At 43.6% G+C, this 55,356-nt stretch carries 44 protein-coding genes and 1 pseudogene (1 of these 45 cut by a window edge); 39 read left to right on the forward strand and 6 right to left on the reverse strand.

Features of this window, described 5'->3' with window-relative positions:
- From NSB25_RS05570 to NSB25_RS05595, 6 genes are all read left to right on the forward strand, one after another.
- On the forward strand, positions 1–1,648 hold the 3' portion of the coding sequence (locus NSB25_RS05570; protein WP_103238431.1) for an ABC transporter ATP-binding protein. 128 nt of this gene lie to the left of the window's left edge; 1,648 of the gene's 1,776 nt are visible here — the last part of the coding sequence; its start codon lies beyond the left edge, outside the window; it ends in the stop codon at positions 1,646–1,648.
- 201 nt (positions 1,649–1,849) lie between these two features.
- A complete protein-coding gene (locus NSB25_RS05575) occupies positions 1,850–2,167 on the forward strand; it encodes a hypothetical protein (RefSeq protein ID WP_103238432.1) in 318 nt (105 codons plus the stop codon).
- 21 nt (positions 2,168–2,188) lie between these two features.
- On the forward strand, positions 2,189–3,367 hold the full coding sequence (locus tag NSB25_RS05580) for an ATP-binding cassette domain-containing protein (protein WP_103238433.1): 1,179 nt from the start codon (positions 2,189–2,191) through the stop codon (positions 3,365–3,367).
- Between the two features lie 393 nt (positions 3,368–3,760).
- Positions 3,761–5,014 carry an ATP-binding cassette domain-containing protein gene (locus NSB25_RS05585; RefSeq protein WP_172454962.1) on the forward strand — a complete coding sequence of 418 codons (1,254 nt, stop codon included), beginning with the start codon at positions 3,761–3,763 and terminating at the stop codon, positions 5,012–5,014.
- Between the two features lie 21 nt (positions 5,015–5,035).
- Entirely contained in the window at positions 5,036–6,625 is a 1,590-nt protein-coding gene (locus NSB25_RS05590; protein ID WP_103238435.1) for an ATP-binding cassette domain-containing protein, read from the forward strand.
- Positions 6,626–7,102: 477 nt separating this feature from the next.
- Complete coding sequence (locus NSB25_RS05595; protein WP_207656135.1) at positions 7,103–7,420, forward strand: serine hydrolase domain-containing protein; 318 nt, start codon at positions 7,103–7,105, stop codon at positions 7,418–7,420.
- A 101-nt stretch (positions 7,421–7,521) separates the two neighbouring features.
- Here the strand turns inward: NSB25_RS05595 and NSB25_RS05600 are convergent, their stop codons facing one another.
- From NSB25_RS05600 to NSB25_RS05610, 3 genes are all read right to left on the reverse strand, one after another.
- A complete protein-coding gene (locus NSB25_RS05600; protein ID WP_103238496.1) occupies positions 7,522–9,516 on the reverse strand; it encodes a class I tRNA ligase family protein in 1,995 nt (664 codons plus the stop codon).
- 509 nt (positions 9,517–10,025) lie between these two features.
- On the reverse strand, positions 10,026–10,325 hold the full coding sequence (locus NSB25_RS05605) for a YciI family protein (RefSeq protein WP_103238436.1): 300 nt from the start codon (positions 10,323–10,325) through the stop codon (positions 10,026–10,028).
- Positions 10,326–10,394: 69 nt separating this feature from the next.
- Positions 10,395–11,078, reverse strand: coding sequence for a hypothetical protein (locus NSB25_RS05610; protein WP_103238437.1), 684 nt, complete (start codon positions 11,076–11,078; stop codon positions 10,395–10,397).
- 208 nt (positions 11,079–11,286) lie between these two features.
- Between NSB25_RS05610 and NSB25_RS29165 the strand changes: the two genes are divergently transcribed.
- From NSB25_RS29165 to NSB25_RS05730, 24 genes are all read left to right on the forward strand, one after another.
- Complete coding sequence (locus NSB25_RS29165; RefSeq protein ID WP_146039982.1) at positions 11,287–12,114, forward strand: collagen-like protein; 828 nt, start codon at positions 11,287–11,289, stop codon at positions 12,112–12,114.
- Between the two features lie 26 nt (positions 12,115–12,140).
- Positions 12,141–13,208 (forward strand): tetratricopeptide repeat-containing glycosyltransferase family 2 protein, encoded by a 1,068-nt coding sequence (locus tag NSB25_RS05620; RefSeq protein WP_103238497.1) that lies wholly within the window; start codon positions 12,141–12,143, stop codon positions 13,206–13,208.
- Between the two features lie 185 nt (positions 13,209–13,393).
- The gene (locus NSB25_RS05625; protein WP_103238439.1) at positions 13,394–15,049 is read left to right on the forward strand and encodes an exosporium glycoprotein BclB-related protein; all 1,656 of its coding nucleotides are present in this window, start codon (positions 13,394–13,396) and stop codon (positions 15,047–15,049) included.
- A 463-nt stretch (positions 15,050–15,512) separates the two neighbouring features.
- Positions 15,513–16,694: a tyrosine-type recombinase/integrase gene (locus tag NSB25_RS05630; protein ID WP_103238440.1), complete on the forward strand. Its 1,182-nt coding sequence runs from the start codon at positions 15,513–15,515 to the stop codon at positions 16,692–16,694.
- Positions 16,695–16,925: 231 nt separating this feature from the next.
- Entirely contained in the window at positions 16,926–17,714 is a 789-nt protein-coding gene (locus NSB25_RS05635) for a transcription termination/antitermination NusG family protein (RefSeq protein WP_103238441.1), read from the forward strand.
- Positions 17,715–18,023: 309 nt separating this feature from the next.
- The gene (locus NSB25_RS05640; protein ID WP_103238442.1) at positions 18,024–19,436 is read left to right on the forward strand and encodes a DegT/DnrJ/EryC1/StrS family aminotransferase; all 1,413 of its coding nucleotides are present in this window, start codon (positions 18,024–18,026) and stop codon (positions 19,434–19,436) included.
- Positions 19,437–19,467: 31 nt separating this feature from the next.
- Positions 19,468–20,325 carry an aldolase/citrate lyase family protein gene (locus tag NSB25_RS05645; RefSeq protein ID WP_103238443.1) on the forward strand — a complete coding sequence of 286 codons (858 nt, stop codon included), beginning with the start codon at positions 19,468–19,470 and terminating at the stop codon, positions 20,323–20,325.
- Between the two features lie 4 nt (positions 20,326–20,329).
- Positions 20,330–20,914 carry a sugar transferase gene (locus NSB25_RS05650; RefSeq protein WP_103238444.1) on the forward strand — a complete coding sequence of 195 codons (585 nt, stop codon included), beginning with the start codon at positions 20,330–20,332 and terminating at the stop codon, positions 20,912–20,914.
- Positions 20,915–20,985: 71 nt separating this feature from the next.
- On the forward strand, positions 20,986–21,942 hold the full coding sequence (locus NSB25_RS05655; RefSeq protein WP_103238445.1) for an ATP-grasp domain-containing protein: 957 nt from the start codon (positions 20,986–20,988) through the stop codon (positions 21,940–21,942).
- A 10-nt stretch (positions 21,943–21,952) separates the two neighbouring features.
- Positions 21,953–23,173, forward strand: a complete 1,221-nt coding sequence (locus NSB25_RS05660) for a CDP-glycerol glycerophosphotransferase family protein (RefSeq protein ID WP_103238446.1) — start codon at positions 21,953–21,955, stop codon at positions 23,171–23,173.
- Positions 23,174–23,212: 39 nt separating this feature from the next.
- Positions 23,213–24,238, forward strand: coding sequence for a glycosyltransferase family 2 protein (locus tag NSB25_RS05665; protein ID WP_172454963.1), 1,026 nt, complete (start codon positions 23,213–23,215; stop codon positions 24,236–24,238).
- Between the two features lie 2 nt (positions 24,239–24,240).
- On the forward strand, positions 24,241–25,287 hold the full coding sequence (locus NSB25_RS05670) for an EpsG family protein (RefSeq protein WP_103238448.1): 1,047 nt from the start codon (positions 24,241–24,243) through the stop codon (positions 25,285–25,287).
- A 67-nt stretch (positions 25,288–25,354) separates the two neighbouring features.
- Positions 25,355–26,524 carry a polysaccharide pyruvyl transferase family protein gene (locus tag NSB25_RS05675; RefSeq protein ID WP_103238449.1) on the forward strand — a complete coding sequence of 390 codons (1,170 nt, stop codon included), beginning with the start codon at positions 25,355–25,357 and terminating at the stop codon, positions 26,522–26,524.
- Positions 26,505–28,040 carry a lipopolysaccharide biosynthesis protein gene (locus tag NSB25_RS05680; RefSeq protein WP_103238450.1) on the forward strand — a complete coding sequence of 512 codons (1,536 nt, stop codon included), beginning with the start codon at positions 26,505–26,507 and terminating at the stop codon, positions 28,038–28,040. Before NSB25_RS05675 ends, NSB25_RS05680 begins: the two co-directional genes overlap by 20 nt.
- 131 nt (positions 28,041–28,171) lie before the next feature.
- The gene (locus NSB25_RS05685; protein WP_172454964.1) at positions 28,172–29,365 is read left to right on the forward strand and encodes a Coenzyme F420 hydrogenase/dehydrogenase, beta subunit C-terminal domain; all 1,194 of its coding nucleotides are present in this window, start codon (positions 28,172–28,174) and stop codon (positions 29,363–29,365) included.
- Between the two features lie 82 nt (positions 29,366–29,447).
- On the forward strand, positions 29,448–30,566 hold the full coding sequence (locus NSB25_RS05690; protein ID WP_242982307.1) for an N-acetyl sugar amidotransferase: 1,119 nt from the start codon (positions 29,448–29,450) through the stop codon (positions 30,564–30,566).
- Between the two features lie 23 nt (positions 30,567–30,589).
- On the forward strand, positions 30,590–31,633 hold the full coding sequence (locus tag NSB25_RS05695) for a sugar phosphate nucleotidyltransferase (RefSeq protein ID WP_103238453.1): 1,044 nt from the start codon (positions 30,590–30,592) through the stop codon (positions 31,631–31,633).
- Between the two features lie 3 nt (positions 31,634–31,636).
- Complete coding sequence (locus NSB25_RS05700) at positions 31,637–32,254, forward strand: acetyltransferase (RefSeq protein ID WP_103238454.1); 618 nt, start codon at positions 31,637–31,639, stop codon at positions 32,252–32,254.
- A gap of 51 nt (positions 32,255–32,305) precedes the next feature.
- The gene (locus tag NSB25_RS05705; RefSeq protein ID WP_242982308.1) at positions 32,306–32,602 is read left to right on the forward strand and encodes a PglD-related sugar-binding protein; all 297 of its coding nucleotides are present in this window, start codon (positions 32,306–32,308) and stop codon (positions 32,600–32,602) included.
- A 250-nt stretch (positions 32,603–32,852) separates the two neighbouring features.
- Positions 32,853–33,848 (forward strand): N-acetylneuraminate synthase, encoded by a 996-nt coding sequence (gene neuB / locus NSB25_RS05710; protein WP_103238455.1) that lies wholly within the window; start codon positions 32,853–32,855, stop codon positions 33,846–33,848.
- Positions 33,845–35,014: a UDP-N-acetylglucosamine 2-epimerase gene (gene neuC / locus NSB25_RS05715; protein ID WP_103238456.1), complete on the forward strand. Its 1,170-nt coding sequence runs from the start codon at positions 33,845–33,847 to the stop codon at positions 35,012–35,014. The genes neuB and neuC overlap by 4 nt, the downstream gene beginning before the upstream one ends.
- A 10-nt stretch (positions 35,015–35,024) precedes the next feature.
- Complete coding sequence (locus NSB25_RS05720) at positions 35,025–35,708, forward strand: acylneuraminate cytidylyltransferase family protein (RefSeq protein ID WP_103238498.1); 684 nt, start codon at positions 35,025–35,027, stop codon at positions 35,706–35,708.
- 78 nt (positions 35,709–35,786) lie between these two features.
- Positions 35,787–36,935: a polysaccharide biosynthesis protein gene (locus tag NSB25_RS05725; RefSeq protein WP_242982313.1), complete on the forward strand. Its 1,149-nt coding sequence runs from the start codon at positions 35,787–35,789 to the stop codon at positions 36,933–36,935.
- 38 nt (positions 36,936–36,973) lie between these two features.
- Positions 36,974–38,128, forward strand: a complete 1,155-nt coding sequence (locus NSB25_RS05730; RefSeq protein ID WP_103238458.1) for an aminotransferase class I/II-fold pyridoxal phosphate-dependent enzyme — start codon at positions 36,974–36,976, stop codon at positions 38,126–38,128.
- Positions 38,129–38,207: 79 nt separating this feature from the next.
- Here the strand turns inward: NSB25_RS05730 and NSB25_RS05735 are convergent, their stop codons facing one another.
- From NSB25_RS05735 to NSB25_RS05745, 3 genes are all read right to left on the reverse strand, one after another.
- Positions 38,208–38,420 (reverse strand): hypothetical protein, encoded by a 213-nt coding sequence (locus NSB25_RS05735; RefSeq protein ID WP_207656136.1) that lies wholly within the window; start codon positions 38,418–38,420, stop codon positions 38,208–38,210.
- 128 nt (positions 38,421–38,548) lie between these two features.
- A complete protein-coding gene (locus NSB25_RS05740) occupies positions 38,549–38,674 on the reverse strand; it encodes a hypothetical protein (protein ID WP_257479233.1) in 126 nt (41 codons plus the stop codon).
- Between the two features lie 192 nt (positions 38,675–38,866).
- Positions 38,867–41,185: an ABC transporter substrate-binding protein gene (locus NSB25_RS05745; protein WP_103238459.1), complete on the reverse strand. Its 2,319-nt coding sequence runs from the start codon at positions 41,183–41,185 to the stop codon at positions 38,867–38,869.
- A 528-nt stretch (positions 41,186–41,713) separates the two neighbouring features.
- Here NSB25_RS05745 and NSB25_RS05750 point away from each other — a divergent pair.
- From NSB25_RS05750 to NSB25_RS05790, 9 genes and pseudogenes are all read left to right on the forward strand, one after another.
- The gene (locus NSB25_RS05750) at positions 41,714–43,372 is read left to right on the forward strand and encodes a GNAT family N-acetyltransferase (protein ID WP_103238460.1); all 1,659 of its coding nucleotides are present in this window, start codon (positions 41,714–41,716) and stop codon (positions 43,370–43,372) included.
- Positions 43,373–43,545: 173 nt separating this feature from the next.
- Positions 43,546–45,855 (forward strand): ABC transporter ATP-binding protein, encoded by a 2,310-nt coding sequence (locus tag NSB25_RS05755; protein WP_103238461.1) that lies wholly within the window; start codon positions 43,546–43,548, stop codon positions 45,853–45,855.
- 110 nt (positions 45,856–45,965) lie between these two features.
- On the forward strand, positions 45,966–47,960 hold the full coding sequence (locus NSB25_RS05760; RefSeq protein WP_242982314.1) for an ABC transporter ATP-binding protein: 1,995 nt from the start codon (positions 45,966–45,968) through the stop codon (positions 47,958–47,960).
- A gap of 211 nt (positions 47,961–48,171) precedes the next feature.
- Positions 48,172–48,699 (forward strand): ribosome hibernation-promoting factor, HPF/YfiA family, encoded by a 528-nt coding sequence (gene hpf / locus NSB25_RS05765; RefSeq protein ID WP_103238499.1) that lies wholly within the window; start codon positions 48,172–48,174, stop codon positions 48,697–48,699.
- 281 nt (positions 48,700–48,980) lie between these two features.
- Positions 48,981–49,805 carry a hypothetical protein gene (locus tag NSB25_RS05770; RefSeq protein WP_103238462.1) on the forward strand — a complete coding sequence of 275 codons (825 nt, stop codon included), beginning with the start codon at positions 48,981–48,983 and terminating at the stop codon, positions 49,803–49,805.
- 163 nt (positions 49,806–49,968) lie between these two features.
- Positions 49,969–51,123: a M23 family metallopeptidase gene (locus NSB25_RS05775; protein WP_242982309.1), complete on the forward strand. Its 1,155-nt coding sequence runs from the start codon at positions 49,969–49,971 to the stop codon at positions 51,121–51,123.
- Positions 51,124–51,570: 447 nt separating this feature from the next.
- Positions 51,571–52,848, forward strand: coding sequence for an AAA family ATPase (locus NSB25_RS05780; protein WP_103238463.1), 1,278 nt, complete (start codon positions 51,571–51,573; stop codon positions 52,846–52,848).
- Between the two features lie 352 nt (positions 52,849–53,200).
- A pseudogene (locus NSB25_RS30015) lies at positions 53,201–54,154 on the forward strand (HD domain-containing protein); the annotation flags it as partial.
- A 57-nt stretch (positions 54,155–54,211) separates the two neighbouring features.
- Positions 54,212–55,246, forward strand: coding sequence for an ATP-binding protein (locus NSB25_RS05790; RefSeq protein ID WP_465220367.1), 1,035 nt, complete (start codon positions 54,212–54,214; stop codon positions 55,244–55,246).
- Positions 55,247–55,356 lie beyond the last annotated feature (110 nt).

Consider the following 55,356-nt stretch of genomic DNA (forward strand, 5'->3'; position numbering starts at 1 on the left):
TAAACTGATACTGGACTGTATCATTCGATACCAATCATTTTCGCTTCTGGCATTGTTTGTCCTTGCGGAAAGAATTATTTCAACTATATTGAGTTATTGCGAGTGCTTGCTGCAATGGGAAAAATGTCCTGTATGCGACAGTATTATTAAAGAGTACATGTTAAAAAGAATATATACAAAATCCTTAAAAATTCAAGTATCGGCTTTGGATTATCCAGAGTTCTACGATAAGTTTACCAGGGCAATTGATGAAGCCGAACGAAGAGCACCTGCGATAATTGCTACAATTGAAAACTTTATGACATCAGTACTCACAATATTTTCAATTTCAACTATAATAATACTTTTAGACTGGAAACTAATATTTTTATCTCTTATTTCGGCTATAATCAGTGTTTTGATCAATATTTTTACAATAAAACTTGATTATAAGAAAAGTAACGCTCTGACCAGACCTAAACGTAAAATTGAGTATGTACGGAGATTATTTTATTTGCCTCAATATATTGAAGAAATGAAAACGAACAATTATAATAAACTACTATTCACAAAGATTGAAAACGGTGCCGAAGAATATAATACCCAGATCAAAAGATATCAGCCTGAGATTGCTTTCTTTGATATTATCAGAAGTTGGCAGACTTTTGTAATAAATTTTGGGATAGCATCTGTGCTGGTTGGTGAAAAAATAGTCAGAGGGGTTATTGATGCGGCTTCCTTCACCAGCCTGATTTATGCGTCTGCTACATTAAGTGGTTCACTGTCAGATTTATTCTCTGTTATACCACAAATGGCGGAGCATTCTCTGTTTGTCAACAATTTAAGAGAGATATTAGAGTATAAATCTTCAATGGAATCGACAGAAGATTTAAAAATCGTACAAAAAGAAAAGAACCATTCCATTTTACTGGATAATGTGTCATTCAGATATAACAGCAGTGCGGACAACATTTTAAAGAATATATCGTTAAGAATAGACAAAGGTGAAAAAATTGCATTAGTGGGAGAAAACGGTGCAGGAAAGTCAACTTTGATAAAGCTGATTTTAAGGCTGTATGACCCACAGAGCGGCAGCATGTATTTAGACGAAGAGAATTATAAGGACCTGGATGTAAGTTCCTTAAGACAGGAAATCGCAGTTGTTTATCAGGACTTTCAGGCCTTTGCATTTTCCATTGGAGAGAATGTGCTCACAAAGGAACTGGGGGGAAGGGAAGATGAGGACAAGGTATGGGAAGCCTTGAAGAAAAGCGGACTTTCTACTAAAATTGAAAATCTTCCAGATAAATTAAATACACCATTGACAGATGAGTTTGAAGAAAATGGAATTAGTTTTTCGGGGGGTGAGAACCAGAAACTGGCTATTGCAAGAGCAATGTGCAAGGACGCAGGTGTGATTATAATGGATGAACCATCCAGCAGTTTAGACCCTTTGTCGGAGTATGATATGTATTTACAAATGCTTAATATGTGCAGAGACAAGACATTGATTTTGATTTCGCATCGATTATATTCCACGAAAATGGTGGATAAAATTTATTATATGGAAAGCGGTTCCATATTGGAATGTGGAAGTCATGAGGAATTGATGAAACAAAATGGAAAGTATGCGAGAATGTATCATATTCAGGCTGAACAATATGGATGAGGTTGGTTTATTTCTTCAGGAGGGAGAACACCATGATTAATAATCGTGAGTATATAAAATCAATGAAAACGAATTCCAAACTGCCGTTTCCCTATTTGGTTCAGCTGGAGATAACAAATGACTGCCCTTTTAATTGTCCACAATGTTATAAAGAAGTGACGCCATTTTAATTCCTCAGGAAGAGAGAGGACTCAATAACCAATGAAAAGTGTCATAAAATCTTTTTGTATTCTTATGAATAAGTGCCTGCTGAACAGAAAAATGCTGCTGACAGGCCTGTGCGTTGCCAACATTGCCAGCATTGCGCAATCGTACACTCTTGTGCTGCTGCCAAAAGTAATAGCAGGTAATCTGGAAGAGCTGGACAGACTGGTTCAGTGGCTGCTGATATTTTCAGGCCTGCTGATCTGCTTTTATGTTGTGCGCAGTATTTGTACTAATATTGTGGACTTTCAGTTTTCCCGGCTGCGCTTTGCCATGTTCAGGGAAGTGAATAATAAGAAAATGGAAATCCCATAACAGGCAGCTGCAGTATTTTTTATGGAGTTATTGGGGGATGAAAAGTATGCCAAAGAAATCCATCTGTATGATATAAAAGGGCTAATCAGCAGCAAGGAAGAGAGGTGTCATCAGCAGGTAATTGAATTTTTGAAAAAAATCGCACAGAATACTGCAAAATTTTCCATGATAAGTGAAATACTGCAGGGTGTACTCAATGGAGCAATCTATTTATGTGTTACCATAAAGTGTGTAATGGATCATCTGGGAATCGGCAGCATTTTAAAATATATTGGGATTGTATACCAGTTTTCTGATTCTCTGTCTCTTCTGTTGAACTGTAAATTAGATTTGAAATTTAAAGCAGGTTTTCTGGAAAATTTTTTGAACTTTACGAATCAGTTTGCAGACGGAATGTATCAGGAACCGCTGTTAAAGGGATGTCAGGATAAAAATGCTTCCATTTGTCTGGAAAATGTGTCCTATTACTTTCCGGCTTCCGACGGAAATGGATTCTCATTAAAGAATATAAGCTTCGAAGTAGAGGCAGGGGCAAAAGTTGCAATTGTGGGAGAAAATGGAAGCGGTAAGACTACTTTAATAAAAGTACTGACAGGTCTGTATCCTGCTTCCGCAGGCAAAATCTACAGGAATGGGGAGGAAGTTCATGCGACAGATTCCGCTGGAAACAGCCGGACATTTTCCGCTATTTTCCAGGATTACAATGTATTTCCAATTTCTTTACTGCATAATATTACTTTTGCGTGGGAGGCGGAGAAGGAGTCCCTTGCGAAAGCAAATTCCTGTATCAGGCAGATTGGCCTTGAAGGAAAAGTGGCCTGTATGGAAAATGGCATAAACACGATACTGAAATGGAACTTTGAAAACGATAACACCATACAGAAGATGTCAGGTGGAGAAGAGCAGAAACTGGCTTTGGCGCGAGTTTTATATTGGGATGCTCCTGTTATTATATTGGATGAACCGAGTGCATCCATGGATCCCCGGTCCGAGGAAAAGCTGTTTCGTGAGTTCTGTCAGCTTACCGGAGAAAAGACCACAATCTTTATCTCACACCGTCTTGCCAGCTGCCGCATTTGTGACAAAGTGATTGTTATTGACAATGGAGAGCTTATCCAAATGGGGCGTCATCATGAACTGTGCCGGGTGCCGGGCAAATATAAGGAAATGTGGGATGCGCAGACGGGACAGTATCAATAGTGGAGATTGGAAATATTGTAAACTTTACGCAGGACAGTGTGGACGCAGACGATGTAGGCATAAATTCTGGAGTATTTGCTTAGACATCATTTATATAGGGGGAGCACAATGAAAAAATGGGTGGTGAAAAAAGGTATTTTTTTACGCATAGGATTTGGCAGTATCTTTTTACTGACCAATTTCATGTTCCTGTTTTGGGCTGATTTGGCTGGTAAGGTTATGGGAGCCCTGGAGACAGTAAGGGAAATAAAGGGGTCAGTCTTGCAGTTGGTATATTTTCTGATTCTGTCAGTCGGTGTCCATTTCTTTTTGATTTTGGCAAACAGAAAGATAATTGCTGTTTTTGAAAGGGAGATGATACCCGTACAGGAAAGGTATATTCAGCAGGACTTAATGAAATCAGGTAAAAGTAAAAAATACAGCGAGCTTGAATTGATCAACCGCGCTTCTGATGATCTGCGGACAGTTATCACATGGTCTTATCAGACAAAAACAGAATTCATATTGTCAATTGCTTTACTTTTGGGTATTTTTGTATACTTAAGTATATTTTCTGTGTTATTGTCAGTTGTTGTCTATGCGATCATGTTCGTGAATCTGCTGATTCCTGTGCTGTATAATAAACATATGGTGGCGGATTACAGTCAGGTCATGCAGGCCAACGACAACTGGGCGAAGCGGCTACAGGAGGGCATTGAAAACTATTCCGGTATCAAAAGCCTGAACGCAGAAGATGAGTATAAAAAAATATATGAAAAGGAAATCCTGACTTTTGTGGACGCGGTGAAAATTGCAAACAGGACTGCTCATACGGAGATGGGACTGAAAAGCGGTATGAATCAGTTCTCAAATTATGCCGGATACATAGCTGCCGGACTTTTTGCAGTGTCAGGACAGATAGGCCTGGCTACGGTAGCCAGAACCATATTGTTAATCCCTCTCATACAAAAAATTCTGTCTCTGGTTCTGGAGAAGTATGGGCATCGGAGAAATGTCATTGTTTCAAGACAAAGATTAATGGAATTCACAGGAAAAGGGGTGTATGGTGAAAAAGAGCCGGATTCCTGTGATATTCAAATCAGACATCTGAATTTTGAGTATGAGGATCAAAAGTTATTTCATGATTTAAATTATGAAATGAAGACAGGACAGAAAGTGCTTATAAAAGGGGAAAATGGAGCCGGAAAAAGCACTTTGATCAAGCTGCTTACCGGATTTTATGAAATGCAGGAAGGGGAAATCAGGATTGGCGGCATCTGTAATCAGGATATTCGGGAAGAATGGATTGTTTCCAATATTTTTTACCTTCCGCAGAATAACCTGTTCCTTCCGGGAACGGTAGAAGAAAATCTGAGGCTCAGAGGAATCCAAACTGCTTTGGGTGGAGATGCATATCTGCGAAAAAATATTATGGAATTATCGGAGGGCCAGAGGAAAAGAGTTATATTGGAGGAATTATATAGAACAGATAAAAAAATACTGCTTTTAGATGAACCGGAGAATCACCTGGACGGGGATGTGATGAATGAATTGATAACTTTTTTGAAAAATGACAAAAGGACCATTATTATTGTCAGCCATGTGGGAGTATTTGATTCCATTGCAGATAAAATCTGGAGATTGGAAAAGTGTAATGACGCTATCTGAACCGAAAGAGAGGGAGGCCCTATGATAAATAAGTGGAAATGGATTGGCAGGCTGAAGAAAGCTATCATATTCCGGGTTACAAATTACATTTTAGTTGGTCTAATGGGCATGTTTATAGCCTTTTTCTTTTCAGATCTGACTGATAAATTTTTAAATGGGAATTATCAGCATATTGAACTGATATTTTTTCAAATTGTTGCTGTCCTGCTGATTACCTGTTTTGTGATTCCTGTTTTGCAGTATAAGGAAGCAAACCTGATGGAAAAGCAGGGCGGTGAGGCAGATGTAGCCTTTTTTAGAGAATTTCTGGACCAGAAGAACTATTCCATATCAGAAAAGGATTATGGAATGTATATGAACATATTATGGGGAGATTTTCCAACCTATAGAATGAACCTCATTTTTATTGTGTCCTATTTTACGGCAGGGACCATAACTGTTCTGGCTTCTGTCGGAATCATTGCCTGTTACCATATCGGATTTGCTCTCATGGCCATCGTAATCAGTATTACAGTCCTGCTTTTACCCCTGCTATTTCAGAAGAAACTGGAAAGAAGGAACGACGAAAAGTTAAGTCAGAAGGATGTCGTTGTAGAAAATATGAAGAATATTTTTGCCAATGTGGAGTATATCCGTTTGGAGAAGCAAAAATCTATGGTGAGAAGTATACTAAGGCCGGTACAGGACAGATATGCCGGTGCCATCATTTCTTATGAAAAACTGAAATCCGTATTAACTTATCTGGTAAATGCAGTGTTATTATGTATTGAGATATTGGTCTATGGGGCCGGATGTTATATGATTTCTCTGGGAAACATTAACATTGCGGTATTTGTAAAGGTTGTGCTGATGATATCAGTAACCAAAAACGGTGTGAGCTGGCTCATGGAAGGGGTCCAGTCTATTCATGACATTAAAAACAGCCAAAAGAGAATTGAAACTGTTTTATTGAAAAATGAGGAAGCAAAGGGAGAAGCATTAAGCAGCCTGCATAAGATTATCTTGAAAAATGTATGTTTTGAGTATGAGGGAAGCAATACCCGAATTGAATACCCTGATCTCGTACTGGAAGAAAAAAATGTTTATCATCTTGTGGGAATAAACGGTGCGGGCAAATCAACCCTGTTGAAAATCCTTGCGAAATATTATTACAACTATGAGGGCAGTATTTTGGTTAACGGGGAGCAGAAGCTTAAGGATATCGATGAAAGAAGCTGGTATGGTTTCCTTGCCTTTATCCCTCAGAAACCATTGCTGTTTCATATGAGCGTCAGGGATAATATCCTGTTGGGAAACAGAGAGGCGGACCGGGATTTATATGAAAAATTATTGGATGATTTCAGGATAAAGGAGCTCGAGGATAAAACAGTTGGTTTTGGAGGAGAGGGAATATCCGGAGGAGAGGCGCAAAGTATTTCACTTGTAAGAGCATTATTAAGAAAGCCTCAAATGATTCTGGCGGATGAACCCTATAATACATTAGATGTCAGTCGTAAAGAGATGCTGAATAAATACATAGATATGATGGATTCCACTACATTTATCATTGTTTCGCATCAGGTGTTTCTGACGGAAAGGGAGATTCATACTGTGGAGGTTTGTGTGGAATGATGAGAAAGGATGCAGATCTGAATACTACAATAACTAATGTAAAAGATGTCTTAATAAGGTTGGAATAGAAACTTATATTGCGTCAGTTAATGCTTATAATAGTTTACGGTTTTCAGTTAGATTAGAAATAAAAGATATGTTTGGCTGGTTTGTAATACATCTCTGAACGATCGAGCCAATTATTAATACTGTAATACTTTCCAATCGACTCCTGGTCATCAGGTAATCCATCGGTTTAGTGTGGATTATGGTTTTTGTGTACTTACAGAAAGTATTGACGACCTTCATCAACAAGTTGGAACTTATGTAATCCTCCACAGTCGGTTCAACCATTATCATCATAAATTGTTGGGGAGAAAACTATATGTGATACAGAGGAAAGAAGTGGCAAAAGGGCTGTACGGACAGACGCGTCATGTGGTATGATGGATCTACGAAGTGTCTCTGCGGTGAAGCCAAAAAGGAGGATAATACTATATGTTAAGTCCCAAAGAAGTAGTAAATAAATGGGTAGATGCTTTTAATGCCGGTGAAATCTCAAGAGAGTCTGTTGCAGAAATGCTCAGCAGACAGAGCGGAGACGGAACTGACGCAGAAGAAGGGTATTATGGCTATGGAATGTGGATTATGGATAATCCACATGGCAGGGATTTTGCGTATTTTCAGGGCTGTGATCCGGGAGTAAGCTTCATTTCCGAATACAATCCGAATAATGGGATCATTTCTGTTCTGGTGAGCAACTATGGAGATAATGTCTGGAGGGAGATGAGAAAAATAAGGGAAGTCCTTTACTGAATCTGAAACCCAGACAATCCAGTAACTGCCGGCCTTTCGAGGGCCGGCAGTTTTGAAGGAAGCTGTACATTAATTGCCTGGTGCTGCACCCCCTTTATTGCTTACAGTTCCATCAGCTGACTGTCGTGCTTTTTAAAGAAATCCACTCTCGGTTCCAGATACTTCAATTGATGATTTTCCAGGTCTGCAATATAAAAAGAAACCGGTTCCAATATAGCATTCCAATCCCACAGTTCTTCTCCCAAATTCAGATATTCCCTGAACATTTCGCATCCTTCCGGCGCAATGGGATGAATCAGTATTGCCATAACCTTACAGGCGTAAAGACAATCAATAATGAGCTGTTTTCTGAATTCCCCATCATTTGTGGCATCCGCAATCTTTACATTGTTTACCCAATGCCTGTTTACTCCCCGGATAAAGTCATCCAGGACATAGGAGATCCGATGAAACTCATGGTTATACATATAACGCTCATAGTCAAGAACAGCTTTCTCTGTCATAAGCCTTATCTGTTCACTTACATCTCCTCTGGGAATTCTTCCCTCACAATTATTCTGAATCCCATAGAAGCAGGTCCGAATCAGCCGATTAAACACATTGGTGATCAAATTACCGTCTTTCAGAACCATATCCACGCCGTTTTTCTCTTCCTCATTCATAAATACCTGAGGTTTAAAACCTGCGCTTTTGGATGACAGACCCAGACTCATAAAATGCATTCGCAGCTGGTCTTTTGTGTAATAATCAAGCAGTTCATCTGCCATGGGAGGCTTACATTCGGAGCTGCTGCTGGCTTTTGTATCCATATACAGTAAATGTCTGTTGGCTATGATATGGGACAAGTGCACTGTCTCCATATCCGGCACTTCCCCTTTGGGAACCTGCAATCCTGTAAATAAGCCTGTCTGAGCGATGGCATAGAAATAAATGTTATCTTCTCCGATAAACTGGTACACTTTTGCTTCCTCATCATACCACCACCGGGATAGGTCCGCTTCTTTTCCCTGCGCTTTCAAACAGGCTAAAGTAAAGGAAATGGGCGCCCACAGCGATTCCGGCCATACCCAGAAGGTGAGGTCCTTCAATCCTTCACACTCCGGGAACGGCACACCCCATTCCACATTGCCGGACAGCCGGAAGGGAACCAGTGTCTTTCCGGAAGTATAATGAATGCCTTCTGCGTCCAATACATTTTTAGCCTGGTCACGGTCATCCAGATTTTCGAATGCAAAAACGACAGAGGGTTTCTTTTCCTCATCGGTCAATTTATGCGGAGGTAGCTTTGCGGCCAGTTCCGCCAGGTCCACTATATACTTTCTCGGTACATATAGGAAAGGCTTTTTCAAAAATTCTTCTACGGTTTCCAACTGATACTTACGTGTATTCGTATTTTTCCGCAGGAAATCATTATATTTCTTTACCGTGTCAATACAATATTCCAGATCAAAATACCAGTTTTCCACGTCTTTCAGGACAGGTTTTTTACCGGATAAGCTGCTGACGGGACCTATCAGTTCCGAGGGCAGAAACTGATGTCCTGCCGAACACTCGTCGGCATACGCCTTTTCCGAGGTGCATCCCGGTATGGGACATTTCCCCGTTACCTGCCTTCCGTTTAAAAACACCTTTTTCTCTTCATCATAAAACTGAGGCATGGTCATTTTTCTGATATATCCGTTTTTGTATAAAGTGCGAAACACTTCCGCCGATACCTGCCTGTGAATAGAACCGGCTTCTCCCAGAGCCGATGCTCCAAAGAAATCCAAACTGATGCCATAGTTTTCCAGGGTTTTCTTCTGATCCTCATGGTTGCCGCGCACATAATCTTCCAAAGTACCTTCATACCCGGCTTCCTGCAGCCTGCGGTAGCTTTCCATGATCGGAGAGCCATAACAATCCGTTCCCGAAAGAAAGATCACATTGTCTTTCCCGATTCGGTCTCTTAAAAACCGCGCAAAAATATCCGCATGGATGAACATGCCGCCTACATGTCCGAAATGCAGATTTTTATTTCCATAAGGCATACCTGCCGTAATCACTGCCCTTCTGGGAAATGTGGGGCGTTCTTTTGATGTTAACTTCTTACATATCATATTATTCTGTTCCTTTCCGTTTTTTGTTTTCGATTGCCTGCTTCCCACTTTGCCGGGGAAGCTCTGACTGTTCCGGCATAGCATATCTCCTTTCCGAATCTCTGAACAAATGAACCTGTAAAGCGAGTAGGGGAACGGTCTTCTTCCCTGCTCGCCGCGCGGCCCCTGCGCCGCCTGGACGGCATATTTTCCCTGCATGGCCTGCGCATATAAAAAACGGCCGAAAACTCGTTTCGAGCTTTCGACCGTTCGGTTCAGATTAACCAGGATAAGACACTTGTCATGAACACAGCCCAAAAAGCCCGTTGTCAGTTTTGACAATAAGCTGCTGTTGCTGGTTTCTTTTGTTCATGGTTGAAATAATTGAAAATTTTATCATGGGCTTATCCTTCCCTTATTTTGTGTAATTTTAACAGTATACATTTTACCTGTCAATAAGAATATTGCGCATTTTCAGGGCTGTGACCCGGGAGTAAGCTTCATTTCCGCATATAATCCGAATAATGGGGTTACAGCAGGTAGTTGTTCTCTCTGTCTGCAATCTGCAGGGTGACTAATTTATAGGTTGCATATCCTCCAACAACCAAAGGCTCCATCCTGCAGATTTCTTCTGCTTCTTCACGGCTGTCTGTCTTCAGGATATACATGCCGGCCATTCCCGGATAGCCTTTAAACACGCCGCAGATTTCCAGCTTTCCCGCATCATCCAGCTTTCGGATGTTCTCAACATGCTCTGTAACTGCCTTTTTCGTCAGTTTATTATAGGTCTTGCTCTTTTCAATCATCATCATGTACATCAGTTTATCCATATGATATACTCCTTTGGCTTTTGGTTTCAGTGTATATTGTAAACTGAAATAATCAGCATTTCCCCCGAATCAGGGCGTTTCCGGCAGTTGGCGGAGTGTGTCGGAAATTCCGAATGTTTTTAACAGATTCTGCAGGGTTTCCAGAGATCCCTGGTCTATATCCTCCCACAGAAGAAAGGTTCCCTGGGCTGTCACTGCGTGATCTTCTCCCACTGTGAAAACCACTGCTATGGGATAACCGTTTTGGAAAGTGTATAAATAGATGGTATTTTCGGTCAATTCATTGCTGACAAAGACTTTCCCGGCAGTATAGAGAGAAGTGCCTGCCAGTGCGGAGACACCTTTCATGGAATTAAGCTGGTTGACCAGGACCGAAGCGCTTTTATTGTCAAGCTGTGTGTTCAGGGCTTCTGAAAAATTATAGGACTCCTCTGATTCGCCCACAAGGGTCAGAATGCTTTGAAAAGATGGGAGGGACATTTCATAGACTGCCGCAGGGGCGGCATAGTCTCCGGTTGCCAGCTGGACGCGGATTTCTTCCAGCGTGCTGTTGTCACCGCCGGTAAGCTTTCCATAATCGGCGTTTTTGACCATTTCTTCCATAATCTTAACGATATCCATGCCGTGCTCCCGCAGGGATTTTCCGTCGATTTTCTGTGTCCCGCATCCACTGAGTGTGAGCAGTAGTATCAGGGTCGTTGCTATGGCTGAAATACACTTTCTTTTTCTCTTGATAAAATAGTTTACAGACATATGATATCCCTTTCCACAGTTTTTTCTTAAAGAGAGCAGGATATGCTTCCCGGCGCCTGTGCAGGCAGCTCCCATCTGGAAATAATTTTATCATTCCAGCTGTATTTTTTCCAGCTTTTTTTAAAAAACAAATTTATTCTCCATGCATATAATGTAGCATATCACATGCATTATGGTTTCATATCAAATATAAATGAGGTGCTTTCAAGTGTATGACTATGATAAGAATTGGAAGTTCAATCCGCCGAATCTGTTTGGGAAGAGAGTCCCTGACCGAAATCAGGGCACAGGTCAGTTGACCCCGGATGCCGGCTGTGGGATAGAAGGCGACATGTCAGATGGCTTTCGGCATTCAGGGGCTGCGGAAACGGAAGGGTACGATCCTTCCTGCTGCTGCGGATCTGGTACTATGGAATCAGGGAAAATGCCGGGGATGCCCGGCATTTGTTATGAACGGGGGGAGACGGGGCCCATGGGCCCCAGGGGAGAGCCGGGCCCACCGGGCTGTCCCGGTGAACGGGGGGAAATCGGCCCTCAGGGAGTCACCGGTCCCCAGGGTCCTCAGGGAGCTACTGGCCCTCAGGGGCCCAGAGGAGAGCCGGGCGCCCGGGGTCCGGCAGGACCTCCCGGCTATCCCCAGAGCAGCATATTCGCCACGTTCACGGGCCGGGAGATGATTCTGCCGGAGTGCGCCAGCCTTCCGCTTAAGACGGAGATACCCGATACGACAGGAAACATCTCTCTCTGCAATGGCTGTTCCCTGGAGCTGGCGGCCGGTTACTATGTCATTAATTATTATATATCTGTCATGATGAAAAGGCATGGCACCGTCAGGCTTACGCCCGTATGCAACGAATGCAGGCAGCCCCTGTATGCCGCATGGACGAAAGCGGCAAGACAGAAGGAGGCGGTCATGCTGTCAAGATATTTTATAATCGAGATACCAATAGTATCAAGACTGTTCTTCGAATGGCGCTCATCCGCAGGCGCATCGAAAATCAACATGTATCTGAGCATAGAGAAGCTGTGCAGATGACAGGCTCGGAAAGAGAGGAGGAGAGTATGCCTACCATAAGCCTTTGTATGATTGTCAAAAATGAAGAGAAGCATATCGCGCGCTGTCTGGACAGCGTGGCGGGACTGGTGGATGAGATTGTCATCGTAGACACCGGTTCCTCTGACCGGACGGTGGAGATAGCGTCCCGGTATACGCCCAGGGTCTATTCGTACCCATGGAAGGATGACTTTTCGGATGCCAGGAACCATGCCTTTTCCAAAGCCACCATGGACTACTGTATGTGGATGGATGCCGATGACGTCCTGGAGGAGGCGGAGCGGGCCGGATTCCTGGAGCTGAAGCAGACCCTGCCGCCGGATACGGATATGGTGATGATGAAATACAACACTGCCTTTGACGAGGCCGACCAGCCGTCCTTTTCCTATTTCCGGGAGAGATGGATCAGGAACCGGGCCGGATTTCGCTGGGTGGGCGCTGTCCATGAAGTGATCCCGCCAAAGGGCAGGACCATATATTCCGACATCGCCATCAGCCACAGGAAAGAGGGGGCCGGGGATCCGGACCGGAACCTGCGGATATACCGCGGGATGATCGCGGAGGGAAAGTCCCTGGAACCGCGGCAGCAGTATTATTATGGAAGGGAGCTGTACTACCACGGGGAATGCGAAGAGGCTGCCGCTGTGTTCGAGAGGTTCCTTCTGGAAGAGGACGGGTGGATTGAAAACAAGATTGAGGCATGTTCCGTCTGCGCCGGCTGCTATTACCGACTGGGACAGGAGCAGGCCGCGCTTTCGATGCTCCTGCGCAGCATGAGCTACGACCTGCCGAGGGCTGAGCTGTGCTGTGAGATTGGGAAGCACTTCCTGGAACGGGGAAACTGCCGCATCGCCGTCTACTGGTATGAGGCGGCGCTGAATACGCCCAAAAGAGAGCGCTCCGACGGGTTCGTCCAGCCGGATTGCCATGATTATGTCCCTCTTCTGCAGTTGTGCGTATGCTATGACAGATTGGGAGACAGGCAGAAGGCAATGGAATACAACGAGCGGGCGGGCGCCTGTAAGCCTTATTCCCAGGCGTATCTTTACAATAAACAGTATTTTGGGAGCCTGTGATTCCCGCGGGCAATGAGCCAAGCGGATGCGTCAGCATCCATTTGGCGAATGCCGCGAGGGTCTCATGGGAGGATTTTTCAGGCGGATTTCGACATAGTGTGGCAGATTTCCCGGCAGTGCATAAATTATTTGTAGAAAAAGACATGATAAGTGCCTTTTTCGAAAAAAGAAAGGAAGTGTTTTAGATGAATCAAAATAATTCATGTAACTGCCATCAGAATCAGTGTCATTCCCCCTGCTGTGAACGCGGTCCTGCGGGCCCGAAGGGTGACCAGGGTCCTGCGGGCCCGCAGGGAATCAAGGGTGATACCGGCTGTCCCGGTCCCAAGGGCGACAGAGGGGAACCTGGTCCTATGGGCCCCCAGGGACTTCCCGGTGCTCCCGGCGCAAGAGGTCCCAGAGGAAATACAGGCCCGGTAGGACCTACCGGAAACACAGGTCCGAGAGGCTGTGATGGCCCCAGGGGCTACGCAGGTCCTCAGGGCATCCAGGGTATCCAGGGTGTCCGCGGGGATGTGGGTCCCAAGGGCGATCCGGGCTGTGAGGGTCCCAAGGGGGACGTAGGTCCCCAGGGGCCGGCAGGTCCTGTGGGTCCTGTGGGCCCGGCAGGCCCCCAGGGTGATGCAGGTCCTCAGGGTCCCAGAGGGATTCCCGGTCCTGCCGGCCCCACCGGTGCAACGGGTCCCATGGGGCCTCAGGGTGTCACCGGCCCCCAGGGTATTCAGGGTGAGATTGGTCCTGTCGGCCCCCAGGGACCGAAAGGCTGCCCGGGGGATGAAGGTCCGATGGGAGCGACGGGAGCAGCCGGTGCAACAGGTCCGACGGGAGCGACAGGAGCAACGGGAGCAACAGGTCCGACGGGAGCCGATGGAGCAACGGGAGCGACGGGTCCGACAGGAGCAACAGGTCCGACGGGAGCCGATGGAGCAACGGGAGCGACGGGTCCGACGGGAGCCGATGGAGCAGCCGGAGCGACAGGAGCAACAGGTCCGACGGGAGCCGATGGAGCAACGGGAGCGACGGGTCCGACGGGAGCCGATGGAGCAACGGGAGCAACAGGTCCGACGGGAGCTGATGGAGCCACAGGGGCAACAGGAGCGACGGGAGCCGATGGAGCGACGGGAGCAACAGGTCCGACGGGAGCTGATGGAGCCACAGGGGCAACAGGAGCGACGGGAGCCGATGGAGTAGCCGGCGCAACGGGTCCGACGGGAGCCGCCGGAGCAACAGGTCCGACGGGAGCCGATGGAGCAACAGGAGCAGCCGGAGCCACGGGTGCAACAGGCCCGACAGGAGCGACGGGTCCTACAGGTATCGCAGGCACAGGAGCCATCATCCCCTTTGCGTCAGGGCTTCCGGTCTCTCTGACGACAATTGCCGGGGGCCTTGCTGGTCTTCCTGCCTTTGTGGGCTTTGGCAGCAGTGCGCAGGGCCTTACGCTGTTGGGGGCCACGATTGATATCACGAATGCCGCTGGAACTCTTTCCAATTTTGCGTTCCAGGTTCCGCGGGCAGGCATCATTACTTCGTTCAGCGCATTCTTCAGTACGACAGCGGCCATTTCCCTGGTAGGCTCCACTGTCACGGTTAATGCACAGGTTTATCAGTCTGCGACTCCGAATAATGTATTTACGCCCATTGCCGGAACGCTGATCAGCCTGACGCCATCCCTTTCCGGAATTATATCCGTCGGGACATTGCTGAACGGCACTCTTACGGGGCTCAACATTCCGGTGACAGCCCAGACACGGCTGATGCTGGTATTTTCAGCGACAGCCAGCGGACTGTCTCTGCTGAATACAGTTGCTGGATACGCAAGCGCCGGCTTGAGCATCAACTGATATCATAGGATAAAATCAATAGAATCTATACAATGTATCACGGAGGTTCCGGTCATGGGAATCTCCGGGATACTCCTGTGGTGAATCGGCCATGAAATTTGGATATGGCATCTGGACATGGCCGGGAATGGTCACCCAATCTCCATTTTTAAAATGCATAAACAAAAACCGCTTTCCGGATCCGGACAAGCGGTTTTTAGTATCTCAAAAAGGTATATTTTTCGCAGAATATATAAGTCTGCGAAAGGGATTTTATGACATACGAATACAAATGACATGTTACACAAGATTTGCAAGCTTGTCAATACCAAATTTCAACATTGAGAGAAGCCAGTAGCAGTCAATTGGAGAAGTAATAACTTTTGAGAAAAATATTTTTATACTTTCTTTTTTGAACAGCTGTCGTAACCTATTAGCTATATAGCTCTTGTGGCTGTATTACTATGATACGAGGAGGTAAGATATGGCTAGAATTGGCAAAAACGTTTATTTTCGCTGTTCAACGGGAAAATGGGAAGGTAGATTCGTAAAGGGCAGGAAAAGCAACGGGAGGCTCTGGTACGGTTATGTGTCCGGAATGACTGAGGCTGAATGCACAATGAAGCGGGATCTTGCGGCAAAAAACTTTGAGGAGGAGCGAAAACAGGCCGGGATGGGGGACAGACTCCTATTTACAGCAGTGGCATCGCGATGGCTTGCTTCGGAAGGCAGAACAAAGAAGGACTCAACCATTTGTAAATATCATAACAATCTCAAGCTTCATTTGAATCCGAGATTTCAAGGCAGGAGGTTTACTGAAATTACGCGGGAAGAGGTGACGGATTATATCACTGAACTACAGATGAAGGGTGGCGACAGCGGTAACGGAATGTCCCACAATACGGTAAAGGGTATTTTATCCGTTTTACGCTCGGTTTTAGAATACGGCGAACGACAACACCATCTTCCGGCTGCAAATCTTACCAGACTTTCTGTCGGTGACTCGGAAAACCTTCCGCTTCGTGTTCTTACGGAAAATGAAGAAAGAATGCTGCTGGATTACATCCTTTCCAACCTGGACAGTGATGGATTGGGTATCCTGCTTGTGCTCTACACGGGGCTGCGCCTTGGAGAGCTCTGCTCTCTGCACTGGGATGATATTGATTTAAACGAGGGAACAGTTTTTGTTCATACTACTATGAAACGTATCCAGACACCGAACAATCCGAAATGCAAGACTGAGGTGTCTATCACATCACCAAAGAGCAGAAAATCCATTCGCACCATTCCTCTTCATGATGATATTCTCAGCCTGTTAGGAGAAAGAGCCGGAGTCAGCGGTTCTTTCTTCCTGACAGGGGCGAAAGATGCCTACATAGAGCCGAGAACAATGGAGAACCGTTTCAAAGCGATTATCAAGACAGTTGGGATTGCCGGTGCTACTTTTCACACACTGCGTCACACCTTTGCCACGCGGAGTATAGAAAATGGCGTTGACGCAAAGGTCTTAAGCGAATTCCTTGGTCATGCCAGCGTGAAGCTTACTCTTGACCGATATGTACATCCCTCTGAAGGACAAAAACGTAAGAACATTAATGTGCTTCCGGGATTCAGAAATAAGCTTGAGTTAAAGACAGATGAAATCCGACGAGAAAGAAATTCATGAAATTTGTAATTCTGAAAGCACATCTGAATTTATAATAGACTGATAAATCGACTGATTGGCTGATTTTTTTCGCTGATGAGATCTCAGGAGAAGTGTCTGAAATAAAAGACACGAAGAGTTTTTCGCAGACTTATATATTCTGCGAAAATCGGAGCTGACATTTTATTCGGAATACATCCCGAGAGCAGCTGACTTCCAGCTGAAAAATATTGATGAAGAGATGAGGAACTGATGGGAAATGGCGGTAAGATGCGCTATTATGTGCTTTTTACACAGACCTTGAAGCAGTGGGATGTGACAGAGACAATAAGAAAGACACTTCCGAAAGGGCGGGGCACAGTATTCTATCCGTGCGTGGAACTTTGGATGGGAAGCCTGGGACAGACGGTTGTGGAGGCACTTTTTCCAGGGTATGTGTTTATACGTTCCGACATGAACCAGAATGAGATGTCGGATTTTATGAGAGATTGCAGGAGAGAAGTGCACTCATTCATAAAGGAACTCCACATAGGAGAAGGAAGGACTGGCGGAGCTGCCGGAGTGACTTCTGTCGATGGGGAAGATGATACTTTGAATGCTTTGAATGACAATGAAGCGGAACTGTTGGACTTTATGTTGGGATTTTCCACGGAAAGTGTGGAGAGGCAACATTTCGGGGAAGAAAGCGATGCAGCAGGGAACGGAACAGAGGCGGGGCAAAGGAACTGCCGCAGAAAGCTGCCGTCTGCCGGTGTTGTAGGTATGTCCTATGGCTTTCAGGAGAAAGACGGAAGATATGTTGTTATGGAGGGGCCACTGAAGGGGCATGAGGATCGTATCGTGGATGTGAATCTCAGAGATCGCAGGGCATATCTGAATTTGAAAGTGGGCGGGCGTCTGGCCAGGGTTGGTTTTACGATCAGGGGGAAGAAATATTGGTTTCCTGAGAACAGGGCGGCATCAAATGTACTGGAGGATGGGACTGTGGTGAATTGCCACGATGTGGCTGCAGCAATGATGCGTCATATGAGTAAGAAATAAGGATTCTAGAGAGTTGTAAAGAGGTGGATGTATGAGTTAGCTGAGAAGATTGCAGAAAAATGGCTGAAGGGCGGTCAAATGCGGTATGCACAGGCCTGACCTGGATTCCAGTCATAGCACGCTTTCCTTGAGCATGGAATGAGATTCGAATACTTTGTAATAGAATCTTTCTCCATGGATGGCGAAGCTATGCCTGGAGAAGGTCATTCAAATACAGGAAGAGTGTGGCATTGCCATGCTTTTTTATTTTGCAGATCGGATACAGTTTTCATAAAGTTGTAAACTCCGTCAGGAGGGAAAGAGGCTGAGATGACGGAAGCGAGAAAGAAATGGATCAGAGAACAGGCAAGATTCCAGGGCATTTTTGACAGGAAGATTTATAAAGAGAGTATGTTCGGAAAAAAGATACCTTTGTCATCATCCATGATATATGAAGAAGAAAAGGTGTTTACAGAACAGATATTTGAAACGGAATTTAGCAGCAGGCAGACAATTCGGCTGGAAGAAGAACTGGCAGGATATATGGGAGTGAAGTATGCGGTTGCACTGAATTCCGGACAGGCAGCGCTGCATCTGGCATTGAAAGTCGCTGCGGAAAAGCTCTATGGCAGTTCTACAGGTATTCTGACTCCCGATGGCCTCAGAGGCGGTTCTCTGTATGGAAAAAGAGTGTTTTGTTCTGATCTCACGACTTTTGACATGGTAAATCCAATTGTATTCGAGGGAGGCGCGCCTGTCTTTATAGACTCGTCTGAGGACACTGACTGGTCCATGGATCCGGAGGTGCTGGAGCTGGCGTTTGAAAGATATCCTGATGTAAAAATCGTTGTCATGAATCATGTGTATGGTTTTCCCGGACAGGCGTTGAAGATACGACAAATCTGCCATGAACACGACGCATTGCTTGTAGAATGCGCAGGGGAGGCAATTGGAGCTGAATACCTGGTAGAAGAGGGGGAGACAGAAGGCGGTATCTGGGAGAAGACAGGGACCCTTGGCGATTATTGTGTGTTGGATTTTGGCAGGGGCAGGATGATTGGGCAGTCCGGAGGCGCATTCCTGACTAAGGATTATTATGCTTCTGAAAAGGTGAGATACTGGGCTTCCGGAGCGAAAGCAGCTACCTTTTGGAACCAGCACGAAGAGCTGGGATACAGCTGTCTGATGGACGAGTTTGTTGCTGCAGTGCTTCGGGGACAGCTGATGCATATAGACGATATCATAGAAAAGAAAAAGCAAATTTATGACAGATATGTTGAAAAACTGGATGAGTCTATAGCCTGCGTGATACCGGTTCAGGACGGGACGAAGCCAAATTACTGGATCACAGCCATGACCTGCGAAAGCAATATACAGTTTATGGAGACTCGCAGTGACAGGCAATATACCTATGAAGATATCCACGGAACGGCTGCACCCATGGAAATATGCGAAGCTCTGGACGCATTCAATGCGGAAAGCAGGCCGGTCTATAAGCCTATGAGCATGCAGCCGGTGTTCCGAAATAACGAGCATTTTACTTTGGACGGGCCTTGGCGGATGTATGAGAACTTCCGAAATGATACGTTCTGGCCGAGATGCGACATGGCAAAGCAGTACTATGAGAGCGGGCTCTGCCTGCCGAGTGATGCCGGGATGACAGAAGAAGAGCAGGACAGGATTATAGAGATTATCTGTGCATGCTATGACAGAGCAGATCTGGAGAGGGTGGCGTGGGTGTGAGAGCGATGGAGAAAGCAAAGGGGGATGAAATATGGCTTTAAAACTAATGTATATCACGAACCGGCCGGATGTAGCTCGAATAGCAGAAAGTGCAGGAGTAGATCGAATATTTGTAGATATGGAATATATTGGGAAAGCAGAACGACAGCAGGGGATGGATACGGTTCAGTCGCATCATACTGTTGAAGACATTTATGCTGTAAAAGATGTTCTGTGCAGGGCAGAACTCCTTGTAAGAGTGAATCCTATCCATGGGGATGTGGATGGATGTGGTTCCTCCGGGGAGGAAATTAATGCAGCCATACAGGCAGGTGCAGATATACTGATGCTGCCGTATTTTAAGACAGCAGGTGAGGTGGAGGAATTTATCCGGCTGGTTGACGGACGATGCAGGACTATGCCGCTGTTGGAGACACCGGAAGCGGTTGCTGCTGTGGACGAAATCCTGGCGCTGGACGGAATAGATGAAATTTTTGTTGGACTCAATGATTTGTCACTGGGGTACAGGAAGAACTTTATGTTTGAACTGTTGGCGGACGGGACAGTGGAGACCCTTTGTCTGAAATTTCGTCAGAAAGGAATCTCTTATGGGTTTGGAGGAATTGCCAGACTGGGACAGGGGATGCTCCCGGCGGAAATGATAATCAAGGAGCATTACCGTATGGGGTCCGGCTGTGTGATTTTATCCAGGAGTTTTTGCAATGTAGAGCAGATGGACAATATAGATGAGATACGTCATATTTTCACAGAAGGAATGCAGGCGGTCAGGGCACAGGAAAAGGAGTGCGAAGAGCATAGCAGGTATTTTTTCGAAAACGTGTCAGGTGTAAAAAGCATTGTAGGAAAGATAGTTCAGATAGCGGAGACGAGAAGGAAGACCGGAGTGTAAATGAATGATGAAAACAGGAGAGAACAGTTTCTATGTCAGATATGGAAAGAATATTTTTGACAGGTTTTTTGCCTTTTTATTTTTGCTGCTTTTTTGGTGGCTTTATCTTTTGTGCGCTCTGTTGGTATGTTGTGACTCCGGTTTTCCGGCTGTATATACACAGGCCAGAATGGGAAAAGGTGGAAAAACTTTTTCGATATATAAATTCCGAAGTATGGTAAAGAATGCAGATCGGATAGGGCCGGCATATACGACTCAAGGCGATACGAGGATCACAAGGATAGGAAGAGTTCTTAGAAAAACCAGTTTAGATGAGCTCCCTCAGATTTTTAATATTTTAAAAGGTGATATGTCATTTGTCGGTTTCCGCCCGGACGTAGTACGGGAAGAAGATGATTATTCTCAGGAAAAGTATCTGATGAAACCGGGGATTACAGGTCTTGCACAGGTAAATGGGAGGAGTAACCTGACAGAAAAAGAAAAACTGTATTGGGAGAATCTTTATACGTCCAAAGTATCTTTTTTAACAGATGTAAAAATTATTGCTAAGACACTTGCTGTTGTACTAAAAAAGCAAGGGACTAATTAAAAAATGCATGGAATATTTCGAAATGAAATGCTATGCCGGGTATTGAAAATGAATGAAAGGCGGATGCTGAGATGGAAAATGAAGTAATTGGACTGATTGCTGGTATCAGTGGTGAAATTTTAACAGAAAAGCTTCATAAAAAAGGAAAAAGAGTTGCTCTTATTGAGGGAAAACCTGGTGAGTCAGGGGAAGAGACAGCTGATTTTGTATGCAGAGCGGATTTACGTCAAGTAGATAAAATTGATTCTTTTTTTAAAGAGATGGGAGTCAAAAAGGTTGTTATAGGTACGGGACATATTCTGGCATTGGAACTATCAAGAGATCTTGATGAGCGGGGATATCTTTTATCCAATGATCCAGCTGCCAGTCTGCTTGCAAAGGATAAGATCCGATATAAAGAAGCCTTAATGGCACAGGGAATTAATACGCCCAAATTTATAAGAATAAGTCCCAGAGAAGAAATGCCGGATACCCAAAAAATTATAGATTATTTAGGGTTGCCCTGCGTTGTTAAATCGCCTGTTGATAAGGTGCTTCCGCAGAAAGCCAACAATGTAGATGAGCTTGATGCAGCGATACTGGAGATACTGGGAAAAGATTCTACAGTTCTTGTGGAAGAATTTGTGAGAGGAGTTGATGTTACAGTTCCTGTATTGGTAAAGAAGACAGGGGCGGAAGCCATTATTGTAAGCTATTATAGTAAAGCGCAGGAGTGTCATTTAAAGGGATTTACGTCTAATGACAGCAGAAGGGAAAGCCTGACGCCTGAGATGGAGACAGAAGTAAAAAAATATTGTGAGCAGGTGGCCTTGAAAACAGGGATGAAAGGCCTCTGTCGCATAGACGCGATGGTTGTTCCTGATAATATGAGTTGCTGTATCTATATACTGGAAGCTAATTCTGTAATGGTGACAGGCATACATGAAAATCAGATGGAATATGGCAGGTTCTTCCTTGAAAGGGAAGGCGTCGATTTTGCAGATATTTTGATAGAGACAACGATGGATAAATTTGAAGATTACAGGTGAGGACAATGCCATGGAGGAAGAAAAAAGAAAGATTTTATATATTTCCTATGGTGGGGGCCATGCGAATCTTGTCAGGCATACTTATAATGAACTGTCTCAGATTTGTTGTTATGAGCAGAAAGTGATCGCCCTGACTGTTGCGGGAAAGGTTTTTGATGGATGTGGGATACCATATTCTTTAATTGAAGATTATATAGATCTGTTTCCTTATAAACAGGATATTCTGACTTACGGCAATGAATTGGCAGCTTTGGCCTTTCGGGCAGATGCGGGAATCTTGTATAGTGACTTGGTGGCTTATCTGGGGATTGGATTTTGCGATTTGCAGGAGGAACTGGGTGAAAGTGAGGCCAGAGAAGCATATGCGGAAAAAGGCAGGAAAGCTTTTTGTCCAGTTCGATCAATGGAATTAATTATTCAACAGGAACAGCCATCAGTTTTGGTAATTACCTGCGGAGTGCGAATGGAAAAGGCGGCAGGTATCGCTGCAAATCGACTGGGGGTTCCTGTGGTTAGGATTGCGGATTTACCGGTATTTGAAGATTCAGGATGCAATTGCATCACTTGTGTGATGAATGATTATGGAAGGGATTTCGCAAATCGGAAGTTAAAAGTGCCTCTGTCTAATATAGTTGTTACTGGTCAGCCTGTGTTTGAGGATAATGTAAAAGTCAGCAAGAATGAACTGGAACAGTGCAGAGAGTTGATCAAGGCAGACCGATATGAAAAAGTGATCTTATATTTGGAACAGCCTGGTTTGCAGGAAACTGGCCAGGTAGAGGACTATCTCAGTAGAGTGGCTGAAAAATGGAACAAGTATCTGTTCCTTATAAAGTTGCATCCGAATCAGACCCAACAGAGAGAAGAAAAGTTCCCAGATAATATGCTTTTCCTTAAGGATTATCCTTTGAAAAATCTGCTTTATATATGCGATGTAGCTATAACGAGGGATTCTACAGCGGGGATGGAGGCTGCGCTGGTTGGTAAACCGCTTATTTCTCTTATGCTAAGCGCGGCAGATATAGATTATTCTGAATATGGTATTTCAATCAAGGTTGAAAAACTTGAAGAATTAGAGAAAGCAATTTTAGCCTGTATTGAATCTGACAGTAAGGAATGCCGGCAACTGGCTAAGGGGCGGGAGACTTTTCATAATAAAGAGTTTGCAGCCGCCAATATTGCTGAGGTCATTAAAAGGGTTTCCGTACCATTCAAATATATCAATTTATGAATGTTTTTTGAGATGACTTTTGACATTAAGGGTGCGTTTATGGAAAAAAATATAAAAGTAAGCATAGTTATTCCTGTTTATAATGTGGAGAAGTATCTTGGCAGATGCCTGGACAGCCTCCTTTCACAGTCGCTGGAAGAGATAGAGATCATTGCTGTAGATGATATTTCAACGGATAATTCATATGCTCTTTTAAAACAGTATGAAGCCAGGAATCCTGAAAAAATCAGAGCGTTTCGACTAAGCGAAAAAGGACGCCAGGGTGCTGCCAGAAATTTGGGGATTCGGGAAGCAAAGGGAGAATATATAGGATTTGTTGACAGCGATGATTACGTTGAGAAGGATATGTATGACACATTGTACCACCTGGCCAGTGACCTTAAAGTGGATATGGTGTATGGGGGATTTTATGAAGATTTTGGAGAGTTTAAAGAAATTGTACCAAACAGATCGGATTTAGGAGGAGAAAGCAGTAAAATAGAAATATCTGTAGAAAATCGGGAAGACTTTATAAGTGACATGCGATCTTTTTGCAGTTGCCTTTTCCGAGCGGAATTACTGAATGAGGAGAGTATATATTTTCCGGAGCGTTTGGCTTATGAAGACAATTACTTTGGAGTTGTTGTAAAGTACTTTGTCAAAAGTTTTGCATATACAAATAAGCCTTTATATTGCTATAACAAAAGAAATGCAGAGTCAACTACATCTGTACGAAACTCAACACACCATTTGGACAGAATGAAAACGGCAGATATGGCTTTGGATTTTTTTAAAGGCAAAGACGATTATGACCAGATACGAGATGCGGTCGAATATATTTATTTAGAGCATTATTACATACATACTGTTTCAACCATCATATTTTATTATGATGAAATTAATTATGAGCTGATACAAAGGGTCAGGGATAAATTCCTTCAAGAATTTCCGGAATATAAGAGTAATCGCTTTTATGTTCAGAAGTTTGGAAGGCTGAAAAGAATCATTTTTCAAGTGAATGAATGGTCTCCCCGTATTTACGCAAATATCTATAGGCTGTTTAGAAAATTTAGCGGAAGAGGATAAAAATGATATATGTTGCTATTTTTGCTTTATTATTCATGATATCTTTATGTGAAATTAATTTCGCCATAGACCGTAAAAATAGATTATTTATTTGTTGTTTGTTTTTTTTGACAGTATTTATAGGTGGAAGATTTAACAACGGTGCAGATTATGAAAGATATCAGGCGATATTTACGGTGATTGAGGTCAGTAATTTCTGGAGGTTTGATGATCCAGGGTTTTCCGGGATTGCGCTTGGATTAAAGACAGTTGGATTTTCTCCTTATTTTACTTTTCTGGTTTTTGCGGCAATTCAAGTTTGCCTAATAGGATATTGTATTGTTAAAAATTCGAAATATAGATTTCCGGCGTTGCTGGTATATTACTCTTTATATATGTTTCCGTTTGGCTTTAATGCAATTGCACAGGGAATATCGGTTGGAATAATGTTATGCAGCATAAAGGCCATTGAGAAAAAGAAGCTTATTAAGGTTGTAATCATGGGGGTATTAGCAGTTGCGTTTCACAGAATTGGTTTACTTATCTTCATGTTATATATTATATACAACATGAAAATAACCAGGAAAAAGCTGGTATGCTTCAGTATAGTATTATTTTTTGCGGCATGTTTCGTAAATTACTGTTTTGTCAATAATAGACTGACCACACTTTTACCCAGGGCTTTTCAGGAAATAATTCATTCGTATAATTCACAGTATGTAGAGCCTGTAGGCATTAGCAGTATTCTGGCAAGAGTGATTATGCTTGTGTTTGTATCATTTATGGCCAAACAATACGATATGGCTGAAAGAAGAGCATATTTAGTGTACCTGACAGGCTTTGCCGGATTTTTGTGTCTGGCTGCAAATGATTTATTGGCTACCAAGATTAATCTGTCAATCAAGATTATAGAAATAATATTGGTATGTGCAACACTTAATAAGGTTAAAGACAGGGAGACAAGGTCAATCATGTTGATGACTCTGTCTGTATTTTTATTTACAGTTGTGGCAAGCAGTGTGAGGCATCCGGATTTATACCCATATCATTCCTGGATATTTGGATGTTAATTTTTTATACACTCAGATGCATTACAATAAATGAGAATTACAGTCACATACAATAAAGGGAGTCTATATGCGGAGAGTTGGAATACTTACATTTTATTATAATGTCAGGAATTATGGTGCAATGTTGCAGGCATTTGCATTGTGCAAAACAATTACCGGATTGGGGTACGAATGCAGGCAAATATCATATGACAGGTTCATTTCCTCAAAGACTACATCGCAGCAAATCAAAGAGTATATCCGAAACAAGAAATTCATTAAGTTAATAAAAAAGGGTATGGCTGTTGCAAAGCGAAAAAACAGATGCCGAATTACAAAAGATTTGGTAATAAGGAATGAAATGTTTGATGAATTTATGCGTTTAATTCCTCATACGGTTCCATATACAGAGCAAACAATCGGTGAGAGTTTGGCACAGTTTGATATATTTGTGTGTGGAAGTGATCAGATATGGAATCCTGACTGGAGTAATGATGTGTTTTTTTTGAAGTTTGCAGGTCCTGCTGTTAAAATTGCCTACGCCGCCAGCATTGGGCACTCTTCTCTGACAGAAGGCTATAAAATGAAATTAGTGGAGGTAATAAGCGGCTTTGACTCAGTTTCTCTGAGAGAGCATCAGTTTGTGGAGGAATTGAGTACTTTGGCGGGAAAAAATATTAAATGTGTCCTGGATCCTACTATGCTGTTAAGAAAAGAAGATTATGAAAAAATATGTTCAGAGAACATTATAGATGGCGAATATGCATTAGTATATTTGCTGGGAAGCAATAAAGCAAATATAAGAACAGCCAGAAAAATAGGAAAATATCTTGGACTGAAGATTGCATATATTCCCTATGTGGGAAACTTCAGCTTAAATGATAAAAAGAACAGTGATTTTTTACTATGTGATGTTGGGCCCAGAGAATTTTTGAGCCTGATTAAAAATGCCAGAGTGGTTATAACAGACTCTTTCCACGCATGTGTTTTTTCTATTATTTTCCATAAAAATTTTTATTGTTTGGAAAGAAAGGAAAGTTGGCATAAGTTGACAATGGGGAACAGGATTTCTTCTTTATTGGGTGATGTCTCTCTAAAGGGACGATTGTTGAAATCATTTGATGATATTAACAATATTCCACCAATAAACTATGACTCAGTTGATTTAAAATTAAATGAATTGAGAAAGAACTCTATGAATTTTCTGAGACAATCTTTGGATAATGTGAGAAAAGAGAATGAGAAAAGGCAAGGCTAAACAGGAAATAGGCACAGGAGTCATATTTTCATATTTAAATATTTTTTTTCAACTGCTTGCGTATATTCTATATACACCTGTATCTCTTAAATATCTTGGTGACAGTGAATATGGTGTATATTCGTTGTGTACCTCCATCATGGCATCTTTGGGTGTAATTGAGATGGGGCTTTCAAGTGCTTACCTAAAATATTACGTGCAATATAGGGAAGAGGGAGGAGATAGTAATAAAATTGCAATTTTGAATGGAATGTTCATTTGTATATTTATGGTATTAGGGTTGATCGCACTGGGGTGTGGGATATTTGTGGCGTTATATCCAATACAAGTACTTGGAAATAAACTTACCGGGGCTGAAATTCTTATTGCTCAGAGACTGCTGTTTATTCTTGCTCTAAACCTTTGCATAATGTTGATTGGTGTTTTTTTCAGAACGAACATTATGGCAAATGAACGGTATAAAATGCTTAAGGGAGTAGATGCATTAAAAACCATAAGCAATCCGTTTTTGGGAATGATTGCGTTGATACTGGGATACAGATCTGTCACATTAGGAATTTTATCTTTGTTGATTACGTCATTTTGTGTATTTGTAAATGCAAGATATTGTGTAAAATACTTAAAGTTAAAACTTCGCTTCAAAGACATGGAATTTGGGCTGCTAAAAAAATATTTCGGATTTTCTTTTTTCATTTTTTTGCATACAATGATGGATCAGCTGAATTGGCAAATTGATAAATGGCTGCTTGCCAGATATGCGGGAAGTCTGGCCATTACCGTATATACATTGGGCTCACAGATCAATACAATATTCATCAAATGCAGTACTGCAATATCAGAGATGTTTGCAGCTAAGGTACATGTACTGATAGAAAATAACAGGGATGAAGAGCTGAATTCACTCTTTGCAAAAGTTGGAAGGGTACAGATTATTGTTATTTTATATATTTATTATGGGTTTATTATATTTGGAATGGCTTTCTTGCGCTTTTGGGCGGGAGAAGGCTACAATAATTCCTATTGGGTCGCAGTATTACTGATGACGCCTATTGTTATTTTATTATCACAAAATCTGAATATCGAAATATTCAGAGCTTATGAGAAGCACCGTATTCAGGCAGTTGTGAATTTTGGTATTGGTATTTTAAATTTTATTATCAGCATTCCTCTCTGTAAAAAATATGGGGAACTTGGATGTGCCTTGGGCACCATGATTTCTATGGGATTGGTGTACTATCCATTTACAAATTTTTATATAAAGCGGCATACAAAGATTAATTTAAAACAATTTTATACGGGTATTCTTCGGGTATTTGTTGCAACTATAGTACCTGTAGGGATTATATGGGGAGTAAGGCATATGATTGATATTTACAGGTGGGAGTACTTTATGTCAGGTCTTGTTGTGTATAGCCTGTTATATTTTGCTTCCATATATTTTGGCGCATTAAAATCAGTGGAGAGAGAGTACTTAAAAAGAAAATTAACAGGTGTGAGGTACGATAAAAAATATTAGAAAAGGATTTTATAATTAATGTAAAATACTGAGATATAAAGGTATCACTGTTATTCAAATAGGATAAATCCAATAGAACGAGATATTGACGGGGAAGAATGTTTATTTGTATTGATGGTGGAGGTATAAGTATGGTAACTGATAAAGTATCCTATAGTGAATGTGTAGGTTGTTCAGCGTGTGCAAATATTTGTCCCAAAGGAATTATTAGTATAAAACAAAATAATGAAGGATTTGAAGTCCCTATGATAAATTGCAGTGAGTGTATTCAGTGTGGATTGTGTGAAAAAGTTTGTCCAGGTCTTAATACAATAGTTGAGGGGGATTATCCTAAAAAAGGGTATGTTGTAAAGTCTAATGAACTTGCAGTAAGAAGGAATAGTTCTTCCGGAGGAGTATTTTTTGAACTTGCAAAACAGATAATTAAGCAGGAAGGTAAAGTTGTTGGGGCGATATTTAATGAGGAGAATGCAGTGGTTCACTACATAGCAACATTTTCTGATGATATTGCGAAGCTGAGACAGTCGAAATATGTGCAGAGCAGGAAAGGGAAAATTTTTTCAGAAATAAAAAGTGAACTTGAAAAGGGAACGGCGGTAATGTTTGTTGGTACTCCTTGTGAAGTGGCCGCATTGAAACTGTTTTTGGTAAAAAATTATGAGAATCTATTTACTTGTGACTTTATATGTAAAGGAGCTGCCTCTCCTAAGATCTATGAGGTATATTTGAAAGAACTTGAGAAGAAATATAAATCAAAAGCGAAGATAGTTAATTTTAGGGAGAAAAGCCTCGGATGGAGTAATTACTCTATAAAGATCGTATTTGAGAATGGCAGCGTTTATAAAAAGGACCGCTATCATGATTGGTATTTGCGAGGATATATAGAAGAAAACCTGTTCTTGAGAAAGAGTTGTTCTGCCTGCAAGTTTAAGGGTAATAACAGGTTTTCAGACATAACACTTGCTGATTTTTGGGGAGTAGGAAAAGTAAAACGAAAATGGGACGATGATTTAGGAACATCCTTGGTTATAACAAATACTGCTAAGGGTGAACAAATGTTAGAAGGTATATCTGATGAAATATTTGATGAACAGGTTCCTTTAGATATTGCATTAAAAGGAAATAGTACATATTATGATTCAATTATCCCAAGTCCCCACAGGGATTCTTTTTTTGTAGACATTGACCATAATTTGTTTTCAGAAACTGTAAAACAGTACGCATATAAAGGTTTCCCTGCTGAAATGAAACGGGAAGTGAGAAATAAATTGCATTGGATTGTCAGAAAAGGGAGGATTTTGATAAGTAAGATTGATTTTCAATAAATATAGGCATAAAAAATTTTGATTGTAGACAAATAATTTAATAATCTGGAGCAATTAATGATGCAAATAATAGGAGGAAAATATGATGTTTTATTGCAAAAAATGTGTAATGCCGAATACGAGACCCGGAATTACATTTAATGAAGAAGGAATTTGTTCTGCCTGCCAGGCTTATGAAAGGCGTAAGAAGATTGACTGGGATGCCCGTTGGAAGGAATTTGAAGCTATATGCGATAAATATCGCGGCATGAATGGAGCTGGACCTGACTGCGCAATTGCTGTATCAGGAGGCAAGGATTCTCATTATCAGGTTCATCTTATGAAAAATGTAATGCACATGAATCCAATTCTTTTTTCGGTGGAAGACAATTTTCCGATGACAAACGCAGGGGGGCATAATCTTAAGAATATATCCGAAGAATTTGGATGCAGCATTATCAGTATGAAACCGGATATACGCACACAGAAAAAGCTTATGCGGTACATGTTCGAAAAGTATGGAAAGCCCACATGGTATATTGATCGACTTATCTATACCTATCCTCTTATAATGGCAATAAAGTTTGATACGCCGCTGCTTGTATACGGAGAGAACGTCAGTTATGAATATGGCGGAGCAGATGCGAAAGAGACTTATTCTGCGAAAGATCAGCTAAACAACGGTGTGGCGTCAGGAATTGATGAGCAGGAATTATTAGATAATGCTGGAGTCACAGCACAGGACCTTTTTTTCACAAAGGCACCAAAGCAGAAAGAGTTGGACAAGCTGGATCCGATTTATATTTCCTATTTCACACAATGGAACAGTTTCAAAAATTATGAGTTCGCAAAAAAGCATGGTTTCCATGATCTCACTCACGAATGGGACAGAACACATCATGTAGAAAATTTTGACCAGGTTGACAGCCGAGCTTACCTGGTACATCCCTGGCTGAAATATCCTAAATTCGGCCATCAGTTTGCGACTGACTACGCTGCCCGGATGGTTAGATATGGCATGATTTCCAGGAATGCGGCAAAAGAACTTGTAAAAAAGCATGACGACAAGCTTGATCCGCTGTGTGTGAGAGATTTTTGCGAGTTCTGCGGTTATACGGAAACAGAGTTTTGGAGCATTATTGACTCATTATACAATACGGAGTTATTTGAAAAAAATGAGTATGGGAAATGGGTATTGAAGCATCCTGTCTGGGAGGAATAAAAAGATTAGTATGGTGATTATATATGGATAATTTTGATATGTTGGTTGGCAGCAGCCTGTTCTTGATTTCCGAAGCAATGCAAAGAATTGACCATAACGCGAAAGGCATTTTATTTCTGCCAGATGAACGGGGAATCCTTGCTGGATGCGTGACAGATGGCGATATAAGGCGTTTCCTTTTAGCCGGTGGAAAAATGTCCGATAACATTATGCAGGCAGCTAATCGTAAGCCTAAATTTGCACATACACTGACAGAAGCAAAGGAGATGTATCATGGACAGGATTATGTTGCCATTCCCATTATAGACAAGGAAGGAAAAATTACAGATATTTATAGCGGAGAGGACCAAAAAAGTAAAGAGAAAACGCCATTAAATATTCCTGTTGTGATTAATGCAGGAGGAAGAGGAACCAGACTGGATCCTTTCACACGGGTATTGCCCAAACCTTTGATACCAGTCGGTGATCTTCCTATTATTGAACATATTATGAAGGAATATCAATTGTACGGCTGTAATGAATTCCATATAATAGTCAATTATAAGCGAGAATTAATGAAGGCCTACTTTGCAGATAATGATAATCATTACAATATTATCTGGTATGATGAGAAGAATCCTCTTGGTACTGGCGGCGGGTTAAGCCTTCTTCGTGGAAAGCTAAAAGACACTTTTTTCTTTGCCAACTGCGATGCACTTCTTACAGCTAATTACGAGAGCATGCTGAAGTTCCATAGAGAGAATGGAAATATTATTACCATGATCTGCGCTTACAAGAATATTAATATACCATACGGCGTTGTGGAAATGGGAATAAATGGAACAATAAAGGATATGAGGGAGAAACCGCTCATATCTTTTTTGACGAATACAGGAATTTATATTGTTGAGCCGGAAGTAATCAATGATATAGAAAATAATGTTCCAATAGGATTCCCTGATATTGTTGAAAAAGAACGGCAAAAGGGGAAGCGGGTTGCGGTCTTTCCTGTCAGTGAAAAGGACTGGATGGATATGGGACAGCTTCCTGAATTGGAAAAAATGAGAATCAGACTATACGGAGAATAGTAAATGGAAGATATTGTTCTGATAGGCGGCGGCGGACACGCACTGAGCATAGCAGACACTATCATAAACGGGAAAAAATATAAGATTGTCGGATATACCGACGTGGCTGATGTTCGTAGTCCGCTTCGATATCTGGGGACGGATGAGATGCTGGAATGTTTATTGGATAGAGGAGTTATAAATGCTGCGATTACTGTAGGGTATCTGGGAAAAAGCAGCATAAGGGACAGATTATATTATAGGGCAAAACAGGCAGGATTTAGACTACCGAAAATTATCGATCCGAGCGCAGTCGTATCAGGGTCAGCGGATGTGGGCGAAGGGGTTTTTATCGGTAAGAATGCTGTTGTCAATGCGGGGGCAAAGATAGGAAAGATGTGCATTATCAACACAGGAGCAATTATTGAGCATAATAACCAGATTGGCGAGTATAGTCACATTGCGGTTGGAGCTACACTTTGTGGAGACGTACGAGTCGGGGAGCATACTCTGATTGGAGCAAATGCAACAATTATACAGGGAGCTCATATAGGGATGAATGCAATAATAGGAGCAGGAAGCGTTGTTATTGGGGACGTATCGGATGACAGCAGAGTTATCGGTGTGTGGGGGAGAATGTAACGACTATCTGAGAGATGTGGCTTTTATAACATATAAAGAATGTGAGGCCGCATGATGAAGAATATCGTTATAGTAGGCGCAAGTGAGTTTACGAGGGAAATAGCGTGGCTTATTGACAGGATTAATTCTGTAGAGACATATTGGAATTTTCTTGGTTATATAGATAATTGCATCAGTGATGGTAAGGTTATTGGTGATGATGCATATTTATGCAATTATTCCAAAGAGCTGCATGTTGTGATTGCCATAGCAGATACAAGAAAGCATTTTGACTGGAAAGGGAAATATTATATGTGTGGGTTCTATATTAACAATCGGAATTATAATTGGAGATTTTTGTATCATTAACCTTGATTGTATCATAGGTCACGAAGCGATTATTGAAGATTTTGTAACTGTCAATCCCGGTGTCAATATCCGGGCAATGCCAGACTTGCGAAAGGAGTCAGTCTGGGAACGGGGAGTCAGATTCTCCAGGGCCGATGTGTTGGTATGAATACAGTTATTGGAGCTGGTTCCGCAGTTTAAAAGGTTATACAAGTGATTGTACTGCTGTCGGGGGACCGGCAAAAATCATAAAGGACAGGAGAAAGTAACGATGCGGACATTGATCATTGCAGAAGCCGGGGTAAATCACAATGGCAGCCTGGAGGCTGCAAAGAAATTAGCTTTAACAGCAAAAAAATGTGGTGCGGATATTGTGAAATTCCAAACTGCAAAGTTGAATTCAATGGTTTCAAAGCATGCATATATGGCGGATTACCAAAAAAAGAATATTGGTGTGGAAATGAGTCAGCGGGATATGTTAAAGAAAATATTACTAACATATAATGATTTCATTGAATTAGCCGCATATTGCAAGGAGATTAATGTATGTTTTTTATCTACTCCTTTTGATTTGGAAAGTATTGAATTTTTGAAAAAACTTGGCTGTAGTATGTGGAAAATTCCGTCCGGTGAGATTACAAATTATCCGTATTTGGTTGAAATTGCGAGGACGGGGAAAGACATTATTCTGTCAACAGGTATGAGCACACTGCAGGAGGTAGATGATGCACTGGAAGTTCTGCAGGAGAATGGTGCGGGCAAGATAACACTGTTGCACTGTACGACAAATTATCCCACGCCAATGGAGGATGTGAATTTGAATGCTATGCTTACACTGAAAGAAAAATACGGTTGTGCAGTGGGCTATTCTGACCATACGAAAGGAATTGAAGTACCCATTGCGGCTGTGGCGCTTGGGGCTGAAGTTATAGAGAAGCACTTTACCCTTGATTGCCGCATGGAAGGCCCGGATCACAAAGCGAGTCTGGAGCCGGATGAACTGGAAGCAATGATCAGGGCCATACGCAATATTGAAAAGGCACTGGGGGATGGGATTAAAATACCTTCTGAATCGGAAAAAGCGAATATCGCTGTAGCGCGGAAAAGCATAATTGCAGCAGATAATATCAAGGTTGGAGATATTTTGACAAAAGAAAATCTGACCACGAAACGACCGGGAACAGGTATTAGTCCCATGAGGTGGAATGAGATACTTGGGACAAGGGCAATCAGGAATTTTGAAGAGGACGAATTGATAGAAATATGAAGAAAATAGTGATTCTCACAGCTACAAGAGCAGAGTATGGTTTGCTGAAGCCGATCATGGAAAAATTTCTGGATGATTCATATTATGACACACGAATTGTAGTTACCGGTATGCACCTTTCACCGGAATTTGGTATGACGGTAAGAGAAATAGAGACGGATAACCTGCCGATTGATAAGAAGATAGAAATCATTCTCAGCTCAGATACTCCAGTTGCTTTATCCAAAAGCATGGGGCTTGCTCTGATAAGCTTCTCGGAGTATTTTGAAGAATGTAAGCCGGATGCAGTCTTAGTTCTGGGAGATCGTTATGAGACGTTGGCAGTATGTTGTGCGGCGATGAATGCCAGAATACCAATTTTTCATTTACACGGCGGGGAGACCACTGAAGGAGCGATTGATGAGGCAATCAGGCACAGTTTGACTAAAATCAGTTACCTTCATTTTACAAGTACGGAGACTTATCGTAAACGTGTCATACAGCTGGGTGAATTTCCGGACCGAGTTTTTAATGTAGGGGCGATGGGGGTTGAAAATGCTGTGAATGCACGCTGTATGTCGGTATCAGAACTGGAAGAAAGCATTGGATTTGTACTTGGAGAAAAGTATGCAGTGGGAACTTTCCATCCGGTTACTTTGGAAAAGGCTACCGCTGGAAGGCAGATGGAGGAATTGTTTGCTGCATTGGATCAGTATAAGGATATACGATATCTTTTTACCGGGGCTAATTCAGATACGGATGGGAGAAATATCAATCAAATGCTGAAAGATTATGCGAAATGTAATGATAATTTCTGCTTCGTAGATTCCCTTGGAATAAAGCGTTATCTTAGTGCCTTGAAAAATTCTTTGTTTGTAATTGGCAATTCATCAAGCGGTCTTGTGGAGGCACCATCATTTAAGATTCCTACCATAAATATCGGAGATCGACAGCGTGGAAGAATATCCGGTGAAACAGTGATTCACTGTAAAACTGAGCGATATGCTATTGAGGAAGCTATTCATAAAGCTATGGACTGTTCGTTTAGAGCGGCAATAAAAAAAGCTGAAAATCCGTACGGTGACGGTCACACATCAGAAAAGATTGTAGAGATAATTAAGGACTGTTTTGTAAACGACCGAATAGACATCAAGAAGAAATTTTTTGATATTAATTTTACGATATAAGGTGAATGATATGAAAAATATAGCCATTATACCTGCTAGAAGCGGTTCAAAAGGGCTTAAAGATAAGAATGTCAGGGATCTGTGTGGGAAGCCGTTGATAGCATATAGCATTGAAGCAGCACACAGAACAGGCCAGTTTGATGAGATCATGGTTTCTACCGATTCTGAACAATATGCTGAAATTGCAAAGAAATATGGGGCGAATGTACCTTTTTTAAGAAGTGCGGCGACAGCCGGTGATACGGCCAGTTCGTGGGATATGGTAGAAGAGGTACTGCAGGGCTTTGAACAGATAGGACGAGAATTTGATACGTTTTGTCTTTTACAGCCAACCTCTCCTTTGCGTACCTCGGATGACATTTCGGCTGCATATGAGTTGTATTATGCAAAAAATGCTACAACTGTTGTATCGCTCTGTGAGCTGGAACATCCGATTTCCTGGTGTGGACCATTGGGAGAGAATAGCTCGTTGGACGGTTTTATCAAACGGGAGCAGGGAAAACAAAGACAGACACAAAAAAAGTATTACAGGGTAAACGGGGCAATTTATATTGTTTCAATCTCTGAGTTCCGTAAGGATGCATTTCTGTACAGGGAAAATGCCTATGCTTACATTATGCCAAAAGAGCGGAGTGTGGATATTGACACCGAGTCTGACTTTCGGTTTGCAGAATTTTTGATGGGACAACAATAACTTATTTTAAAGGTGGTATTAGGCATGTTTAATCTGAATGAATTCATAAGTACATATGTAACGAAGCGCCCGAGGTCTATGTTTGAGAAGGATATTTCTGATAATCATGGCAGTCTGTCAGATGCAATAGAAGGAAAGCACATCCTTGTCATTGGCGGGGCCGGAAGCATAGGGTCATCTTTTATCCGGGCAATTCTGCCGTATCAGCCTTCGGAGCTGGTAGTTGTGGACAGCAATGAGAACGCATTGACGGAGCTGACGAGAGGGCTGCGTTCTTCCGGAAGTTATGTACCGGACATTTATCTATCGTATCCTATGGATTACAGCTCCATTACGTTTCAGAAAATGTTCAAGGTACATAAAGGCTTTGATATTGTAGCGAATTTTTCCGCACATAAGCACGTCCGTTCCGAGAAGGACATATATTCGGTGGAAGCATTACTGAGAAATAATGTGATAAATGCAAAAGGCCTGCTTGATTTACTTGAGACATTCCCACCACAGATCTATTTCTGTGTTTCGACGGACAAGGCGGCAAACCCTGTGAATATTATGGGAGCAAGCAAACGGATTATGGAGGATTTGATATTTTCTTATTCATCATTTTTTCCAGTAAAAACGGCCAGGTTCGCTAATGTAGCATTTTCAAATGGATCTTTACCACAGGGATTCTTGGAGAGAATTAATCAGGGGCAGCCCATATCAGCACCATTGGACGTAAAGAGATATTTTGTATCGCCCCAGGAATCTGGCCAAATATGCATGCTGTCTGCCATACTTGGTGCGAATCGTGCTATTTTTTTCCCAAAGCTAGAAGAGCAGCAAATGATGACATTTGACAAGATTGCAGAAGATCTGCTGGTATATATGGGGTATGAAATTGCCTACTGCAGCAGTGATTTTGAGGCCATAGAAAAAAGTAAAAAGTGGGAAACAGGTATGCCTTATCCGGTGCATTTCAGTCGGGCAGATACAAGTGGGGAAAAGGCGTTTGAAGAGTTCTATGTAGAGGGAGAGAATATAGACCTGGAACGGTTCAGGAGTCTTGGTGTGATTATGAATAAGACTGTACCAGATAAGTCTGCTGTAATAGACTTAATTGCCGACCTTGATAGAGCGTTTGAATCTGAGCGGTGCAATAAAGTGGATGTTGTAAATATAATCAGTGCTTATTTACCAAATTTTGAACATATGGAAACTGGGAAAAGTCTTGATGGAAAGATGTAGGACATATAAAAACCAGGGCGGAAAGAAGGATAATAAAAATGATCTCTTTGGCTATACCGAATTTAACAGGAAATGAAAGGAAATATTTGATTAACTGCATAGATACAACGTTTGTAAGCTCTGTTGGCGAGTATGTAACTCAATTTGAAAAGATGGTCGCAGAAGCAACTGGGAGCAGGAATGCTGTTGCTACATCATCAGGAACAACAGGACTTCATGTGGCATTAAATGCGGTGGGTGTTAAGCATGGCGATCTTGTGATTCTTCCGACATTTACATTTATTGCAAGTGCAAATGCAGTCAGGCACTGTGGAGCAGATCCATGGTTGATGGATGTGGATACGTCTACTTGGTGCCTGAGTCCTGAAGTTGTAGCGTCTGAAATCAGGGAGCATTGTGAACAACGGAAAGATGGATTATACCACAGGGAAAGCGGTAAGAGAGTAGCAGCGTTAATGCCTGTATATACTCTTGGAAATACTCCAAATATGCTGGCATTTCGTGTTGTTGCTGATAAGTACAACCTGCCGCTTATAGTTGATGCTGCATGTGCAATTGGAGCGACATTTAACGGTCAGTCTTTTGGTTCCCTTGCCGAGCTGAGTGTGTTGAGCTTCAATGGAAATAAAACGATTACCTGCGGTGGCGGTGGCGCAGTTGTGGGGAATTGTGAAGAGCAAACAGAACTTGTACGTCATCTTACAACTACAGCCCGTGTGTGGCCGGATTATGATTTTGATATGGTAGGATTCAATTACAGGATGACTAATATTCAGGCGGCTGTTGGATGTGCACAGATGGAGAGACTATCATCATTTGTCACTGTAAAAAGGAATATACATCAATATTATAAAATCAATTTAGAGGAACTGACCAGAAAAGGAATAACTTTTTTCCCATCAACTGAAGGGAGCTCCTGCTGGTTTTCTGGTATTGTGTTGCCGGCAGGGGAAACTCTGAAAATGGCAAAGCATATATGCTCATTATTAAAAGAAGATGATATTGAGGCACGCACATTCTGGAAACCTGTACATCTTCAAAAACCATATGGAAATTGTCCCAAAAGTGATATAAGTGTCTCGGAAGATCTGTGGCAGAGAATTGTCACCTTGCCTTGTAGTACGAATATCACTGAAGAAGAGTTGGCCAAAGTTGTTATATCCATAAAGAAGATAGTGGGTAAATTGTTGTAACAGCCTACCTCATTGCCCATCCGGCAATCGGCGGAATGTGCCGGAAATTCCCAGACCTTTTAATAGATTCTGCAGCGAGTTAAAGGCTTTCCTCTCGATATCCTCCTACAGAAGAAAGGCTTCCTGGGCTGTTACCGCTCTGAAACGTATATAAATAAATGGTATTTTCGGACAATTCGTCGCTGACGAAAGATTTTTCCACGGTTGCCCTGTTGATGCCCGCCAGCCCGGCAGTCTCCCCTTTGTTGAATCCCTGTTTTCTTAGTTCCCGCACCCGTTTCACCACTTTCATTTTCTTTTCCGCATTTGCATTATGTTCTGCGGTTGGGGAATCTTCCTTAATAGGTTTATCCCAGTAATCCCCGGTGAGATTCCCGTCATAATGAGATGCTTCTGTGTAAAGGTACTATTCTTTCCACTTTAAAACCCGCCGGCAAACCTGACAAAATCTATAAGCCAGTGCATACCCGCTGCCATCTGCAGGTTCTTCCTTTCCATCAACAGCGCCATGGGCAGGCCAAAAAGCACACCGTCCAATACACACATTACAATTGCCTGTCCTGGTGCTTTCACAAATAAGTCAGGGTAGTGAAGCAGCGTTTGGGGACAACCAATAAAGCATAAATGTAGATCCTGGAAAACTGTTTTTTTACCTTCCCATGGAGCAAACAGCGGGCATATGCCAAGGAGTCTTATCAGATTTTATCAAAAACCGCCTCAAATCTTATCTCAATCCCGTCACCGATTCTCATCTACATAGAGCTGTACCCGACTCTGGATAACCTTCGCCGTTTCCTCCACAGTTTTCTGACCGGCATAGAAGGCTGCCGCTTCCTCAGAAATGATGGAACGGATTTCGTTCCCGCTGTCCATGAAAGTGAAAGACGGACAGGCATTGGAAAGCAGGGAGAGAATCAGTTCCGCTTCTTCCCTGGTGGCGGTATGGTAGGTATAGCTCCAGCCGTCGCCGTACTGGACGCTGGAGGTATTTCCGATGACCACGGGTTCGCCGTTTTCATCCAGGTAAATCTCACCTTTTTCATCCAGCATGTATTTCACGGCCACAGCATCCTCCAGACAGTTTTCCAGCCTCTGCTTCACTGAGGGAAACCCCATGCCGTTGCTGCCGCCTTCCTCTGACAGCATGCTTTCTATAAAGGTCCATGCGCCGTCTTTGTTCTTCGACCCGGAGGTGATGGCGTAGGAAAAAATAGCTGTCATGGCGTGTCTGCCGCCTTCAGCGGTAGGATAACCGATACAGACTGCGTCACTGCCAAAGGTTTCAAGGTCGATCTGTATGGTATCAAAGTTATATAGCTCCACTGTTTTCAGCAGCACTTCGCCGCTTTGAATCCTGGACGGGGTGGAGGGACGGTCCGGGTCGTACTCCACTGTCTCCGGGAATCTCTTTACGAATTCCAGAAGGCTTTTAAACTGTTCCGAGTCAAAGCTGCATTCACCGGTATTCCAGTTCACGAAAGCATTCTCTCCATACTCCATCAGGAAATTCATGATATCATTTCTGTCAGCTCCGTCGAAAAGCTCCGCATCCGGATTGGCGTCAGCCAATGCAATGACGTTCTCCGGTGTCCACGCAGCTTCCGGATCTATCTGCCCTGCATTTCCCATAACTGTTTCCAGGAAAACCGCATAGGGAATTGTGACCAGTGTACCGTCAAAGGTATAGGTATCCAGGATTTCACTGACAAAGTCCTCCGGGCCGAAGACACTGCTTTGTTCCAGATAAGGGGAAAGGTCCTGGAAGACATCCTGTGCCGCCAGCTGTGTAAGGTTCAGCCCTGTCACTTCCAGAAGATCAGGGCAATGGTCCGATACCAGATCTGCGTATAACCGGGCGAGGGCATCTTCCAGAGTGAAGTTTTCATGGTTTTCATAATTGTAATATTCCTTAAGAACAATGCGGTATTTCTCATTGCTTCTGTTGAATCTGACCACAGCAGGTTCATAATTATAGGCGCCTGTCAGAACGCCCAGGACGAGAGTTTCCTTTTGGACCGCTTCTTCCGGACTTACTTTCGTAAGCAGAGCAAGCTCACCGCTTCTGTCCTGTGTCTTCAGTACTGCGGCAATACGGCCCTCCACGGTCTGTCCGAAGCCCAGGACGCTCTGTCCGGAAATGTCGCAGTCCATCCAGGAAAACAGGGCTTCTGCCTGTTCCGGAGCGGCAGGGTCATAAGTATAGACACTTGTACGGTCCTGCATGAGAAAGCTTTGGTCCGGATGAGGAGAAAAGGTATTGACAGTGGGAAAATCTCCGCATACTTCAGTAAGGGCTTTGCCATCAAAGTCAATTTCCGCCAGGGTATCTCCCTGTCCGCCGTATCCTGCCTCCCCATAACTTAAGTACATTTTGTCCTTTCCGTCACGGTAAAGTCCGCTGATCAGAAGGCTGGCAGAGGAATCCTGCTCCGAGGCCGACATTCCGGAGGCCATTTCTCCAGGGGATAGTATCCCTTTGTACTCTCCCTGCTCATCATACAGCCAGACAACACTGTCGCCGGCGATATAGATTCTGCCCCGGCCGTCGGTTTCCATGGCGTTGATACGGACACCTGTCTCCGGATTCGCCAGTAACTGTTCCGTAACATCCTGGGAGAAAATCAGCTCCCCATCCGGGTGGAATTTGCAGAGAAGAAATCCGGGCTCAACCTCTTCCGTGGGAAAAGTCTGTGCTATGGCGTAAAGGCTGCCGTCCTCTCCAAAGGTGTATTCTGTCATCGCCTGATTGCGGGGGCCCTCCGGCCAGACCAGAGGAAAAGAGCCTGTGGTCCGGTCCTGGAGAGAAAATGTGTTGATCAGCAGCTCATAATACTGGATCTCTTCCGACCAGGCATAGGAGAGATAGCAGAGTGTATCTGTCGTGATCCGCATTCCGTCATAATCAATATTCTCTCCTTCAAGGGAGAGAAATTCCGGCACATAGAGCGATTGCTGGGATTGTATCGCCGGGAGGGGTTCCCCGCCGGTTTCTCTGCTGCCGCAGCCGGATAATGTGACAAGGATAAGCAGGAAAAGGGAGATAAGTTCTTTTTTCATAGTTAAAATTCCTCCTGTTGGCAGGTAAGTTGTAGGGACCTTTGTCTATTAATCCTGTCTGCGGACATTTTGTTACAGATAATCCCGGCCTTTTTTGTTTTTACTTTTAGCTGTTTACGCATTCAACAAAAGGCATTCAACATAAATGATGAAAAATAAATAGAAGTCATTGTATTCTATTTTCGCATATGCTACAATTATTTCAAATCTATTTTGGCGAAGCCTGAAAGGAGGAAACGAAATCATATGACTGTAATTTACGAGGTATTTGAGATGTAAAACGGAATATAGGGTGCAGACAATTACCGAGGCGTAAGACCTCACTGTTGTTGTGCCGTTTTTAAGTAACCTTTCGTGAATGCTATAACTTTCGGCTGCAGCACACTCAGAGGGTGTGTTATTTTTATGCCCATAATCAGCCGCAGGAAGTACTCGCTGATGAGGATGCTTTCTGCGGCATTTTTGCGCCCGTTTTCAGGTATGGATTTGAGTGGAAAGCAGAAAAAGAAAATACGGAGGTAATAAGCATTGAATATCAGTATCAGGAAGGAAACACCTGGAGATTACCGCATTGTGGAGGAGATGACGCGTGAAGCATTTTGGGGAAGCATGGACCATCCGACCTGCGACGGAGAACATTTGCTGGTACACAAGTTGAGGAAGCTGCCTGTTTTTGTGCCGGAACTTGATTTTGTGGCGGAAGTGGAAGGCGAAATTACAGGTCATATCATTTACAGTCTGGCAAAAGTAATGACGCCGGATCATGGGGAAATAGAGGTTTTGAATTTTGGTCCCCTCAGCGTGCATCCGGACTATAAAAGGAGGGGCGTGGGGACGGCGCTGACGCGTCACTCTATTGCCGAGGCAGCCAGGTTGGGATACAGGGCAATCATTTTCTATGGGCATCCCGATTATTATCCGAGATTTGGATTCAGGAGAGCAGGCAGGTATGGTATTGTATCCGCCGACGGGAGCAGCCCGGACTCTCTGATGGCAATGGAACTGTACGACGGCGCTCTGGACGGTATCACGGGTCGGTATATCGAAGACGAAGTCTATGAGATTGATCCGAAGGAAATGGCAGAATTTGAAAAAGAGTTTCCTTACAAAGAACCAGTGCGTCTTCCGTCTGTTGAAGTCCTGTCTGATCAACTTCCCGAAGGGGTAAAACAGACATTTGCGCAGCATGGAATCCGGTTTGTATCACAGCTGCAGCGGTTCAGCGGTGCAGAACTCCTGAACTGGGAAGGGATGGATGAGCAGCTGCTTATCAGAATCAACGGAATACTGTCACAGCTGGGACAACCTTGTAAGCTGCTGCCTTCATCTTATATTCTGCAGCTTACCGAACTGGGGGTGCGGAATCCGGTTTGTTCGCTGATTCGATCAAAAGCCGGAATCTCTTTGTATCGTGTGGAATCAGAGGGAAGAAAATGGATCCTGAAGGTCTTTGAGAATCAGGAAGACGCCCGTGAAATTGACAATTATCTGATGCTGTCAAAGCTGGAAATACCAACTTTGCCGCTATTGGGTTACACAAAAAACGCAATACTGTTGCCTGATGTAGAGGCAAGCGACGAATACCGGCTTGGAAATGAAGATGATTTGAGTGATCCGAAGGTGGCAAGAGCCATTGCCGGATGGTACAGGATGCTTCATAAAAAAGGTCGTGCTTATCTTTCCGACAGGAAAATTCCTATGTATGACGAATCGGATCTGTTCACCGCAGACAATATGAAGGAAATCGCGGAAAAGACCAGTACTGTGGAAAATGTGCTTTGGCAGATAATCAGAGAGAACTACGGTACAATCAGCAGTCGAATTGACGCTTTGCCCCGGACGCTGACATACAATGACTTTTACTGGACGAATCTGATTGTGTCCCAAAACTGTGAAAGCGCGTTTATGTTTGATTATAATTTGCTGGGTAAGGGTATCGCTTACGGGGATATTCGCAATGTAACCAGCTCTCTTTCCAGGGAAGCGGCGGAAGCGTTCCTGCAGGAATACAGCGACGACATCGCTGAAGGGGAGAAAAAAGCAGATGTCTTTATTGCACCGCTCGTGACACTGTCTGCAGCCTGCAAGAGTGACACATTTCCTTCCTGGGCAAAAGCCTCGCTTGCGGAATTGAAAAACGGAGATATCTTAAGACATCTGAAAGAATGGCTATGCATGGAGGAATGAAGATGCGCTGTCATTGTCTCCTTGGAAAGGAATAAGCTTTCTGTGACAGTAGTTTTTCCGGTTTTTTTATGCTTTTTTAATTGCAATGGCACAGTGTGGTTACTATAATGTAAGAACGCCTGTGATGGAAGAATCTGGGACTGCTTTTCCGGCAGGCGCGGAAGGAGACTGGTATGCTGAAAATTTTCAAATACTTAAAAGAATCCAAATGGTCTGTACTGGCGATCATAGTACTTCTGATTGTGCAGGCATACTGCGATCTGGCACTGCCGCAGTATACGGCGGATATCGTGGATGTGGGTATCGGGCAGAAGGGAATCGAAGGCCTGGTTCCGGAGCATATGAGGGAATCTGCTTTCGAATCACTTGCCATGTTTCTGACCGGGGAGGAAAGGGAACAAATGGCCTCCGCCTATGAGCAGACGGAGGATGGGAGCTATGTCTTCCGGGGAGGCCAGGAGGAGAAAGAGGCACTGAATGAAAGTATGGGGCTGGCACTGCTGCTTGTGTCCATGATGGAATCCGGAGGGACTGGGGACATCTTCGGTATGTCGGAGTTTGGTGGGACTGTGGGCATTTCCGGGATGCCGGGAGTCGGTGTGGCTGGTGGAAATGCCGTTGCGCCGGAGGATAACGGTATGGCGGCAACTGAAGCGGCTGAGGCACCGGAGGGCAATGTGCCGGCAGGCGGCGTGATGCCGGAACTGACAGGTGAACTGACCGATGCGCAGATTTTGGCCGTACGGGAGCAGCTTTTACAAAGTCTGGGAGATACAGCCGAAACTGTGGCGGCCCAGAAGGCGGTGCTTTTCATTCAGCAGGAGTATGAACAGCTGGGTATGGATTTGGGCAGGATTCAGAGGAATTATCTGTACAGAACCGGCGGTATGATGCTGGTCTATTCGGTGGTGATGATGGCGACAGCCATACTGGTAGGGCTGCTGGCGGCCAGAATCGGCGCAAAGCTGGGGCTGAATCTGCGGGAGCGTGTTTTCACAAAGGTGGTATCCTTCTCTCATGCGGAGATGGAGCAGTTTTCCACAGCATCCCTGATTACCAGGAGCACCAATGACATCCAGCAGGTGCAGATGGTGGTGGTCATGATGCTGAGGATGGTGGTGTATGCGCCGATTATCGGTATCGGCGGCGTGGTGAAGGTGCTTCGGACCAGAACCGGCATGGGATGGATTATTGTGGTGGCGGTGGTGCTGATCCTGGCGCTGGTGGGTGTGCTGATGGCTGTGGCCATGCCGAAATTCAAGAAGATGCAGACCCTGGTGGACCGGATGAATCTGGTGTCACGGGAAATTCTGACAGGTGTTCCGGTAATTCGTGCTTTCAGCCGGGAAAAATTCGAAGAAGCGCGTTTCGACAGAGCCAACAGAGATCTGATGCAGACCCAGCTTTTCACCAATCGCGTCATGAACGTGATGATGCCGGTGATGATGCTGATTATGAACGGTATCAGCATCATGATTGTGTGGTTTGGCGCAAAGGGAATTGACATGGGAAATCTGATGGTGGGGGATATGCTGGCATTTATCACTTACACCATGCAGATTGTAATGTCTTTCCTGATGTTGACCATGATCTCTGTCATGCTGCCCAGAGCAGGTGTGGCTGCCGGGCGCATTGAGGAGGTAATCGGAACACAGGCCGGAGTGCGGGACAAAGACCAGGTACAGGACGACAGACTGAAAAGCCCGGAAGGTGTGCTGGCATTTGAAGATGTGTCCTTCCGATATCCGGGGGCGGATGAGGATGCCCTGGAACATCTGACCTTTATGGCCCGGCCCGGAGAGACCACGGCCATTATCGGCAGTACCGGCTGCGGCAAGTCCACTTTGTTGAACCTGATTCCGCGCTTTTACGATGTGACGGCAGGGCGGATTACCATAGATGGGGTGGATATCCGGGATGTGTCTCAGCATAAGCTGCGAAGTCTCCTGGGCTATGTGCCACAGAAGGCAGTGCTGTTTTCCGGGGATATTGCCTCTAATCTGAAATTCGGCGGCGCATGGAAAGAGGGCATTCCGGATATCAGCGACAGACAGATGAGGGAAGCGGCGGAGATTGCTCAGGCCACGGAATTCATAGAGAGCAAACCGGACAGGTATCACAGTGAGATATCTCAGGGCGGTACCAATGTATCCGGAGGACAGAAGCAGAGGCTGTCCATTGCAAGGGCTATTGCAAAAGCGCCGAAGATTTTTCTGTTTGACGACAGCTTTTCGGCGTTGGATTACAAGACGGATGTGACGTTGCGGAAAGCGCTGCGTGAGAAGACTGCGGATGCCACCGTGATCATCGTGGCCCAGCGCATCAGCACAATTCTGCATGCGGACCGGATTATTGTGCTGGACGAGGGCAGGATCGCAGGTATGGGCACTCACAGTGAACTGCTGCGGGAGTGTGGGGCTTACAGAGAAATCGCCAGGTCACAGTTGTCGGAAGCAGAGCTGGAGGGAGGTGCGTCAATATGAGTGAAGAGAAGAAGAGGTCTGGCGATTCCGGGCCCGGTGAAACTGTCAGAGATGAGAAGTCGGCCCGGAATCCGCAGGCGGTTCGGCGGCCTCATGGTCCCCATGGCGGTATGATGCCGGGAGAAAAGGCGAAAGATTTTAAAGGAACTGCTTCAAAACTGATTGCTTATATGGGCAAATATAAGATTGCACTGATTACCGTGATGATTTTTGCGGCAGGCAGTACCGTTTTCACGATCATTGGCCCAAAAGTGCTGGCGAAAGCCACCACGGAGCTGTTTAACGGCATGATGGCCAAATTTACTGGCACTGGAGGAATCAACTTTCAGAGGATTGGGCGTATACTGATTCTGCTTTTGGGGCTGTATGGGCTCAGTGCGCTGCTGTCCTTTATTCAGGGGCTGGTGATGACGGAGGTGTCTCAGAAGCTCTGCTATCGGTTCCGAAAGGAGATTTCTGAGAAAATTAACCGGATGCCCATGGCATATTTTGAATCCAGGACGGTGGGAGAAGTGTTGTCACGTATCACAAATGATGTGGATACTCTGGGGCAGAGCCTGAGCCAGAGCATTACCACGCTGATTACCTCTGTGGCCACCATTGTGGGAATTCTGATTATGATGTTGTCTATCAGTCCGCTGATGACCCTGATTGCGCTGGTGATTCTGCCAGTATCCGGAGGGCTCATCGGTGTGGTGATTAAGCATTCCCAGAAATATTTCATTGCCCAGCAGACCTACCTGGGGAAAATTAACGGACAAATTGAAGAAGTGTACAGCGGACAGAATATCATCAAAGCTTTTAACCGGGAAGCAGTAAGCCTGGCAGAGTTCGGTGAGACCAATAAAATCCTGTATCAGAGTGCGTGGAAATCCCAGTTTATCTCCGGCATGATGCAGCCTGTGATGACATTTGTGGGAAATCTGGGCTATGTGGCGGTGGCTGTCAGCGGCAGTATGCTGGCTATAAAAGGCATCATCGAGGTGGGAGAGATTCAGGCGTTCATTCAGTATGTAAAGAATTTCACCCAGCCCATTACCCAGGTGGCCCAGGTTTCCAATATGTTCCAGTCCACGGCAGCGGCAGCGGAACGAGTCTTTGAGTTTCTGGAGGAGCCGGAGGAGGATGTAATGGCGGGACGGGTATCCGGGGACGCTGTGGACGGCGGGAATCTGAGAGAGGGAGCCGTGGCGGGGAATTTTGCGAAGGAATGTCCCGGGGCGGAAGGGAAAACTGGAAACTTTGCCGAAGTATGCTCTGGGGGCGGAAAGGAAACGAAACATTCCGCAGGGGAAGATTCTGCGGGAGGAATGGAAGCAGGAAATTCCGGAGAAAAAGGTTCCACAGGGAAAATGCAGGGTGCCGTCTCCTTCGAGCGTGTGAAGTTCGGCTATCAGCCGGATAAGGTGATCATCCACGATTTCAGCTGTCAGGTAAAGCCGGGACAGATGGTGGCCATTGTAGGGCCTACTGGCGCGGGTAAGACCACCATGGTAAAGCTGCTGATGCGGTTCTATGATGTGAACAGCGGTGCCATACGGGTGGACGGACAGGATATCAGAGACTTCAATAGAAGCGAACTGAGGGAGAACTTCGGCATGGTGCTGCAGGACACCTGGCTTTTTCATGGGACCATTATGGAGAATATCCGTTATGGCAGACTGGATGCCACAGACGAGGAAGTCATTGCCGCGGCAAAGGCGGCTCATGTTCACCGTTTTATTCAGACCCTCCCCGGAGGATATCAGATGGAGCTGGGAGAGGACGCTTCGAATGTGTCCCAGGGACAGAAGCAGCTGCTTACTATTGCCCGGGCAATTCTGGCGGATAATCCCATATTGATTCTGGACGAGGCCACCAGCTCTGTGGATACCAGAACGGAAATCAGGATTCAGAAGGCCATGAACAATCTGATGAAGGGACGGACCAGCTTTGTCATTGCCCACAGGCTTTCCACCATCCGGGACGCGGATGTGATTCTGGTCATGAAGGACGGAGATATTGTGGAGCAGGGGAATCACGATGAGCTGCTGGCCAGAGGCGGATTTTATGCGGAACTGTACAATGCACAGTTCGAGGGAAGGGCCGGGGTGGAGCCGGCGTGATGAGATGGCTGTCTGCACTGTGCGAAGGAGGGGCAGGTATCTGCATTTGGTGAATGTCACGGGAATCTGCAGTGCAGATATCTGTCTGAATTGCTGTGAAGTATAATTTAAATTCCTGAAAAAATTGTTAAGTTGTTGCAAAATCATATGCCAACGTGCTATAATGAATGTGCAAAGTAGTAAATATTAACAGCGGAAAGGGATGATGCATATGAAGTTTATTATTTTAGGCAGAAATCTGGAGGTGACGCCAGGATTGAGGGCAGCGGTGGAGGACAAAATAGGTAAGCTGGCTAAATACTTCAATCCCGATACAGAAGTACATGTAACCCTGAGTGTGGAGAAAGAACGTCAGAAAATTGAGGTAACCATTCCGGTAAAGGGCAATATCATCCGCTCCGAACAGGTCAGCAACGATATGTATGTCTCCATCGATCTGGTGGAGGAGATTATCGAGAGGCAGCTGAAGAAATACAAGGCCAAAATTGTGGACAAGCAGCAGGGCGCCGGTTCGTTCAGCAAAATGTATGTGGAAAACGACTATATGGAGGACGAGGATATCAAGATTGTCCGCACCAAGAAGTTCGATATCAAACCCATGTATGCGGAGGATGCCTGTATCCAGATGGAACTGCTGGGGCATAATTTCTTCGTGTTCATCAACGCAGAGACAGATCAGGTGAATGTGGTGTACAAAAGAAAGGGTGATACTTACGGACTGATTGAGCCGGAGGTGTAGGCGGCAGAGGCTGTGAGAGGCAGCCAGGGAACACAAATGATATTGGTTAACTTATAAGTGAGACCAGATAAAGTCCGGCAGGGGCGGCATGGAAAGAAAGGTGCACGCTCCCGCCGGATTTTTCATTTCCTTTTTTGCGGAACCCAAAGTGGCAAAAATTGTAAATCCCTTGTACCTTTTCTATTTATTTTTGGCCGGAAAATCCGATATAAAAATAAAGGCTCATAAACGCAGGGATGCGTTAATGCAAGGATGCAGCAGACAGACAAGGGGGTCACAACATGAGCATAGAGGTCAACACCAACAGAAATACCGGCGTAAGACAGATTACCATCAAGAAGCCTGACGGCTCTAAAGTAGGCACGATTACGATTCACAGCCAGAGCCTGAAGAAGCTGAAAAAGCTGGGCTATAAGCAGAGGCGGATATCCACCATGATTACCCAGGCCACCACCTCCGGCAACGCCAGGCAGGTTCTGGCCAGCGCAAAGACCGAGACAGTGAATCTGCGCAGGAAGCTGGTAAGCGGCAAATACAACGACAGAGAGGTCAGAGCCGCCATTCGCCATGCGGAGCGTATGGAACGCGTCGCAAAGAAGCGTATGAAGCACCTCCAGCAGGAAGAGTACATTGAAAAGCATGGCGGCGGCACATGGCCGACAAACCTGGACGAAGAAGAGAGGAAAAAGGACGGACAGGAGCTGGAAATGTCCGATTTCGCCGAGATAAGCGCGGAAGAGATGGAACAGCTCATGGAGGAGCTCCAGGAGGAGATGGAAGAGCTGGCCAGAGAGCAGGAAATGGAGGAGCTGGAGCTGATGCAGACAGTGCAGTCAGACATGGATCCTGCCGAGCTGGAGCAGCTGAAGAAGAAGCACAGAGCGGAAGAGATGCGGGAGATCGTGGAGGCCGACATGAAATATCTGAAGGCTCTTTTCAGTCAGCTGGAAAAGGAAAGGCAGGAGGCGTCCGCAGGTGATATGGGAGTGGCCCTGCAGCTGGCCGGTGTAGAGATACCAGTTCAGGTGGACACAAGATCCGCGGCGGAGGTGGCTTCCGCTGCCGCGCCTCCGGCGGCCGGCGGCAACATAGATTTGGCGCTGTAAAGAGAAAGGAAATATGGATTTGCCTTTTCAGAACAGGACATTTTGCAAAGGACGCGTACTGATAGAATGGAAGGATAAGTGGCGGGCGGAGGATTGACATATTTAGGAATCAGCCTTTCCTTTTCCACATATATCTTTAATTGAAGAAGATAGCGGAGCGGAAGTGGACAGAGTGCGAAATGAAAGGATTCTGAGGTGTCTGAAAAAGGGAATACTGATAGAAAGTGTATTGATCATTGTATTTGCGGCTATTGTGCTGGGGAAAAGGGGAGAGCTTCTCGCTGAGAACAGTTCCAGTGCCAATGTACTTTCCATTGAAAATGATTACATAAAGTGGGTGGATTTTACTGTCTCTTACGAGGCGTTATGCAAGGCTTACGACTGGGATGTGAAGACCCATGGATCGGAACATGAGATTGACTGGGTGGAGCTTTTAGCCTACACAGCGGCGAAGACAGGCGGTGCGTTCGGCAAGGATGCGCTGAAGACCATGGAAAAGGCGGCGGAAAAGCTTTCCGCTGGCGAGGTCACCATGGAGGAGCTGACAAAAGAACTGAAATATTATGCCTATTACAAGGAAGCTTACGATGCGGCCATAGGCGGACTGGTAGGGGAGTACTGGGAGGAGGATCCGGAGGCCCCGCAGGGGAATCCTGCGGAAGGTACGGCGGAAAGAACCGGTTACATAAAAAAGTATGGACTGAAGGGATATTTTCCGCTGGCACGGGGCTTTGACTATAACCATTATGATGACTTTGGGGCAGGACGGAGCTACGGATATAAGCGCAAGCACCTTGGCCACGACATGATGGGCCTGGTGGGGACTCCCATTATGGCGGTGGAGTCCGGGGTAGTGACTGCTCTGGGCTGGAACCAGTACGGCGGCTGGCGCATCGGCATCAGCAGCTTTGACGGGAAGCGGTATTATTATTACGCACATTTACGCCAGAACTATCCCTATGCGGAAGGGCTGGAAGAGGGAAGCGTGGTGACGGCCGGGGATGTGATCGGGTATATGGGCCACACGGGGTACAGCGCCAAAGAGAATGTGAATAATATTGAAGTGGTACATCTGCACTGGGGACTGCAGTTGATTTTTGACGAATCCCAGAAGAAAGGGAATAACGAGATCTGGATTGACTTGTATCCGCTGACCCGTTTCCTGGCAAAGCATACCCAGGCGGCAGTGAAGGTGGAGGGGACGAAGGAGTGGCGGAGGACTACGGATATTGTGGACCCGGCGGTGGAGGAGTATGAGGCTGGGCATAAGGCACAGAAAGAAGATGATGAAAATAGAGTGCCGGAGCAGACACAGTGAATTGTGGAGGGAGAGGTGAAATGAGTCTTTGTAGAAAAATCAGATAAAAAGAGAAATGGATAATTTATATGCCACAAATCGTGAAAAAGTCAGGATTTGTGGCATTGTTTTATTTGTCAGAACAGAAGACTCATGAAGCATGAATTTTATGGCCTATCGCAATAGAGTATTTGCAAAGCATGATATTGTATGACTAAAAATATGCGAAATAGTTTACTTTATATTAGTATGTGATTATAGGAAGGTTTTTTAATGCTGTAGGATAATCTGCTTGTATGAAGCCTATAATTCATTATAATGTATTGTCGTATTATCTGCAAAAAATCACATATAATTATATACAATCGCATGTGAAGTTTGGTGTAAAAATATTGCATAAAAAATAAATTTATGACATAGTAAGTTTTAAAAGGGGAGAATTATTTTCAATTCTCGGAGGAAATGAATATGTTGATAGAATTAAGAGCAAATAACTGCTTTTCTTTTTCCGAAAAAATTACTTTTTCATCCAAGGCAGATATGCGGAATAAAAAATTTGCATCTAATGTATATAGCGAAAATTATTTTAATATTTTAAAGACATTAGGAATTTATGGACCCAATAACGCCGGAAAAACTTGTCTGGTAAAATGCATCCGCAGTGCAAGGAATATTTTATTGAACCGTGAGCCGAAGCTGATAGAGAATATTTTTCAGGAAAGTTCCATATGCGAGATGGGGATTTCATTTTTGGAGAATGGAAGGGAATTTTCCTATGACTTCTGGTACGATACGAAGAAGGAAGAGTATCCATACGAAAAATTTTCAGAAGTTAACAGGGATCAGTATGGAAATGAGAAAGAGACCATATGGCTTCTGAAAGACAGTATCCGCGGAGACTATCAGTATGAAGATGAAGAGCTTCTGAAAGTGATTTCTGTTATTTCTCAGAGCAATCTGATGTTCTATCTGGCGGATGCGGGTAAAGTTGAGAAGCTTGCGGAAATGAAAAGGGTCTGCACTGCATTTGCATCCAGAATTGACATTATTGATATGAATAATATCCCAATTAAGCGCACCATTGAATTAATGAAAGCGCCAAATGAGCTTCAGCAAAAGATTGTGGGTTTTATCAAGAATGCAGATTTGTATCTGGATAGTTTTGAATATGTGGACATAGATAAAGTGCGCATAAAACCGGATAGGGAGGTTGAAAAACCGGAAGAAAAGGCGCTTGATATTCCGGAACAGATAATGGATCAGATTCGATTGGTATCTGTATACAAAGGTGTCCATGTTCCAAGCATACTGTTTGACTCTACAGGAACAAAGAAGATTGCGGCTCTGGCAAGTTACATTATACAGGGGATAGAGCAGGGCAGGATACTGGTGGTGGATGAGTTGGACAGCAGTCTCCATTTCAAGTTGACCAAGGCGATTGTAGCCATGTTTAATAATGAGTTGAATATGGGAGCGCAATTGATTTTTACGATTCACGATATCAATCTGATGGACTGTAAGAAAATGTTCCGCAAAGAGCAGATTTGGTTTGTCCATAAAGATGAGAGTGGAGTCTATATTTATTCGCTAGGAGATTTCACGGCTCAGCAGGGTGTAAGGGATACCACGGATATTATGGAGAAATATCGGAGGGGAGCGTTAGGGGCGCTTCCGGATCCCGAATTGATAGGTTCGCTGCTTGATATGAAAGGAAATCGGAAGGAGGTGCCTGCCGGTGGGGAATAGGCTTCCGAAGATTTTTACGGGCAGCAGGATATGCATTATATGTGAGGGGATGAGGAAATTCTATAATCGGAATTATATAAGATTCAAGCGAAATATCATTATAATGGATTTTGGAGAGTACTAATGAAAATCAATAAGGGGGTAAAAGAAAGTCTTTTGATAAGCATTTGACAGCATTGATATACCGTGTTAGATTATAGGTATTATAAGAGACACTATTTAATGTTAAGCCTTTACTAAATGACAAAGGAGTAAAAGTAGAAATAGTAATGTATAAAAGCAGAAATGGAGACTGAAGAGTATAAGTATATATGCAAATGGGTATGAAAGATGATAAACGAGGAGAAAAAATATGAATGATAAGTTGAAAAATTATGCTGAGATTGAAGCAGAAAAAGCTGAGAATTTGTCTTTTTGTAGAGGTTTAAAGCTGTTGCACATTCGGAGTCAGGTAGAAGAAATATTAAATCAAATTGGAAGAGGTGGAATATTTGAGGAGTACACAATTCATAATATTTCACATGTGGATGAAATGTTGAGGATTATAGAATGGTTAGTACCAGACGAAACGAAAAAAGAGATGACATCAGCCGAGTGGCTAATGTTAACGCTAGCGGTTTATTTTCATGATTTAGGGATGGTTGTAACAAGAGGTGAATATTCAAATAGAGGAAAGACTGCATTTAAATTATAGAAGGAAAGTATCCTTGCCGAAACGGAAAAATCAGAATATGCTGAATTTACCAAAAATCAAGATGACCAATTTTTATATCAAGAATTTGTTCGAGAAAATCATGCTAAGCGAATTAAGCAATGGATTAATGGGGATTCTGAAATTGATTATGGGGAGACATCCAAAATAAAAGCTATAATGGAAGGTATCCTGAAAGATTTGGACAAAATGTTTAAAATTGATTTAGCTATGATTTGTGAAAGTCATCACAAAGATGATATTGAGGATTTTACAAAGTATCGAGTTGATAATGTATATGGGAATGATAGACAGGAAAAGGTTAATTTAAATTATATTGCAATTATCCTTAGAGTGGCTGATTTGTTACATATAACGAAAGATAGAACCCCTTCTATAACAAGGAGATTGATAAATATATCGAATCCCAAAAGTGTTATAGAATGGGAAAAGCAAATGGCGGTGCGTGCAGTACAACCAAAATTGAAAAGAGATGGAGAAGAGAATATTAATAAAGAATTGGAAAGTGATACAATAGAAATTACTGCATATTTTGAGGGAGCTGAAAATGCAGAAGCATATTTTGGATTGTCCTCTTATTTGCAGTATGCTCGAAAAGAACTGCAAAAATGTAATGAAATTGTTGAAAAAGCGCGAAAGAAAGAAGGAACCGTGGCATACAAATTCCCTTGGAGGGAAATTGACGAATCTCGTATAACTGTAATTGGGTTTGAGACAAAGAAACTGTCTTTTACTATTGATCAGGAGAATATTCTACAATTACTTGTAGGTCATACATTATATAATGACTCGTCTGTTGTAGTCAGGGAGTTGGTGCAAAATGCAATTGACGCAGTTAAGTTACAAAAGCGCTACGAACATGAAAGAGGGAAGCTAAGTAATCTTGGACTTATACAAGTTGATTGGAACCAAGAAAAAAGAGAATTAAGTTTTTGGGATAATGGTACTGGAATGACAATGTTTGATGTGGAGAACTATCTTTTAAAAGTTGGCGCATCAAAGTATAGAGATGCGGCGATAAAGAAACAGTTTCCAGATTTTTCTTCTATTAGCCATTTTGGTATAGGAATATTAACTTGTTTTATGATTGCAAATGACATTGATATTATAACGAATTCAGAGGAGCAAGAAGATGTAAATAGTATTAATTTACGTAAAGTTACAGGAAGTTATCTGGTACGCAGAATTAAAAAGGTGGATGTAGATAGAAGAATCAAAGAGCATGGTACTATGGTAAAATTGTATGTGAGAAATGATGTGGATATGTCGACATTGGAACGAGATCTAAGAAAATGGATTGTCATCCCAGAAATTCCTGTGTACTTAACAATGAACGATGAAGATAAAATAAGAATTGGATATGATTCCCTTAAAGAAGCATTAGTGAAATTTTTAAATGAAACTGGAAGAACGGTGGATGGAGAGAAGTATGATGTTTATGAAGAAACTGAAGGAAATGTAACAATTGCATATGCGGTTCGTCATTTAAGGTATTTGTCTGATTGGTGTTTGTTGGAAATTGATAGTATGCAAGAAAGAAAAAAGCTGCAAGTACCAGTTGGAACTTGTGTTGAGGGGATACGTGTTGAGTTTACCACACCAGGGTATAAAGATTGTTCCATTTTGGCGATTGCGAATATAAAAAACAGTAAATATCAAACGAATGTGGCTAGTGTATTGACATGACGATATTTAACCTTACTACCGCCTTTTAAGAGGCGATAGTAAAATTGGGGTATAGAGACTTAAGCTTTATTCTGGCATCACCTGTCCTAAAATGCCAGTCAACCTTTGCT

The organism is Acetatifactor muris (assembly GCF_024623325.1).
GTDB lineage: Bacteria > Bacillota > Clostridia > Lachnospirales > Lachnospiraceae > Acetatifactor > Acetatifactor muris.

Bases quoted from the DNA above. Each gene is read 5' to 3' on its own strand.
- NSB25_RS05575 (WP_103238432.1), top strand. From the start codon at position 1,850: ATGAAAAGTGTCATAAAATCTTTTTGTATTCTTATGAATAAGTGCCTG.
- NSB25_RS05580 (WP_103238433.1), top strand. From the start codon at position 2,189: ATGGAGTTATTGGGGGATGAAAAGTATGCCAAAGAAATCCATCTGTAT.
- NSB25_RS05585 (WP_172454962.1), top strand. From the start codon at position 3,761: ATGAAATCAGGTAAAAGTAAAAAATACAGCGAGCTTGAATTGATCAAC.
- NSB25_RS05590 (WP_103238435.1), top strand. From the start codon at position 5,036: ATGATAAATAAGTGGAAATGGATTGGCAGGCTGAAGAAAGCTATCATA.
- NSB25_RS05595 (WP_207656135.1), top strand. From the start codon at position 7,103: ATGTTAAGTCCCAAAGAAGTAGTAAATAAATGGGTAGATGCTTTTAAT.
- NSB25_RS05600 (WP_103238496.1), bottom strand. From the start codon at position 9,516: ATGATATGTAAGAAGTTAACATCAAAAGAACGCCCCACATTTCCCAGA.
- NSB25_RS05605 (WP_103238436.1), bottom strand. From the start codon at position 10,325: ATGGATAAACTGATGTACATGATGATGATTGAAAAGAGCAAGACCTAT.
- NSB25_RS05610 (WP_103238437.1), bottom strand. From the start codon at position 11,078: ATGTCTGTAAACTATTTTATCAAGAGAAAAAGAAAGTGTATTTCAGCC.
- NSB25_RS05620 (WP_103238497.1), top strand. From the start codon at position 12,141: ATGCCTACCATAAGCCTTTGTATGATTGTCAAAAATGAAGAGAAGCAT.
- NSB25_RS05625 (WP_103238439.1), top strand. From the start codon at position 13,394: ATGAATCAAAATAATTCATGTAACTGCCATCAGAATCAGTGTCATTCC.
- NSB25_RS05630 (WP_103238440.1), top strand. From the start codon at position 15,513: ATGGCTAGAATTGGCAAAAACGTTTATTTTCGCTGTTCAACGGGAAAA.
- NSB25_RS05635 (WP_103238441.1), top strand. From the start codon at position 16,926: ATGGGAAATGGCGGTAAGATGCGCTATTATGTGCTTTTTACACAGACC.
- NSB25_RS05640 (WP_103238442.1), top strand. From the start codon at position 18,024: ATGACGGAAGCGAGAAAGAAATGGATCAGAGAACAGGCAAGATTCCAG.
- NSB25_RS05645 (WP_103238443.1), top strand. From the start codon at position 19,468: ATGGCTTTAAAACTAATGTATATCACGAACCGGCCGGATGTAGCTCGA.
- NSB25_RS05650 (WP_103238444.1), top strand. From the start codon at position 20,330: ATGATGAAAACAGGAGAGAACAGTTTCTATGTCAGATATGGAAAGAAT.
- NSB25_RS05655 (WP_103238445.1), top strand. From the start codon at position 20,986: ATGGAAAATGAAGTAATTGGACTGATTGCTGGTATCAGTGGTGAAATT.
- NSB25_RS05660 (WP_103238446.1), top strand. From the start codon at position 21,953: ATGGAGGAAGAAAAAAGAAAGATTTTATATATTTCCTATGGTGGGGGC.
- NSB25_RS05665 (WP_172454963.1), top strand. From the start codon at position 23,213: ATGGAAAAAAATATAAAAGTAAGCATAGTTATTCCTGTTTATAATGTG.
- NSB25_RS05670 (WP_103238448.1), top strand. From the start codon at position 24,241: ATGATATATGTTGCTATTTTTGCTTTATTATTCATGATATCTTTATGT.
- NSB25_RS05675 (WP_103238449.1), top strand. From the start codon at position 25,355: ATGCGGAGAGTTGGAATACTTACATTTTATTATAATGTCAGGAATTAT.
- NSB25_RS05680 (WP_103238450.1), top strand. From the start codon at position 26,505: ATGAGAAAAGGCAAGGCTAAACAGGAAATAGGCACAGGAGTCATATTT.
- NSB25_RS05685 (WP_172454964.1), top strand. From the start codon at position 28,172: ATGGTAACTGATAAAGTATCCTATAGTGAATGTGTAGGTTGTTCAGCG.
- NSB25_RS05690 (WP_242982307.1), top strand. From the start codon at position 29,448: ATGATGTTTTATTGCAAAAAATGTGTAATGCCGAATACGAGACCCGGA.
- NSB25_RS05695 (WP_103238453.1), top strand. From the start codon at position 30,590: ATGGATAATTTTGATATGTTGGTTGGCAGCAGCCTGTTCTTGATTTCC.
- NSB25_RS05700 (WP_103238454.1), top strand. From the start codon at position 31,637: ATGGAAGATATTGTTCTGATAGGCGGCGGCGGACACGCACTGAGCATA.
- NSB25_RS05705 (WP_242982308.1), top strand. From the start codon at position 32,306: ATGATGAAGAATATCGTTATAGTAGGCGCAAGTGAGTTTACGAGGGAA.
- neuB (WP_103238455.1), top strand. From the start codon at position 32,853: ATGCGGACATTGATCATTGCAGAAGCCGGGGTAAATCACAATGGCAGC.
- neuC (WP_103238456.1), top strand. From the start codon at position 33,845: ATGAAGAAAATAGTGATTCTCACAGCTACAAGAGCAGAGTATGGTTTG.
- NSB25_RS05720 (WP_103238498.1), top strand. From the start codon at position 35,025: ATGAAAAATATAGCCATTATACCTGCTAGAAGCGGTTCAAAAGGGCTT.
- NSB25_RS05725 (WP_242982313.1), top strand. From the start codon at position 35,787: ATGTTTGAGAAGGATATTTCTGATAATCATGGCAGTCTGTCAGATGCA.
- NSB25_RS05730 (WP_103238458.1), top strand. From the start codon at position 36,974: ATGATCTCTTTGGCTATACCGAATTTAACAGGAAATGAAAGGAAATAT.
- NSB25_RS05735 (WP_207656136.1), bottom strand. From the start codon at position 38,420: ATGAAAGTGGTGAAACGGGTGCGGGAACTAAGAAAACAGGGATTCAAC.
- NSB25_RS05740 (WP_257479233.1), bottom strand. From the start codon at position 38,674: ATGTGTGTATTGGACGGTGTGCTTTTTGGCCTGCCCATGGCGCTGTTG.
- NSB25_RS05745 (WP_103238459.1), bottom strand. From the start codon at position 41,185: ATGAAAAAAGAACTTATCTCCCTTTTCCTGCTTATCCTTGTCACATTA.
- NSB25_RS05755 (WP_103238461.1), top strand. From the start codon at position 43,546: ATGCTGAAAATTTTCAAATACTTAAAAGAATCCAAATGGTCTGTACTG.
- NSB25_RS05760 (WP_242982314.1), top strand. From the start codon at position 45,966: ATGATGCCGGGAGAAAAGGCGAAAGATTTTAAAGGAACTGCTTCAAAA.
- hpf (WP_103238499.1), top strand. From the start codon at position 48,172: ATGAAGTTTATTATTTTAGGCAGAAATCTGGAGGTGACGCCAGGATTG.
- NSB25_RS05770 (WP_103238462.1), top strand. From the start codon at position 48,981: ATGAGCATAGAGGTCAACACCAACAGAAATACCGGCGTAAGACAGATT.
- NSB25_RS05780 (WP_103238463.1), top strand. From the start codon at position 51,571: ATGTTGATAGAATTAAGAGCAAATAACTGCTTTTCTTTTTCCGAAAAA.